The sequence below is a fragment of the Streptomyces thermocarboxydus genome (assembly GCF_024760485.1).
GTDB classification, from domain to species: domain Bacteria; phylum Actinomycetota; class Actinomycetes; order Streptomycetales; family Streptomycetaceae; genus Streptomyces; species Streptomyces cellulosae.
Map to the genome: position 1 here is coordinate 1,683,759 of NZ_CP058273.1, position 56,988 is coordinate 1,740,746.

Genomic DNA, 56,988 nt, shown 5'->3' on the forward strand with positions numbered 1-56,988 from the left:
GCGGTACGGCTACGGCATGGTCGTCGGGGTGATATCCGTGGCGTGTCTGGTGCTGTACCGGGCGTTCCGGCGCAGCGGCTGGCTGTGACGCCCGCCCGTCCCGCCGGTCGCGGGCGGCGGAGTCAGCCGGAGGCGGACCGGGCGTAGACGCTCTCGGCGAAGGCGGCGATCTGTTCGTCGGTCAGATGCTGGGCCAGGTCGGCCTCGCTGATCATGCCGACGAGTCGCTTGTCGTCGATGACGGGCAGCCGGCGGATCTGGTGGGTGCGCATCTCGGTGAGGACGTCGTCGACGTCGGCGTCGGACTCGATCCAGCGCGGTGTGCCCTGGGCCATGTCGCCCGCGGTGACCTTGGCGGGGTCGTGGCCCATGGCGACGCAGCCCACGACGATGTCCCGGTCGGTGAGGATGCCGCAGAGCCGTTCGTTCTCGTCGCTGATGGGCAGCGCGCCGACGTTCAGTTCGCGCATCAGCTGTGCCGCGCGGTCGAGGGTTTCGTGCGCGGGGATCCACTGGGCGCCGCGGTGCATGATGTCTCCGGCGGTGGTCATGTGGTACCTCCCGGTGCCGGACGGCCGGCGCGGCGCGGGGCGCGCCGCGAGTCCCGACGCCCTTCATTGTCGTCGTGCCGTCCGCGGACGGCACCCGCAGCGGGCGGTGCCGCGGCACGCCCCCGGCGCAGTCCCGGCCCTGCCCCGACCAGGCTCTTCGCCGTGTCCTCAGCCGCGCCAGGCCGGGTGGCGGGGGTCGTCGGCCCGTACGAGGACGTCGGCGGTGCCGGCCGGGTCGGTCTCCCGCTCGTAGCGCTCGAAGGCGGGCAGGGTCCAGTGCTCGGATTCGGGGGTGCGGCGGCGCAGCGCGCCGGGTGAGAGGAGGACGTGGACGGTCAGATCGAAGGGGAACCAGTGGTGCAGGAGGAGCGGGCCGTGCAGCAACAGCACGCCGCCGGGCGGCAGTTCGGCATACGGGCTGCGGGTGGCGCGGTCGGTGACCGGGTCCCAGAGGTCGGGCAGGACCCGACCGCTGCCGCCGGGGCCGAGCGGGTCGAACACCTCGCGCCACAGGGCGCCGGTGTCGTACCAGCCGCTGTAGTAGGACTCCAGGTCCCGGTGGCCGTACTCGAGCCGGACCGAGGCGGGGCGCAGGAAGCCCTCCGCGCCGACGACCAGGCTGGGGCGGCCGCGGACGCGCAGCGCCTCGGCGACCCGTTCGGCGAGGTCTCCCGGGCGGGCAGCCGGGGCGCCGTCGAGGGCGACGCGGGGCCAGGGGGCGCCGTCGGCCGTGCCGAGGTCCAGCAGACGTTCGGCGAGCAGATCGACGAGCCGGTCCCAGGTGATCGCTTCGAGTCGCACACGGCCATGATGCGGCACGTTCCGGGCGGCACCGGAAGCGCCGGGAAGGACAGGGCGCCGCGGGCGGGCGTCGGGCGGTGGACGCTCGCGTATGCGTGCGCGCCGTCCGGCCATGGCCCGGCGCGGCGGGGACGCGTCCACTGGTGGTGCGGGCGGCCAGGGAAGGGCCCGGCCGTAAGGACGAGGGTGAGAAGGACGACGGGGGTGAGGACATGGGCGACGGGGCGTACGCCGTGCTGACGGCGCTGGGTGTGCTGGGGACCGGGCTGGTGGCCGGGGTGTTCTGCGCGTTCTCGACGTTCGTGATGCGGGGGCTGGCGGCGCTGCCGCCGGCGCGGGGCACGGCCGCGATGCAGGCGGTCAACGTGGCGGCGCTGCGGCCGCCGTTCATGGCGGTGTTCCTCGGCACGACGGTGCTGAGCGCGGTGCTCACGACGGTGACGCTCGTGACGTGGCCGGACGAGGGGGCGGTCGCGTCGGTGGTGGGCGGCGCGCTGTTCCTGTGCGGGTCGTTCGGGCCGACCGTGGCGGCGAACATACCCCGCAACGAGCGGCCGGCCCGGCTCGACGCGGGCGGTGCGGAGGCGGCCGCTTACTGGCCGGAGTACGTGCGGGGGTGGACGCGGTGGAACCACGTCCGCGCCGTCGCCTCGGCCGGGTCCTCGCTGGCGTACCTCCTGGTCCTCACCGGCTGAGGCGCCGGACGCCGCGCCCGGGGGCCGGTCACCGCGCAGCGCCGCGAGCCCGCGCCGCCGGCGCCGTACGGCCGGCGTCCGGCCCGCTGCGGGCCTGGGTGAGCGGACGTATCGTGTGCGCAGGAGTGCCGCCCGACGACGCACGGCCTGTCCCCCGCGCACGCAAGGAAGACGGCCATGGCAGATCCCAAGGGTTTCCTCACCACGCCCCGCCAGGAGTGGCCGCGCAGGCCCGTGGAGGAGCGGGTCCGCGACTGGGACGAGGTGTACGTCCCCGGGGGACTGCTGCCGATCATCAGCAAGCAGGCCGACCGGTGCATGGACTGTGGTGTGCCGTTCTGCCACGAGGCCTGTCCGCTGGGCAACCTCATCCCGGAGTGGAACGACCTGGTCTCCCGGGAGGACTGGCGGGCGGCGGCGGAGCGGCTGCACGCCACGAACAACTTCCCCGAGTTCACGGGGAGGCTGTGCCCGGCGCCGTGCGAGGCGGGCTGCGTGCTGGCCATCAACCAGCCGGCGGTGACCATCAAGAACGTCGAGTGCGCCATCGCCGACAAGGCGTGGGAGGAGGGGTTCGCCCAGCCGGCCCCGCCGGACCGGCTGTCCGGGCGGACGGTCGCGGTCATCGGCTCGGGCCCCACCGGACTGGCCGCCGCGCAGCAGCTCACCCGGGCCGGGCACACGGTCGCGGTGTACGAGCGGGACGACCGGATCGGCGGGCTCATGCGGTACGGGATCCCCGCGTTCAAGATGGAGAAGCACCATCTGGAACGGCGCGTGGAGCAGATGCGGGCCGAGGGGACGAGGTTCCGCGCGTCGACCGCGGTCGGGCAGGACGTGGACGCGGCGGAGCTGCGGAGCCGTTACGACGTGGTGGTGATCGCCACGGGGGCGACGGCGTGGCGTGAGCTGCCGGTGCCGGGGCGTGGACTCGCCGGCATCCACCAGGCGATGGAGTACCTGCCGCTGGCCAACCGGGTGTGCGAGGGCGACCTGGAGAGGTCGCCGCTGTCGGCGGAGGGGCGGCACGTGGTCATCGTCGGGGGCGGTGACACGGGCGCCGACTGTCTGGGGACGGCGGTGCGGGAGCGGGCCGCGTCGGTCACCCAGCTGGACATCTACCGGCAGCCGGGCGCCGAGCGCGACGAGGAGAACGAGCCCTGGCCGACGTACCCGAAGCTGTACCGGCTGTCGGCGGCGCACGAGGAGGCGGGCGCGCTGCGGACGGCGCCGCAGGCGCACGCCGACGCGAGGCTGTTCGCCGCGTCGACGCTGCGTTTCGAGGGGGACGAGCACGGGCGGGTGCGGGGCCTGCACCTGGTCGAGGTGGACGCGGGGCGCAGGCCCGTGCCGGGGACGGAGCGGACGCTGCCCGCCGACATGGTGCTGCTGGCGCTCGGCTTCTCGGGGCCTGACCAGGGCGACGGGGTCATCGCGCAGCTCGGCCTCGGGCTGGAGCCGCGCGGCACGATCGCCCGCGGGCCGGACTTCACGACGAACGTGCCGGGCGTCTTCGCGGCCGGTGACGCAGCCCGGGGGCAGTCGCTGATCGTGTGGGCCATCGCGGAGGGGCGTGCGGTGGCGGCGGCCGTCGACCAGTACCTGACGGGCGGCACGAGCCATCTGCCGGCGCCGATCGGCCCGTACGACCGGCCCATGACCGCCTGAGACACCCCCGGCCCGCACGCCCGCCGGCCGCCTCATGGCCTGGACGTCCCCCAGCACGCCGACACCCCCGGACTCCCGGCCGAAGCCGGGCGCCCGAGGGCGTCGGTGAGGCACGGAACGGACCTACGGCTTGCGCCCCACCGCCCCGTAGCCGGGGATGACCCCGTCGTCCTGGCCGGGGACCGGGTCGCCCAGTTCGGGGTGCCAGAGGTGCGGCACCTGGACACCCGGTTCCACGAGGTCGAGGCCGTCGAAGAAGCGGGTGAACTCCTCGCGGCTGCGCAGCGCCAGGGTGACGCCCGCGCCCTTGAGCTTCGCCGTGGCCTCCTCCGACTCCTCGGGGGTGAAGTCGGCCGTGGCGTGGCTGATCACCAGGTGACTGCCCGAGGGCAGGGCGTCCACCAGCCGCGCCACCAGCTCGTGCGCGCCGTCCTCGTCGGGGACGAAGTGCAGCAGCGCGATGAGCGACAGGCCGATCGGCTCGTCGAAGTCGAGGACCTTGCGCGCGCCCTCCAGGATGGTGTCCGGGTCCCGGACGTCGGCCTGGAGGTAGTCGGTGACGCCCTCGTCCGTGCCACGCAGCAGGGCCGCCGCGTGGGCCAGCACGATGGGGTCGTTGTCGCAGTAGACGACACGGGCGTCCGGCGTGGTCCGCTGGGCGATCTGGTGCAGGTTCGGCTCGGTGGGGATGCCGGTGCCGACATCGAGGAACTGGCGCACGCCCTGGCCGGCGAGCCAGCGCGTGGCGCGCTGCATGAACGCGCGGTTGACGCGCGCCATGACCGGCACCCTCGGCTCCAGGGCGAGCATCTGCCGGCCCATGGCCTCGTCGACCGGGTAGTTGTCCTTGCCTCCGAGGTACCAGTCGTACATCCGCGCCGGATGCGGTCTGGTGGTGTCGATCTCCACGGGGTTCTGCCCGGTCATGACGGACTCCATAACTGTCTGCAAGCGTTAGTGGTCAATTCAGTGCCAAGTTCGGTGCAAGTCCCGGTGCCAGGTCCGGCGCCGAGTCGGTGCCAAGGGAAAAGCAAAGGCAGTGCGGCAATCGGAGGTCAGGACAGCAGGAAATCCGCCTCTCCGGCCTTGGCGCCCTCGATGAAGGCCGTCATCTCCGCGGAGGTGTAGATGAGCGCCGGACCGTCCGGGTCGGTGGACTGGCGCACGGCGATCCGGCCGTCGTCCAGCTTCATCGCCTCCAGGCAGTTGCCGCCGTTGCCGCCGCTCCAGGGCTTGTGCCAGCCCTCGCTGCCCAGGTCCCGCGCGGGCATGCCGTTGTAGATCCTCCTGGCGTGCGCCCGGGCACGCGGCTGGGTCTTCGGGGGCTTGATGAGTTCCATTCACAGCTCCTTGCGGAGACCCCGGAGGATCTCCTTCGTGCGATGTGCCGTGGCGGCCTGCGCCGCCATGCGGTCCATGACCTCGAGGTGGGTCGCCACCTCGGTGCGCGCGTCCAGGTAGACGGCGCCGGTCAGGTACTCGCTGTAGACCATGTCCGGCAGTTCGGGCATGGCAAATCGGAACAGCACGAACGGCCCGTACGTGCCGGGGTGGGGCCCGCTGTCGAACATGGCGATCTGCAGCGTCACGTTGGGCTGCGCCGCCGCCTCGAGCAGCTTGTCGATCTGCGCGCGCATCACCTCCGGACCGCCGACCCGGCGGCGCAGCACCGTCTCGTCCATGACGACCCACAGCCGGGGCGCGTCCTCGCGGGTGAGCAGCTTCTGCCGCCGCATGCGCAGGTCGACGTGGCGCTCGATGTCCTCGGGGCTGGTCTGCCCTATGGCGCCGGAGCGCAGCACGCCACGCGCGTAGTCCTCCGTCTGGAGCAGTCCGGGGACGAAGTGGGGTTCGTAGCTGCGGATGAGGGAGGCCGCGCCCTCCAGGCTGACGTACATGGAGAACCAGCCGGGCAGGATGTCGTGGAAGCGCTGCCACCAGCCGGGCCGGTTGGCGTCCTCCGCGAGCTGGACGAAGGCCTCGGCCTCCTCGTCGGAGACGCCGTAGGCCTTCAGCAGCAGCTGGAGGTAGGGGATCTTGAGCCCCACCTCGGCCATCTCCATGCGGCGCACGGTGGCGGGGGCGACACGCAGGATCCGGGCGGCCTCCTCCCGCTTGAGACCCGCGCGCTCGCGCAGGTCCAGCAGGCGGCGGCCGAGGACGACCTGCCCGACCGTCGGCGCGGACCGGGGTTCGCTCACGCTCCACCTCCCTCGAACAAATCCTGACAGCCCGGCGGCGCCGTCCGGAGGTCCGGCACAGGGATCGGGTGATCCGCCGGGACGGAAACCAGTGATCCGAAGTGAGGCGAACGCATATTCGAATCAATGTCCGGCGATCCCAACTGACGCCGCGCGAGGTGCTGTTGCGAGCAGTGTGCCACGCCCGTCCGGACAGTCACACAGCACTCTGCAATTTTCAGAGTGACACTTGCCAAGTGTTCACGGCGGGGCGATAGTGGCAAGCGTGATTCCGTCCGCGCCCTTAGGAACAGACGCCGCCACGGCTTCCGTCGGCCTCGGCGCCACCCCGGCCACCGCTCCTTCGACGGCCGCGGCCGAGCGCCGGTTCCGCTTCGAACTGGCCGCTCAGCCTGGTTCCCCCGCGCAGGCGAGACGGCTGACACGGGCCCGGCTGACCGGCTGGTCGGTGTGCGAGGACACCTGCGACACGGCGGCCCTGGTCGTCTCCGAACTGGTCACCAACGCCATCGTGCACACCGCGAGCAGTCACGTCGTCTGCGAGTTGCACGACGGCGACGACCTGCTGCGCATCGCCGTGCGGGACGAGGGCTGCGCGCCGGGCCGGCCGCGGGCGAACACCCGGCAGCAGCCGGAGGAGGAGCACGGCAGGGGACTGCTTCTCGTCGACGCCCTGTGCCACGCGTGGGGCGCCCTCGAACACGGCCCCGGCCTGCTGGTCTGGGCGGAGCTCCCCCGCAGCGCCGGCTTCCCGGGCGCCCCGGGCGAACCCCGGGACGACCTCGGCTGGGGCGCCCGCCCCAAGCCCGGTCCGGCCGGCGGCTCCGAGGACGGCGAGAACGACACCGGCGACGGAGACGCGGCCCACCCCGCCCGGCAGCGCCTGGGCATTCCCGCCGACCGGGACGGAGGACGGGCGTGACGGGCCCCGCCGGCACCCGCGTGCTGAGCCTGGACTCCCTGGTCCGGATCCAGCGCGGACGGCTCACGCCGGGCGCGCCGCGACGTCTCCCCGTGCCCGACGGCATGACTGCCCCGATGGGCTGCGACGCGGTGGCCGTGCCGGCCCGCTTCGGCCCGCAGGTCCTGCCCCGGCTGCCCCGCGTGGGATGCGTGTACGCCGATGACGCGCACTGGTGGTGGCTGGTCCCGTCCGACTCGGACTACGCCCTGGAGTGGCCCGCCCCCGCGCACTACGCCGCCGGCGCGGTCCTCCCCGACTCCCCCGCCGACACGGGCGCCGCGGACCTCCCGGGTCTGATCCACCGCCCCGACGGCACGCTCCCCTACACGCCGCCGATACCGCTCTACCTGGCCCTGTGCCGGCTCACCGGGACGACCCCCGTCTGGTCACGCCCCGTCACCGCCTGACGGCCGCGCACCGCGCCGCCCGGCCGGGGTCAGGCCACCGCCTCGCCGCCGGCGCCCTCGCCGCGGACGATCACCAGGAACATGTCGGTGGCGAGGTCCATGACGACCTCGGCGGGCAGGCCCTCCAGGCGCCGCGCGTGCGCGAACTCCTCCGCGGGCCAGGAGCCACGCGGTCCACCTGCGGGAAAGCGTTCGAGCACGGTTCGCCCGTTCACCCTGCCACCTCCATGTAGCGCTGTACTCGTAGAGTTAAACGCCAACCATGGGGCGAACGCCTCGTCCGGTGACGGTACTGAGACGTAGTTGACACCCGTTCACTGCCAAGTGTGAGCGCGCTCTCAGCTTTTCGGAGTAATCCGTCACCGTCCGTGTCAGTCGTCGTACTCGTCGTGGTACCGGAGATGCTCCTGGGCCACGGGCGCCCCTACGGCGTGCGCGCGTCCCCGGGGTTCCTCCCAGGGCTCCTGCCTGCCGAGCGCGGTGAGGTCCAGCAGGCTGGTGGTGGAGCCCAGCCCCTCCAGGCCCCGGCCGTACGCCGAGTAGGTGTGGAAGACGCGGTCGCCCTCGCGCAGGAAGCAGCTCACGCCGGGGCGCTGCACCGTCCGGCCGTCCTCCTCCGTGAGCGCCCCGAAGTCCGCGTCGAAGTCGCCGGGGCCGGAGGAGTACCAGGGCACCGTCCAGCCCATCCGGGCCTTGAACGGCAGGATGCGGGTGAACGGCGCGCGGGAGACGGCGGCGAACGTGGTGCGCCGCGCGTGCAGGTGCGCCAGGTGTCCGATCTGGTCGAGGAAGGCGGAGCAGCAGCGGCACCCGGTCTCCCGTCCCGGGTCGAACACGAAGTGGTGCACGACGAGCTGCTGCCGTCCCTGGAAGAGGTCGGGCAGGGTGGCCTTGCCGTCGCCGCCCTCGAAGACGTACTCGCGGTCGACCGGGACCATGGGCAGCCGGCGCCGTTCGGCGCGGAGGGCGTCGAGCGCGCGGGTGACGGCCTTCTCCTTCTCGAGCAGCTCCTCGCGCTCCGCGCGCCACTCGGCGCGCGTGACGATCTCCGGAAGCGACATGGTTCCTCCTGTGCGACGGTCCCGTTGCGAGGGGTGACCGGAGTGCCGCTCGGAACTCATCGGCCGGGTGCGAAGTTTCTTCCGCCGCCGCGGCACGGGCCGCTCAGGTGTCGTACTCCTGGATGCGCCGGCCGTGGGAGCGGTCGACGAGGGCGGGCAGGCGCTCGTTCAGCTCGCGTACGGCCTCGGGGACGTCGAGGGTGAGCAGGCGCCGGTCGCGCATGAGGATCCGGCCGTCCACGACGGTCGTGCGGACGTCGGCGGCGCGGGCGCTGTGCACCAGGGTCGCGGCGAGGTCGTGCACGGGCTGGGTGTGCGGTCCGGTGAGGTCGACCAGGACGAGGTCGGCGCGGTGGCCGGGCGCGACGCGGCCGACGCTGCCCTCCAGGCCGACCGTGCGGGCGCTCTGCAGCGTGGCGTGGTGCAGGGCCTGACGTGAGGTCAGCCAGCGCGGGTCGTCCTCCGTGGACTTCTGGATGAGCGAGGTGAGCGCCATCGACTCCCACACGTCGGGGGAGTTGTTGGACGCGGCGCCGTCCGTGGCGAGCCCGACCGGGACTCCGATGTCGCGCAGCGCCCGTACCGGTGTGGTGGTGGGCCAGGCGAACTTCAGGTAGCCGCGGGGCGCGGTCGCCACCGCCGTACGCCCCCGCGCGTGCTCCAGGAGGGGCAGGTCGCTCTCGACGATGCCGGTGCCGTGGGCGATGAGGACGTCGGTGTCCAGGATGCCGGTGCGGTGCAGCACCTCCACCGGGGTGACGCCGTGCCGGGCGAGGGACGCCTCGGTCTGGTCGTGGTTCTCGGCGGCGTGCAGATGGACGGGCAGGCCGTGCGTGTGGGCCAGCTCGGCGGTGGCGGCGAGGTCGGCGTCGTTCACGGTGTAGGGGGCGTGCGGGGCGAGCGCGGTGGTGATGCGCCCGTCGGCCGCGCCCCGGTGGCGCAGCGCGAACTCCAGGGACTTCTCGCGCCCCTGAGGGCCCTGGGAGGAGAAGTACGCCTCCCCCAGCAGGGCGCGCATCCCGGACGCGGCGACGACCTCGGCGACCGCGTCCATGGCGAAGTAGTGGTCGGCGAAGCAGGTGACGCCGGCCCGGATCATCTCCGCGCAGGCGAGCTGCGCGCCGAGGGTGACGTCCCGCTCGGTGAGGTTGGACTCCACCGGCCAGACGACGTCGTTGAACCACTCCTCGGTCGGCAGGTCCTCGGCGAGTCCGCGCAGGGCGGCCATCGGGGCGTGGGTGTGACAGTTGATCAGGCCGGGCATGGCGACCTGCCCACGGGCGTCGATCCACTCGTCGGCCGCGCGCCCTGCGACCGCCCCGGCGTCGGTCACCTCCTCGACGATCCCGCCGCGGACGACGACCGCCGCGTTCTCCCGGAAGACGGCCTCTTCTTGATCGTCGTGCGTGAGGACGGTGCATCCGGTGATGATGAGGCCGGCGGGACTCTCCACGGCAGAAGGCGTCATCACGTCAACGTACGACGGGACTCCGACCCCGGGGGAGCCGAACCGCGACATCCCGTCGCGGCTCTGTCGCACGGCGGGCCGGGCGCGCACCCTGGCCTCACCAACGAGCCCGCCCACGGCTGAAAGGGGCCCGCCTTGCTCCTCGGCACCTGGAACCTGGAGAACCTGTACCGGCCCGGCGGCCCCTACGGGCCCGACGACGAAGCCGCGTACGCGTCGAAGCTGGCCGCGCTCGCCGCGGTGATCACGGAACTGGATCCGGGGCTGCTCGGCGTGCAGGAGGTGGGCGACCCCGGCGCGCTGGAGGATCTGGCGGGGATGCTGGACGACGACTGGCACGTCGCGCTGTCCTCGCACGCCGACAGCCGGGGCATCCGGGTGGGCTTCCTGAGCCGTACGGAGCTGACGGTGGTCGCCGACACGGCGGCGTTCCCGCCGCGGATGCTGCCGGTGCAGGCGGACGACACCGGCCTGACCGTCTCTCAGGCCGGGCGCGGCTTCCTCGCGGTGGAGGTCGCGGGCGAGCGGGGGCCGCTGCGGGTGGCGGTGTGCCATCTGAAGTCGAAGCTGCTGTCCTACCCGGACGGCCGCTTCCAGCCGCGCGACGAGGGCGAACGGGCCCGGTACGGCGCCTACGCCCTGTACCGCCGGGCGGCCGAGGCGGCGGCGCTGCGCGCGCTGGCGGACCGGCTGCTGGAGGGCGACGGGCGGGAACGGGACGTGGCGGTGCTGGGTGATCTGAACGACGAGGTGCAGGCGGCGACCACGCAGATGCTGCTGGGGCCGCCCGGTTCGGAGATCGGCACGCCGGGGTACGAGCGGCCGGACCGGGGGGACGCGGTCCGGCTGTGGGACGTGGCGCCGCTGATTCCGGCGTCGGAACGGTATTCGCGGGTGAACTCGGGGCGGCGGGAGCTGATCGACCATGTGCTGCTGAGTCACCGGCTGGTGCGGAGGGTTTCGGCGGCGGGGACGGGGTTGCCGGACGACGGGCCGCCGCGGCTGCCGTCCGTGGGGGCCGATCCCGGGGAGCGGCGGGGGGTGGCGGGGTCGGATCATGCGCCGGTGTGGGTGCGGGTGGTTTGAACGCGGGGCGTTCTTCTTTCGGGGCGGGCCCGTGGGGGGTGGTGGGCGCCGGGGCGGCGGGTGCGTGTGCGGGTGCGTGGGGGTTGCGCGCACAGTTCCCCGCGCCCCTTGCGGGGCCGGTGGCTGACGCCGGGCAGCCGGTGCGGGTTCGTGAGGGCTGAGCGCGCAGTTCACCGCGCCCCCTTCGGGGCGCGCTCAGCTGACGGTGCTGGCTGTGGGGCGGCGGTGTTGCGGGACCGGGATGTGCAGCTTTGCGGCCAGGGTGGTGAGGCGGTGGAGGTGGGTGGGGGCGAGGGCGCCTGTGTCGTCGAGGTGGACGGCGCCGGCGGTGGTGGTGTCGACGAGGCGTTCCAGGGTCTTGGCGATCTCGTCGGCGCCGTCCGCGTGCCGGGCGAGGGGCGGGAGTTCGGCGGAGGCGAGGGCGATGGCGGCGCGGGCCTCGGCGAGGGTGCGGTAGGCCTCGCGGCGCAGTGCCCAGCGGGCCTCACGGTCCTCGGACTCCCCCAGCACATGGGCGAGGTACTCGCCGGCCGCGCCGCTCGCCTCTGCGAGCCGGGCGCGGATGGCGTCGCCGCGCCGGCCGAGGGTGGGCAGGTGTCCGACGACCAGCACGATGGTGCAGGCCAGCAGGGTCTCGCCGATGCGGGCGAGGGATGCCTGAGGTTCGCCGCCGGCCATCACCAGGGCCAGTACGAGCACGGTGACGACGGTGGTCTGCGCGGCGAAGTGCCGGGTGGCGAGCGGGATCAGCGCCCCGCAGAGCGCGACGAGGACGACGAGTCCCCCGGGGCGGGGCAGCACCGCGGCGAGTCCGGCGAACAGCAGTGCGCCGAGGACGGTTCCGGCGGCGCGGGACAGCACGCGGGAGGCCAGCGGCCCGAGGTCGGGCTTGACGAGGAAGACGGCGGTGGCGGGCAGCCAGTACCAGTGCTCGTGCCTGCCGTACCAGTGGGAGTGGTAGAGGGCCTGGGCGACGGCCGCGCTCGCGCCGAAGCAGAGGGCGACGCGCATCCCGTACTCACGGCCGCGGGGGCCGAGGACGGTCCGCAGGACGGCGGCCCGGGAGCGCCTGCGGCCGTGCAGCCGCCTGCTGTCGGCCCGGTCGAAGGCCTCGGCCGCGTACAGCAGGGCGTCGTCCAGGGCGCGCAGGCCGGGTGCGGAACGGGTGGGGGCGGGCAGCGGACCGGTGGGGGCGCCGTTGCGCACGGCGGCGGCGAGGCGGCGGGGCGCCTCGGACAGCGGGTCGCCCGCCCAGCCAGCGCGTGCGGCCTCGGCCAGCGGGAGGCCGCGGCGTACTGGGCGTGCAGCCGGCGTTCGGCGGCGGAGGAGGTGGGCGGCGCAGCCGGGTCCGGCGAGGGTCCTGCGCCTGGTCGAGGCCGCGGTGGAGCGCGGCCCGCCGTGCGGTGGCGCCGTCCGAGCCGGCGTCGAGCAGCGCGGCGATCGCGTCGTACACCCCGGCGACGGCGGCGCGCTCCCCGTCGAAGCGCAGCTCGAAGCGGCGGTCGCCGGCGAGGGTGTGGGAGGTGGGCAGCGCGAGCCGCAGCAGGAGCAGCCAGGCGGCGCCCGCGAGGAAGGCGACCGCCCGCAGCCAGCCCGGCTCGGGCAGCGGCATGCCCGCCCCGACGGCGGCGCCGACCAGCAGCTGCGTCCCGGCGGAGGACCCCACGGGCCCCAGCGCGCTGATCCCTCCGGCGGCCAGGCCCAGCACGGTCAGCAGCAGGGTGAGCAGCACGGCCGGGGCGTGGTCGCCGGCGAGAGTGCCGGTCAGCAGTCCGGCCACCCCCGCGAGGGCGGGCGTCCCGATCCGGGCCACGGAGGCGCGCCGGCTGCCGGGCCGGTCGTTGATCCCGGCGAACATGGCGCCGATCGCGGCGACGACCCCGAGCGTGGGCCGCCCGGCGAGCACCGCGACGAGCAGCAGCGGCCCGCCGCCCAGCGCACCGCGCACCATCGCGCTCCACGGGACCGGTCCCCGCTGGGACCGCAGGGCATGGGCGAGCCACGGGGGTACGGCGGGGGCGGTGCGGGTCACAGGGCTCCTGTCGTCCGGTCGGTTCGCCTGCTCCTTCGGGCAACGCTGACCGGGGCGGAACTCATACCCCCCACGGTAGGCGGACTTCGCTGACGGAAGGGAACGGGCGTGTTTCGCCGGCGTGACAGCCGGGCGGACGCGCCCGTCCGTCCTCCGCGGACGACACGGTCACCCCTCCCCTCAACCCCCGAAAACCCCGAAAACCCCGAGAACGGCGCAGTATTGACCGCCTTCTCCCCCACCGCTCATCGAATTGCGCCGTTGGTGGGAAAGACCGCTCTCCGCGCGCCCGGGGTGGGTGGTGGACCTACGCTGCCGACATGGGGAGGCACAGTCCGCGCCATTTCCGTTCGAGGAGAGCTGATGGCTGATCGCGTTACAGCTCCGCGCCGACGCGGCTATCGCGAAGGCATAGGCGGCGAAATGCTCGCCGAATTCCTGGGGACGTTCGTCCTCATTCTGCTGGGTGTCGGATCCGTCGCCGTCGCCGTCGTGGGTCTGCCCGGGTCCGGACGCCAGTTCGTGGACTTCGGTCCGGCGAACTGGCTCATCATCTCCTGGGGATGGGGCCTCGCCGTCGTCTTCGGCGTCTACGTCGCCGGCGGCATCAGCGGCGCCCATCTCAACCCGGCGGTGACCCTGGCGTTCACCGTGCGCAGGGACTTCCCCGTGAAGAAGGTGCCCGCGTACTGGCTGGCCCAGGTGCTCGGCGCGTTCGTCGCCGCCGCGCTCGTCTACGCCTGCTACCACTGGGCGATCGACGCCGCCGACGCGAAGGCGGGGCTGGCCCGTGACGAGTCACTGGCCACCTATTCCATCTTCGCGACGTTCCCCGCGGAATACTTCGGGGATTCCTGGTGGGGTCCGCTGCTCGACCAGATCGTGGGCACCGGAATTCTGCTTCTTCTGGTCTGCGCGCTCATCGACCTGAAGAATGTCGCGCCCCTTTCGAATCTCCACCCGTTCTTCATCGGCCTGGTGGTCGTCGCCATCGGTCTGACCTTCGGAACGAATGCCGGATACGCGATCAACCCCGCGCGAGATTTCGGTCCGCGGCTGTTCACGTACTTCGAGGGCTGGGGTGACATCGCCCTCCCGGGCACGTTCGGGTGGTTCAGCGGCTACTGGTGGATCCCCATCGTCGGCCCCCTGATCGGCGGCGTCGCAGGCGTGCTGGTCTACGACCTGATCATCAAGCCGGTGGTCACCGCCAGGACGGCGGCGATGGAGGCCCAGGAGGAAGGCCCGGCCACCGAGGAGGCGTAAGGCCGCCCCCGGGACCCGTCGTCACTCAGGAAAGGTTTCAGCGATGCCCGAATTCGTCGGCGCTGTGGACCAGGGGACCACCAGCACCCGATTCATGATCTTCGATCATGCCGGTAACGAGGTGGCGAAGCACCAGCTGGAGCACCAGCAGATTCTGCCCCGTTCCGGCTGGGTCGAGCACGATCCGGTGGAGATCTGGGAGCGCACCAACACGGTGATCCAGAACGCCCTCCGCGACGGCGGCCTGACGGCCTCCGACCTGCGGGCCATCGGCATCACCAACCAGCGCGAGACGACCGTCGTCTGGGATCCGCGCAACGGCCGCCCGTACTACAACGCCATCGTCTGGCAGGACACGCGCACCGACAGCATCGCCGCGGCCCTCGAACGCGAGGGCCACGGCGACACGATCCGCCACAAGGCGGGCCTGCCGCCGGCCACGTACTTCTCCGGCGGCAAGATCAAGTGGCTGCTGGACAACGTGGACGGGCTGCGCGAGGCGGCCGAGGCGGGCAACGCCCTGTTCGGCAACACGGACGCCTGGGTGCTGTGGAACCTCACCGGCGGCCCGAACGGCGGCATCCACGCCACGGACGTGACCAACGCCAGCCGCACCATGCTGATGAACCTGGAGACCCTCGACTGGGACGACGAGCTGCTCGGCATCTTCGGCATCCCGCGCTCGATGCTCCCGGCCATCCACCCCTCCTCGGACCCGGAGGCGTTCGGCCAGGCGCGCACGTCCCGGCCGCTGGGCGCCGCGGTGCCGATCACCGGCGTCCTCGGCGACCAGCACGCGGCCACCGTGGGCCAGGTCTGCTTCTCCCCCGGCGAGGCCAAGAACACGTACGGCACCGGCAACTTCCTGGTGCTGAACACCGGCACCGAGCTGGTGCGTTCGCAGAACGGCCTGCTGACGACGGTGGCGTACCAGTTCGCCGGGAGCCCGGCGGTGTACGCGCTGGAGGGTTCCATCGCCGTGACCGGCGCGGCCGTGCAGTGGCTGCGCGACCAGCTGAAGATCATCGGGAGCGCCCCGGACAGCGAGCAGCTGGCCCGGTCGGTGGAGGACAACGGCGGCATCTACTTCGTGCCGGCCTTCTCCGGTCTCTTCGCCCCGTACTGGCGTTCCGACGCCCGCGGCGCCATCGTCGGCCTGTCCCGGTACAACACCGGCGGCCACATCGCGCGGGCCACGCTGGAGGCGATCTGCTACCAGAGCCGTGACGTGGTCGAGGCGATGGAGCAGGACTCCGGGGTGCACCTGGACGTGCTGAAGGTGGACGGCGGCGTCACCGCGAACGACCTGTGCATGCAGATCCAGGCCGATGTGCTCGGGGTTCCGGTCAGCCGGCCCGTGGTCGCGGAGACCACTGCGCTGGGCGCCGCGTACGCCGCGGGTCTCGCCACGGGCTTCTGGAGCGACGAGGCCGAGCTCCGCACACACTGGCAGGAGTCCAAGCGCTGGGAGCCGTCCTGGGACGAGGACCGGCGCCGCCAGGGGTACACGGACTGGAAGCGGGCCGTCGAGCGCACCCTGGACTGGGTGAAGGTCGACTGAGCCCGGACGGGGTCGCCGTCAGCGGTCGGCCATGTCCTCACGCAGACCGTCGGAGAACTCCCACCAGGACAGCGGGAGCCAGTCGCCGTTGACGAACGCGTCGACGGTAGCGCCGCGGCCGCGGACGGTCACGGTCGTGCCCGGGGGGTATGTGGTGCCGGACAGCCCGGGCACGGCCACCAGCAGGGTCCCCAGCCTTTGAGCTGCCATTTTCCGCCCTTCCCCTCTCATCGGGTGTCGCGTCGGGTGGCGTCCTGACCGCCGGTTGCGGCACCCCCGGGAGCGGGGGCGGACGCCGCAGGATATTCGTCGGATATTACCGGCTTGCTCCGGCCGCAAGACCGGAGAAACATGAGATATCGGTCACGCGGGCCATCGGGAGGGGCGTCGCTGCGCACCACGCAGAACACCAACCGAACGGAGAACGCAACCATGAAGGCCGTCGTGTACAAGGGACCGTTCGAGGTCGCCGTCGAGGACGTCGAGAACCCGACGATCCAGCATCCGAACGACGTGATCGTACGGGTCACCTCGACCGCGATCTGCGGATCCGACCTGCACATGTACGAGGGCCGCACGGCCGCCGAGCCGGGCATCACCTTCGGCCACGAGAACATGGGCATCATCGCCGAGGTGGGGCCGGGCGTCACCTCGCTCAAGGAGGGCGACCGCGTGGTCATGCCCTTCAACGTCGCCTGCGGCTTCTGCACCAACTGCGTCGAGGGCTTCACCGGGTACTGTCTCACCGTCAACCCCGGCTTCCCGGGCGGCGCCTACGGCTACGTGGCCATGGGCCCCTGGAAGGGCGGACAGGCGGAGTACCTGCGCGTCCCCTACGCCGACTTCAACTGCCTGAAGCTGCCGGCGGGCACCGAGCACGAGAAGGACTTCGTGCTCCTCGCGGACATCTTCCCCACCGGGTACCACGGCTGCGAACTCGCCCAGGTGCGCCCGGGCGACAGCGTCACCGTGTACGGCGCCGGACCGGTCGGTCTGATGGCCGCCTACTCGGCGCTGCTGCGCGGCGCGCGGAAGGTGTTCGTGGTCGACCGCGTCGCCGAGCGGCTGCAGAAGGCCCAGGAGATCGGCGCCATGCCGATCAACTTCGCGGAGGGCGACCCGGTCGAGCAGATCCACGACCAGACCGAGGGCATGGGCACCGACAAGGGCATCGACGCCGTCGGCTACCAGGCCTCGGCGGGCGGCGGCACCGACCGCGAGGAGCCGGCGACCGTGCTGAACTCCCTGATCCGCACGGTCCGGGCCACCGGCATGCTCGGCATCCCCGGGCTGTACGTGCCGTCCGACCCGGGCGCCCCGGACGAGGCGGCCAAGCAGGGCATGCTGATGGTCGCGGTCGGCAAGCTCTTCGAGAAGGGCCTGAAGCTCGGCACCGGCCAGTGCAACGTCAAGCGCTACAACCGGCAGCTCCGCGACATGATCATCGAGGGGCGGGCCAAGCCCAGCTTCGTGGTCTCGCACGAACTGCCGCTGGACCAGGCGCCGTCGGCGTACGACAAGTTCGACAAGCGGATCGAGGGATACACCAAGGTGGTGCTGCACCCGTAGGACCGCCGTAGGAGCACTCAGGGGCGGCGGCGGGCGTACCGGTCCGTCGCCGCCACCAGGGCGTCGTCCCCGACGGCGCCCGCGTCGTGTCCGGCGTCGTCGACCACCACCAGCTCGCTGCCCGGCCAGGCGTGGTGCAGCTGCCAGACGATGCCGAGGAGGTTGCCGAGGTCGAGGCTGCCCTGGACCAGGGTGCCGGGGACGTCCTTGAGGAGGTGGGCGTCGCGCAGGACGACGCCCTCCTCGCCCCCGTCGCCGGGGAAGTCGCCGAAGAAGTGGTCGTTGCCCCAGTAGTGGGTGACGGTGCGGGCGAAGCGGTAGCGGAACTCCGGGTCGCGGAACCGTTCGACGGAACCGGGCGGGGCGGGGATGATCGCCGTCTCCCAGTCCGTCCACTCCCGCGCGGCCCGCGCCCTCACCTCGGGGTCGGGTGATTCCAGCAGGCGGTTGTACGCGGCGGCCAGGTTGCCGTCGCGCTCGTCCTCGGGGAGCCCGGCGAGGAACCGTTCGTGCGCCTCGGGGAAGATCCGGCCGAGGCCCCGCGTCAGCAGGCCGACCTCCGCGGGCGAGCCGGTGGCCACGCCGGTCAGCACCAGCTCCGACACCACGCCGGGGTGCGTCTGCGCGTACCGCAGGCCAAGGGCCGAGCCGAAGGACACCCCCCACACCAGCCAGCGCTCGATGCCCAGATGGGCGCGGAGCCGCTCCAGGTCCGCCATGAGGTGCGGCGCCGTGTTGACGCTCATGTCGGTGGCGGGGTCGGCGGCCGAGGGCCGTGACCGGCCGGCGCCGCGCTGGTGGAACAGGACGATGCGGTAGGCGGCGGGGTCGAAGTAGCGCCGCAGTCCGGCGCCGGCGCCGGAGCCGGGTCCGCCGTGCAGCACCACCGCGGGCTTGCCGCGCGGGTTTCCGCTGGTCTCCCAGTAGAGGTGGTTGCCGTCCCCGACGTCGAGCATGCCGTGGTCGTACGGTTCGATCTCCGGATACCTGCCCATCCGCGCACCGTAGCGCCGACGGGCGGGCCCGCTCACCTCTATTTCGTGGGGTGTTCCGTGGGGTGCAGTCCGGCCGCCGTCGCCGCCGTGCGCAGGACGTCCCGGAGCATCTCGGAGGTGAGCTTGCCGGTGAAGGTGTTGCGCTGGCTGACGTGGAAGCAGCCGTAGAGGCCGAGCGGCGGGCCGTCGGCGGCGTCCAGCTCGACCTGGGCGCCGTGCCCGAAGACGGGCCGCGGGCGGGGCACGGTCCAGCCGGCCTCGGCGAACGCGGGCAGCGCCGCCTGCCAGCCGAAGGCGCCGAGGACGACCGCCGCCCGGACCGTCGGCCGCAGCAGCCGCAGCTCCTGCACCAGCCAGGGCCGGCAGGCGTCCCGTTCGGCCGGGGTGGGCTTGTTGGCGGGCGGGGCGCAGTGCACGGGCGCGGTGACGCGCACCCCGTACAGCTCGAGCCCGTCGTCGGCGTGCGTGGCGGTCGGCTGGGAGGCCAGCCCCACGTCGTACAGCGCCCGGTACAGGACGTCGCCGGAGCGGTCACCGGTGAACATCCGGCCGGTGCGGTTCCCGCCGTGCGCGGCGGGCGCGAGACCGATGATCAGCAGGCGGGCGTCGGGCGGCCCGAACCCGGGCACCGGCCTCCCCCAGTACGTCCAGTCCGCGAACGCGGCCCGCTTGGTGCGGGCGACCTCCTCGCGCCAGGCGACCAGGCGCGGGCAGGCACGGCAGCCGGCGATGCGCCGGTCGAGCCGGGCGAGGCCTTGGGGATCCATGGCACCCACGGTAGGCGTCCCGTCCGACACCCGGGCGCGGATCGCGCCCGCCGGTATCCGCGTCCGGTCGGCGGGCCGGGCGGGCTAAGGTCGGGAGCATGGTTGCGGAGGGTGCGCAGAACGACAGGACGGCCGGGGCGGACGAGGGCGCCAAGGGCGCTGAGAGCGTGGCGGCCGCTCCCGCGGAGGCCACGCCCGAGACGGTGGACCCGAAGGTCGCCGCGGCGGTGGCCGCCGCCGAGGCGGCGGGCCCGCAGAACGGCGAGACCGTGCGGATCGACAGCTGGATCTGGTCGGTACGGCTGGTCAAGACGCGGTCCATGGGGGCCGCCGCCTGCCGGGGCGGGCACGTCCGCGTCAACGGCGAGCGGGTGAAGCCGTCGCACTCCGTGCGGGTCGGCGACGAGGTACGCATGCGCGTGGAGACGCGGGAGCGGGTCGTCGTCGTGAAGCGGCTGATCCGCAAGCGGGTGGGGGCGCCCGTCGCCGTCCAGTGCTACGTCGACAACTCGCCGCCGCCCCCGCCGCGTGAGGCCGTGGCCCCGGCCGGCATCCGCGACCGCGGCGCCGGCCGCCCGACCAAGCGGGACCGCCGCGAGCTGGAGCGCCTGCGCGGACTGGGCGGTCTCGGCGGCCCCGGCCCGCTCGGCGGTTACGCGGGCCCGCCTCCCCTCGTCGACCCGGGCGCGACACCGGGCGGACGCAAGGGCGCGGGCGGTGCGGGCGGACGTGGAACCGGCGGTGGCGGGCGCCGGAGCCGGAACAAGGGGGCGGGGGGCGCGCCCCGGCCGTGAGTATCTGGGGCGGGAGGCACCTCCCGGCCGTGAACACCCGCGGCAGGGGGCACCCCTCGGCCGCGAGACCTGCGGGCGGCAGGCACGCCCCGGCCGTGAACACCCGCGGCAGGGGCACCTCCCGGCCGTGAACACCCGCGGCAGGGGCACCTCCCGGCCGTGAACACCCGCGGCAGGGGGCACCCCTCGGCCGCGAGACCTGCGGGCGGCAGGCACGCCCCGGCCGCGAGCACCCGCGGCAGGGGCACCTCCCGGCCGTGAACACCCGCGGCAAGGGGCACCCCTCGGCCGCGAGACCTGCGCGCGGCAGGCACGCCCCGGCCGCGAGCACCCGTGGTAGGGGCACCTCCCGGCCGGAGAGCCGGAGGCGTGAACATCGGCGTCCCGGGGACCGCGACCAGAGTCACGGCATGCGTACCGTCCTCACCCAGATCCCGTCCTCCGTCAGGTACCGGTCCACCCTCAGTCCCTCCTCCGCGAGTGCCGCCTCGAACTGCTCCGGGGTCAGCGGGCGTGACCGGAAGGTCTGGGTCCAGGTCGCGTCCGGGAAGACGTACTCCGCGTGCACCGAGTCGACGCCGTCTCCCACCGGCTCCACGGAGACGATCCGCACCGTGAAGCCCGACGGGTCGACCCGCTCGCGCGGCACGTTCGTGTGGTAGTCCGCGCCCTCCCGCTGGATCAGCACGCACCCGCCCTCCGCGAGGTGCCGCACACAGGTGCGCAGCATGCCCCGGCGCACCTCGGCGTCCCCCGCGTGCACCAGGAACGAGGCCAGCAGCACCACGTCGAACGTCTCGCCGAGATCCAGCCGCTCGATCGGACCGCATAGGGTCCGCGCCCCGCGCACCCGCTCCAGCATCTCGGCGGACTCGTCGACCGCCGTCACCTCGAAGCCGCGCTCCAGCAGCGCGTGGGTCATCCGCCCCACCCCACAGCCCAGCTCCAGGATCCGCGCCCCCGCCGGCACCGCCGCCGCGATCACGTCCGGCTCGTCCCCCACCGGAAGCCGCGCGTACAGCTCCACCGCGCAGCCGTCCGGGGTGATCGCCCCGGGTCCCGTCCCCTCGTACCCTGCCCGCATCGTCTGCTCCATGCCCGTCGAACGGGTCGCGGCCGCACGTCCGTTCCCCTCCCCGCCGATGCCACCCGAACGAGTGACAGGGGGCCGGGGCGGGCACCCGGAACGCGAGAAGACCCGGCCCCAGGGTGAGGATCGCGATGCGTACGGGCAGTGAACCGGTGACCGCGCGGAGTCCCCTGCGCATGCGGTTCTGGCTGAGCGTGTGGGGTGTGGTCTGGACGGTGGCCGGAACGGTGGCGTTCGCGCTCGCCGGGCATCCGGGCTGGGCGCTGGCCTGCGGGATGCTGTTCCTGGTCGTCGTGGCGGACCTGGTGTTCGTGGTGCGGCACATCCGCCAGGGCCCGCACTACCAGCCGGGCCGCGACATCCCGCCGTACGAGCCTCCGCGCGAACCGCCGGGCAGGCATTGAGGACGTCCGCGCCCGCGGGCTCAGCCGTCGAAGCGCGCGGCCTTCAGGTACTCCGGGTTCGGGTCCAGCGCGGCCGCGAGGCGGAAGTGGCGCTTGGCGGGGTGGGTGCGGCCCTGCCGCTCGTAGGTGCGGGCGAGGGCGTAGTGTGCGAAGGCGTTGTCCGGCTCCCGCTCCAGGACGAGCGAGAACTCCAGCTCGGCGGGGCGCAGCTGGGCCGCCGCGAAGAAGGCGCGCGCCCGGAGCAGCCGAGCGGCCGTGTTCTCGGGATGGACGTCGATCACGCCGTCGAGCAGCTTCACCGCGCCCCGCGGGTCACGGGAGGCGAGCAGGTGCTCGGCGGCGCGGAAGTCGATGACGTGTGTCTCCGGCGTACGTCCGGACGGACCACTGGTCTGGGGCACGGCGGAATCCTTCCCTCACTCCGAGGCGTCAACGCCTCGCCCGGCGCCCCCTATTCCGGCCGGCGCTCCCGCGCGCGGCGGACCAGATCGGCCCACACCTCCTTGACGCGGCGTTCCAGCTCGTCGAGGGGCACGTCGTTGTCGATGACGATGTCGGCGATCGCGCGGCGCTGCTCGCGGGTGGCCTGGGCGGCCATGCGGGCGCGTGCGTCCTCCTCGCTCATGCCGCGCAGCCGTACCAGCCGGTCGAGCTGGGTCTCGGGGCTGGCGTCGACGACGATCACGACGTCGTAGAGGGGGGCGAGGCCGTTCTCGGTGAGGAGCGGGACGTCGTGGACGACGACGGCGTCCTCGGGCGCGGCCTCCTCCAGCTCGCGCGACCGGGCGCCCACCAGGGGGTGCACGATCGAGTTGAGCGTGGCGAGCTTCTCCGGGTCGTTGAAGACGAGGGCGCCGAGCCGGGGCCGGTCCAGGCTGCCGTCCTCGGCGAGGATGTCCTCGCCGAAGGCCTCCACGACGGCGGCGAGCCCGGGCGTGCCCGGTTCCACGACCTCGCGTGCGATGCGGTCGGCGTCGATCAGCACGGCTCCGCACTCCACGAGCAGCCGCGACACCTCGCTCTTGCCGGCTCCGATACCGCCGGTCAGGCCCACTGTCAGCATGGGCAGCAGCCTAAGCGTCCTGGGTGACCGGCGGCCCGGCGGGCGTCAGTTGTCGCCCTCCCGCTCGGCGAGGAACTTCTCGAACTCGCGGCCGATCTCGTCCGCCGACGGGATGTCCACCGGCTCGGCCAGCATGTTGCCCCGGGTCGCGGCGCCCGCCGCGGCGTCGTATTGGTGCTCGAGACCCTGGACGAGGGCGGTGAGCTCGTCGTCGCCCTCGCGGATCTGGCGGTCGATCTCGGTCTGGGTGCGCTGCGCGTCGGTGCGCAGGGAGTGCGCCACGCTCGGCAGGACGAGCCCGGTGGCGGCCGTGACGGCCTCCAGCGCGGTCAGCGCCGCGTCCGGGTACGGCGAGCGGGCGATGTAGTGCGGCACGTGCGCCGCGACGCCCAGGACGTCGTGGCCGGCCTGCATCAGCCGGTACTCGACCAGGGCCTCGGCGCTGCCCGGGACCTGTGCCTCGTCGAAGACGCTGGTGCTGACCGGGACGAGGTCGGTGCGGTTGCCGTGCGGGGTGAGGCCGACCGGGCGGGTGTGCGGGACGCCCATGGGGATGCCGTGGAAGTTCACCGCCAGGCGCACCTGGAGGCGCTCCACGATCTGCTTCACGGCGGCGGCGAAGCGCTCCCACTCCACGTCCGGCTCGGGGCCCGAGAGCAGCAGGAAGGGCGCTCCGGTGGCGTCCTGCACGAGCCGCACGGTGATGTCCGGCACCTCGTAGTCGGTCCACCGGTCGCGGGTGAAGGTGAGCAGGGGCCGGCGGGCGCGGTAGTCGACGAGCCGGTCGTGGTCGAACCGGGCGACGACCTGGTGGGGCAGCGAGTCGAGCAGCCGGTCGACGATCTGGTCGCCGGTCTCGCCCGCGTCGATGTATCCGTCGAAGTGGTAGAGCATGACAAGTCCGGCCGACTCCTGGGCCAGCGCCGTGTCGACGACGTTCAGACCCTTCGGCTCCCAGGCGTACAAATCCTGCGGATCAAGCACAGTGACCGCTCCTCCTCGTGTTTCACCCACCACAACGTGGTACGGAGCACAGGCATTCCCACCGATGACGACACCCCCGGGGCAACCGCCCCGAGGGGCGCGGGAACTGCGCGACAAGCCCCCGGCGCCCGCGGGCCGACTACGCACCCGCCCAGGCGCCCAGGGGCACGCCTGAGGGGCCGCACCTCGCAAGGTGCGACCCCTCAGATCAACTACTGACCCTCAGTGGAGAGCGTTCAGCTCTGGCCACCCGCCAGCTTCTCGCGAAGCGCGGCCAGCGCCTCGTCCGAAGCCAGGGCGCCGGACTGGTCGCCACCCTCGGAGGAGTACGAACCGCCGCCGGACGCGGCCGGAGCGGCGGCCTCGCCACCCTCGGCAGCGGCCTGGGCGTCCGCCTCGCGGGACTTGATGACCTGCGCCTGGTGCTGCTCGAAGCGAGCCTGCGCCTCGGCGTACTGGCGCTCCCACTCCTCGCGCTGCTTCTCGTAGCCCTCGAGCCAGTCGTTGGTCTCGGGGTCGAAGCCCTCGGGGTAGATGTAGTTGCCCTGGTCGTCGTAGGACGCGGCCATGCCGTACAGGGTCGGGTCGAACTCGACCGCCGACGGGTCGGCGCCGAAGGCCTCGTTGGCCTGCTTCAGCGAGAGGCTGATGCGACGGCGCTCGAGGTCGATGTCGATGACCTTGACGAAGATCTCGTCGTTGACCTGGACGACCTGCTCCGGGATCTCCACGTGGCGCTCGGCCAGCTCGGAGATGTGGACCAGACCCTCGATGCCCTCGTCCACGCGGACGAACGCACCGAACGGAACCAGCTTCGTGACCTTGCCGGGCACGACCTGGCCGATCTGGTGGGTGCGGGCGAACTGCTGCCACGGGTCTTCCTGGGTCGCCTTCAGCGACAGGGAGACGCGCTCGCGGTCCATGTCGACGTCGAGGACCTCGACCGTGACCTCCTGGCCGACCTCGACGACCTCGGAGGGGTGGTCGATGTGCTTCCAGGAGAGCTCGGAGACGTGGACGAGACCGTCCACGCCGCCCAGGTCCACGAAGGCGCCGAAGTTGACGATCGAGGAGACGACGCCGGAACGGACCTGACCCTTCTGGAGGGTCGTGAGGAACGTCTGGCGCACCTCGGACTGGGTCTGCTCCAGCCAGGCACGGCGGGACAGGACCACGTTGTTGCGGTTCTTGTCCAGCTCGATGATCTTCGCCTCGAGCTCCTTGCCCACGTAGGGCTGGAGGTCGCGGACGCGGCGCATCTCGACCAGGGAGGCCGGAAGGAAGCCGCGGAGGCCGATGTCGAGGATGAGACCACCCTTGACGACCTCGATGACGGTACCGGTGACGATGCCGTCCTCTTCCTTGATCTTCTCGATGGTGCCCCAGGCACGCTCGTACTGGGCGCGCTTCTTCGAGAGGATCAGGCGGCCTTCCTTGTCCTCCTTCTGGAGGACCAGGGCCTCGATCTCGTCGCCGACGGCGACGACCTCGTTCGGGTCGACGTCGTGCTTGATCGAGAGCTCTCGGCTCGGGATGACACCTTCGGTCTTGTAACCGATGTCGAGCAGGACCTCGTCCCGGTCGACCTTCACGATGACGCCGTCGACGATGTCGCCGTCGTTGAAGTACTTGATCGTCTCGTCGATCGCGGCGAGGAAAGCTTCCTCGTTACCGATGTCGTTGACCGCTACCTGCGGGGTGGTGGCGGTGGTCTCGGTGCTGCTCGTCATGTGGGAAAGGGCTCCGGTACGGACATTGAAGTCGTAGGTACTGCTACGCCGGAGCCCGTTTCGCTCTGCAGAAGCCGGACAGCCAAGGAAGCGCCACAAAAATCCGGTGGCGCCTCGACAACCGAGGGGACATACAACAGATGCGAGCGCAGCCTGCTACGTCTGAGGTGCGCAGGCCCGCAGCGCAACTTGTAGCATACGGGGGCTGCCGGGCAGGGTCAATGCGCGAAGCCGCCCACCCGGGGCGGATCGCCGCATAACCGGCACAACTGCCGTCTCCCGAGGCCATGCAGGGGTGAAGAAGACCCCCTCGGCGACACACCGGGGACCCGGCTGGACGGAAGAGTACGACGAGGGAGCCGATCATCCAAGAGTCCGAAGTCCCCGAAGCCCCCGAACCCGAGGCCACCCGGCGGGAGGCCGGCGTCACGGAGAGCTCCCGGGCCAACCGGGGCTGGTGGGACCGCAACGCCGACGAGTACCAGAACGAGCACGGGACGTTCCTCGGCGACGACCGGTTCGTGTGGGGCCCGGAAGGCCTGGACGAGGTGGAGGCGGAGCTGCTCGGCCCGCCGGAGGAGCTGAAGGGCCGCGACGTCCTGGAGCTGGGCGCCGGCGCGGCACAGTGCTCGCGCTGGCTGGCCTCGCAGGGCGCGCGTCCCGTGGCGCTGGACATCTCGCACCGCCAGCTCCAGCACGCGCTGCGCATCGGCGGGTCGTTCCCCCTCGTGTGCGCGGACGCGGGCGCGCTTCCTTTCGCCGACGCCTCCTTCGATCTGGCCTGCTCGGCATACGGGGCGCTGCCCTTCGTCGCCGATCCGCGGCTGGTGCTGCGCGAGGTGCGCCGGGTGCTGCGTCCGGGCGGGCGGCTGGTGTTCTCCGTGACGCACCCGATCCGCTGGGCGTTCCCGGACGAGCCGGGCCCGGAGGGGCTGAGCGTGTCCGGGTCGTACTTCGACCGCACGCCGTACGTGGAACAGGACGAGACCGGTCACGCGGTGTACGTCGAGCACCACAGGACGCTCGGGGACCGGGTCCGTGACGTGGTCGCCTCCGGGTTCCGGCTGGTGGACCTGGTGGAGCCGGAGTGGCCTTCGTGGAACACGGCCGAGTGGGGCGGCTGGTCGCCGCTGCGCGGCAGCCTGATCCCGGGCACGGCGATCTTCGTGTGCGAACGGGACTGAGCGCGTGATCCGTCACGAGGCGCTGGAGTCCCTCCCGGTGCGCGCGGCGCTGCCCTCGCTCGCGGGGGCGCTGGAGGAGCACGGCACGTCGGTGCTGGTGGCGCCGCCCGGCACCGGCAAGACGACGCTGGTGCCCCTGGCGCTGGCCGGGCTGTGGGGCGCGGGCCCCGCGCGGCGGGTGCTGGTCGCCGAGCCCCGGCGGATCGCGGCCCGGGCGGCGGCGCGCCGGATGGCGTGGCTGCTGGGCGAGCGGGTGGGCGCCTCGGTCGGCTTCACCGTGCGCGGGGAGCGGGTCGTGGGGCGGGACACGCGCGTGGAGGTCGTCACGACCGGTGTGCTGCTGCAGCGGCTCCAGCGCGACCAGGAGCTGGCCGGGGTGGACGCGGTGGTGCTCGACGAGTGCCACGAGCGGCATCTGGACGCGGACACGGCGGCGGCGTTCCTGTGGGACGTGCGCGAGACGCTGCGGCCCGACCTGCGGCTGGTGGCCGCGTCGGCGACGACGGACGCGGAGGGCTGGGCGCGGCTGCTGGGCGGTGCGCCCGTGGCCGAGGCGCGGGGCGCCGCGCACGGCATGCGGGTGACCCGGCGCTGCTCACGCACGTCGCGGCGGTGGTACGGCGGCCCTGGCCGAGCGGGACGGCGACGTGCTGGTGTTCCTGCCGGGGTCGGGGAGATCTCCCGGGTGGCCGGGATGCTGGGCGGCCTGCCGGCGTGGACGTCCTCCAGGTGCACGGGCGTGCGCCGGCCGCCGTGCAGGACGCGGTGCTGTCGCCCGGGGAGCGCGGCGGGTGGTGCTGGCGACCTCGGTCGCGGAGTCCTCGCTGACGGTGCCGGGCGTCCGGGTCGTGGTGGACTCGGGCCTCGCCCGCGAGCCGCGCGTCGACCACGCACGGGGCTTGAGCGCGCTCGCGACGGTACGGGCCTCACGCGCCGCGGGACGGCAGCGGCGCCGTGCGGGACGTGAGGCGCCGGCGCGGTGTACCGCTGCGGGCGGAGGCGGAGACGCGCGGCTGCCGTCGTACCCTCCCCCCGAGATCAAGGTGGCCGACCTGACGGCGTTCGCGCTCCAGGCGGCCTGCTGGGGCGACCGGACGCCTCCGCCTGGCACTGCTCGATCCCCCGGCCGGCGGCGCGATGGCGGCGGCCCGGGAGTCTCACGGCGATCGACGCGGTACGCCGGACGGCCGCCCCACGCGGCGGGCCCCGCCTGACCCGCCTCGGCCTCCACCCGCGCCTGGGCGCGCCCTCCTGGACGCGTCCCCGCGCGTGGCGCCGCCCTCGCCGCGGAGGTGGTCGCCTCCTTCCGAGGAACCACCCCGCGACTACGGCGACGACCTGCCCACCGCACTGCGCAGGCCCGCCGGGGCGGCGACGGGTACGCGGCGCGCTGGCGCACGGAGGTACGGAGACTGCGGGCGCGTTGTCCCAGGCGGAGGGGCCGAGGGGCGGGCGGGGTCGCGAGGGGCCCTCGGGTGCGGGCGGCCCGGGTGCCTCGGTGCCGTCGGACGGTGGAGTGCTGCCGACGGCCGGCGGGCGGCCGCTCGGGCGGGCGTGAAGCCGCACGCGGGCCGGAGCGGAGGAGCGCACCAGCGGTGGACGCCAGGCGCCCGGCTCGGGCGAACCCTCGATGCCGTCGGCGGCGGCACGGTACGACGCGGCAGCGGGAGCCGGGCGGGCGGCCTGAGCACACCCGGCGCACGCGGGCCGAAGCGGAGGAGCGCACCAGCGGTGGACGCGAGACGCCCGGCTCGAGCGGACCCTCGATGCCGTCCGGCGGCGGCACGGTACGACGGCCGGCAGCGGAGCGGGCGGCGGCCTGAGGCCACACCGGCGCACGCGGGGCGAAGCGGAGGAGCGCACCAGCGGTGGACGCCAGCGCCCGGCTCGGGCGGACCCTCGATGCCGTCGGACGGCGGCACGCTGCCGGGCGCCCGCGGGGGAGCGTCGGGCGGGCGCGAGGCCGCACCCGGCGCGCGCGGGGCCGGGGCCGAGGAGCGGGCCGTCGGGCTTGTCGTGGCGCTGGCGTTTCCCGAGCGGGTGGCCCGGGTGGACGGGGGCTCGTATCTGATGGTGGGCGGGACGCGGGCCGAGGTGGGGGCCGGGTCCGCCTTGCGTGGGGCCGAGTGGGTCGCCGTCGCTGTCGCCGACCGGCCCGTGGGGCGTGGGCACGCGCGCGTGCTGCTCGGGGCCGCCGTGGACGAGGACGTGGCGCGCCACGCCGCGGGGACGCTGCTCGAGCGGCGTGAGGAGGTGCACTGGGCGGACGGTGACGTCGTGGCGCGCCGGGTCGAGCGGCTCGGGGCGGTCGAGCTGGCCGCGCGGCCGCTCACGGACGCCGACCCCGTACTGGTGCGCGCCGCGCTGCTGGACGGGCTGCGCCGGGAGGGGTTCGGGCTGCTGCAGTGGCCGGCCGGGGCGGAGGTTCTGCGGCAGCGGCTGGCGTTCCTGCACGAGCGGCTGGGTGAGCCGTGGCCGGATGTGTCCGACGAGGCGCTCCACGCGCGCGTGGACGAATGGCTGGAGCCCGAGCTCAGCCGGGCGCGGCGCCGGGCCGACCTGGCGCGGATCGACGCCGGGCAGGCGCTCGCGCGGCTGCTGCCGTGGGCGTCCGGCGAGGCGGCGCGGCTCGACGAGCTGGCGCCCGAGCGGATCACCGTGCCCAGCGGGTCGGCCGTCCGCGTCGACTGGTCCGACCCGGAGCAACCGGTGCTCGCCGTGAAGCTGCAGGAGATGTTCGGGCTGCAGGAGTCGCCCACGGTGGCCGGGGTGCCGCTGCTGGTGCATCTGCTGTCCCCGGCCGGACGCCCCGCCGCCGTCACCGCCGACCTCGCCTCCTTCTGGCGCGAGGGCTACCAGCAGGTGCGGGCGGAGCTGCGCGGCCGGTACCCGAAGCACCCGTGGCCGGAGGACCCGGCCGCCGCGCGGCCCACCCGCCACACCAACGCGCGCTTGCGCGGTTAGGGAGTCCCCCTAGGCCGCCGGGGTCTCCGACGGCTCCGTGGACGGCTCGGTGGACGGGTCCGTCGAAGGCTCCGGGTCCGGGTCGGGGCTCGGCGCGGCGGCCGGCTCCACGGTCAGCTTCACGTCGAGGGTGGCGCCCCCGGCCGTGGTGAGGCGGAGCAGGAACGTGCCGGCGGTGTCGTCCGCGTACAGCTTCGGCAGGGTCAGCTGTCCGTCCGCGTCGGTCTTCAGACCGGTCAGGGTGCGGACGGCCTTGCCGTCGGCGTCCTTGAAGAAGGGGCCCTTGTCGTTCTCGGCGGGGTCGTCGGCGGACGTCACGAGCTTCGCGGTGACGGCGACCTTCCCGGCGGCCTCACCGCCGTACGTGGCCTTGACCTCGACCGGCTCGGCGAACTCGCCGCCCGCGACGCAGGTCAGCTCCTTGTCGCCGACGCGGGCGAGCGCGTCGGCCACGCGCTGGGTGACCGTCACCTTGTAGGGGACGCCCTTGACCGAGCGGCCGACGACGGCCGCCTGGACGGCGAACCCACCGGTCCTCTCCCCCGCCTGCAGCGCGGGCGCGACCGCGACGCCGGACGCGTCGGTGGTCACGGTCGCCACGCTCTCGCCGCCGGCGAAGGCGGTGTCCGTGTCGCCGACGATCGTGAAGCGGATCCGCACCTTGGCGACCGCCTTGCCCGCCTCCGTCTCCGCGCGTGTGGAGATGCGCTCGGCGAAGGTGTGGCCCGCCATGGCGGTGAGGGTGCCGGTGCCGGCGTCCTCCAGGTGGTGCACGGTGTCGGTGGGCGTCGGCGGGGTGGACGGCGAGGGCGTGCTGGGCGGCGTGCTCGGGCTGCCGCTGCCGGGCGTGGTCGGGCTGGGCGACGGCCGGGAGCCGGAGGGCCTGCCGGGCCGGGAGCCGGGCCGTGCCGACGGGGTGGTGCCGGGCGCGGACGGGGTGACACCGGGACGCACCGTCTCGTCGCTGCGGTCCTCGGGCAGGGCGCCGGTGCCGTCGGGGACCTCGTGGGTGCCCTTGCGGTAGAACTCCAGCCACGACAGGACGGTGTTCAGGTAGTCCGTCGAGTTGTTGTAGCTGAGGATCGCCTTGCGCAGATCGCCCTGCTCGGAGAGGTCCCAGTCGAAGCGGCACAGGTAGTGGCCGGCGGCGAGGGCGGCGTCGTAGACGTTGTTGGGGTCCCTGCGGCCGTCGCCGTTGCCGTCGCGGCCCGCCCACTCCCACGTGGAGGGGATGAACTGCATCGGCCCGACGGCCTGGTCGTACATCCGGTTGCCGTCGTAGGCGCCGTTGTCGGTGTCCCGGATGAGGGCGAAGCCGTTGCCGTCGAGCTGGGGGCCGAGGATGGGCGTGACGGTGGTGCCGTCGGCGGTGACCCGGCCGCCGCGCGCCTGACCCGACTCCACCTTGCCGATGGCGGCGAGGAGTTGCCAGGGCAGGTTGCAGCCGGGCTTCTTGGTGCGCAGCGTGGCCTCGGCCTGCTTGTAGGCGTCGAGAACGGTCGCGGGTATGCCGGCCTCGGCGGCGCTCTGGTCGCCGGTGGCGCCGGAACCCGCGGAGGGCGAGGGGTTGGGGCTGTTGAGGGGCGGCAGGTCCGTGTAGTACGGCGAGTTGCCGGTCGCGCTGTCGTCGGCGGCCGTGTCGGGCGCGGAGGTGGCGTCGCCTGTGCTCTGTCCGCCCTGGCCGTCGACCGTGACGCCGGGGGCCTGGGACGCGGACAGGGCCGCCACGGCCACCGCGGCCACGGCGGTGGTTGCCGCTCCCTTGCGCAGCCTCCTGCCGATGTGCGCCGCCATAGAGTGAACCCCTCCCCGTGGGCGCTGTGGGCGCCCTTCACCGTGTACTGCGTTCGCCCTGTTGTGACGATCTGCCCGCCCCGCCGGTTGCCCTGGGATGCGGGACCGGTCGACGACCCTCGCGACCCTACGACAACTTCCCTTGCGCGGACACCCGTTGCTGCCCGGTATTCACCGGTTGGCCATCTTCTCGACGAGCCGTTCCACGCGGTGACCGGGTGTGGAGCCCTCGGCTGCCGAATACTGGGTCCGGTTCGATCCCTGCCGCGAGGAGTCCCGTTGCCCTTCACACTCAGCCACGCGGCGGCGGTGCTGCCGGCCGTCCGCACCGACGGCACGGGGCGTGGCCCGCTGGTCCCGGCGGTGCTGGTCGCGGGCAGCTTCGCGCCGGACATGACCTATTACGCGGCCAGTGTCGTGTCCGGAGCGATGGAGTTCGGCGACGTGACGCACGCGGGGTGGGGCGTGTTCACCGTGGACGTGCTCATCGCCTGGGCGCTGGTGGGGCTGTGGCTGCTGGTGCGGGAGCCGTTGGTGGCGCTGCTGCCGCGGAAGCGTCAGGGGCGGGTGGCGGCGCTGACGCGCTGCGGTGCGCCCCGGGCGCGGGTGGAGGCGTCGCTGGTGGCGCGCTGGTACCTGTCCGCCGTCCTTGGCGGCCTGACGCACGTGGTGTGGGACGCGTTCACCCATCACGACCGGTGGGGGACGCGTCTGGTCCCGGTGCTGGGCGAGGAGATCGGCGGTTCGCCGGTGTTCTGGTACGCGCAGTACGGGAGTTCGCTGCTGGCCGCGGTGGTGCTCGTGATGTTCGCGGCGCGGGCGCTGCGTCGTACGGTCCCCGGGGGCCCGGTGCCCCCGGGGGTTCCGGTGCTGTCGGCGCCCGACCGCTGGGGGGCCGCGGCACTGCTCGGCGGGTGCGCCGCGGTGGCGGCGGCGGCGCGGGCCGTCCGGTGGTGGGACCACTGGGGTCACATCGCGAAGCCCTGGGAGCTGATCCCGACCGTCTGTTTCGGCGCGGGCGCGGGACTGGTGGCCGCGCTGCCGGTGTACGCCGTCGCCGTCAGGGCGTGGCGTCGGGTCCCGGCCACGGAGGGCCCTGCGGACGCCGGTACGCGGGAGCCGGACCGTACGGCCGCACGCTGAGGGTCTCGCTCGCCGCGACGAACACGGTGACCGTGCGGACCGGGCGGGGCCGGGGCAGCAGGGTGAGGACGAGGGTGAGGTAGGCGCGGGCCAGTTCGGCCCACAGCTGCCACGGGGGCGTGCCGGCCCCGGCGGCGGGGGCGCGGCCGGTTCTCCACGGGCTGTCGGTGACGCGCCGGCCGAGCCGGACGGCGGTGTCGCGGACCGCGGCCGTGAGGCCGCCGGGGATGCGGGCGGTACTTGCGGCGGCCGCGTAGACCGGGACCGGCGGAAACGCCTGGGTGGTGGGTCCGTCGGCGTCGGCCTGCGGGGGTGCCGCTCTGCGGTGAAGCATGCGTATACCCATGCCTGGCATGCTCGCCGCCCGCCCCGCCGCGGGCCCCCCTGCGGGGGCCACGCGAGTGAAGCGAAGCAGGCCCGGCGAACGCCGGGACGCCGTCCCGGACGGGCTCTGACCTGGGGTTACGCGCTCAGGGGGACACCCCGAGGGGCGCGGCGGCCGGGGGCGCCGACGGCCGCCTCGGCGGGGGAGCCGCACGCCCGTCGGCAACCGCCGGAAGGGTGCCGGTCGCACGGAGGCGACCCTGGGAGGCCGGTGGACGGGACGGCGACGAGGCGGACGGTTGCCCGGACGCGGCGGCTGAGGCGTCTCCCCTCAGCGGTCCCTGCTGAGGGGGCAACTGGACGGAGGCGGCAGAGGCCGGGCGGTCCCGGGCGGCGACCCCGGGACCACGCGGGCGGGGGACCGTCAGACGCGCGGGCGCCCACCCGTGGCTGCGGACGCCGGGCGCGGCTGTGCGATCGCGCCCGGCGTCCGCGTACCGCGTCAGTGCGCCGCCGACTCCCAGTCCGGGCCCACGCCCACCGAGACGCCGAGGGGGACCCGCAACTCGACGGCGGAGGCCATTTCGCGCCGGACCAACTCCTCCACCTGCTCCCGCTCCCCAGGAGCCAGCTCCAGGACGATTTCGTCGTGGACCTGGAGCAGCATCCGGGAGCGCAGGTCCGCCTCGCGCAGGGCGCGGTCGACGTTCAGCATGGCGATCTTGACGATGTCCGCCGCCGTGCCCTGGATCGGCGCGTTCAGCGCCATCCGCTCCGCCGCCTCGCGCCGCTGGCGGTTGTCGCTGTTGAGGTCGGGCAGGTAGCGGCGGCGGCCGAAGAGAGTCGCCGTGTACCCCGTCGCCCGCGCCTCGTCCACGACACGGCGCAGATAGTCCCGTACGCCGCCGAAGCGCTCGAAGTACGCGTCCATCAGCTGGCGCGCCTCCGCCGCCTCGATGTTCAGCTGCTGGGAGAGGCCGAAGGCGGACAGTCCGTAAGCCAGGCCGTAGGACATGGCCTTGATCTTGCGGCGCATCTCCGCGTCCACCGCGGACTGCTCGACGGAGAACACCTGGGCCGCCGCCGTGGTGTGCAGGTCCTCGCCGGAGGTGAACGCCTCGATGAGGCCGGCGTCCTCGGAGAGATGCGCCATCACGCGCAGCTCGATCTGGCTGTAGTCGGCGGTGAGCAGCGACTCGAAGCCCTCGCCGACCACGAAACCGCGGCGGATGGCGCGGCCCTCGTCCGTGCGGACCGGGATGTTCTGCAGGTTGGGGTCCGTGGAGGACAGCCGGCCCGTCGCGGCGACGGTCTGGTTGAACGTGGTGTGGATACGGCCGTCCGCGGCGATCGTCTTGATCAGGCCCTCGACGGTGACGCGCAGCTTCGCCTGCTCGCGGTGGCGCAGCATGATGACCGGCAGCTCGTTGTCCGTCTGTCCGGCCAGCCAGGCCAGGGCGTCGGCGTCCGTGGTGTAACCGGTCTTGGTCTTCTTCGTCCTGGGCAGGGCCAGCTCGCCGAAGAGGACTTCCTGGAGCTGCTTGGGCGAGCCCAGGTTGAACTCGTGCCCGGCCGCCGCGTGGGCCTCCTTCACCGCCTGCTGCACCGCGCCGGCGAACATCTGCTCCATGGCCTCCAGATGCGCCCGGTCGGCCGCGATGCCGTGCCGCTCCATGCGGGCGAGCAGGGCGGAGGTGGGCAGCTCCATGTCGCGCAGCAGGTCGGAGGCGCCGACGTCCGCGAGGCGGCCCTCGAAGGCCTCGCCCAGGTCGAGGACGGCACGCGCCTGCACCATGAGCGCGTGCGCCTGGGCGCTGTCGTCCGCGCCGAAGGCGAGCTGCCCGTCGGGGGCGGCGGCGGGCGCCAGCTCCCGGTGCAGGTACTCCAGGGACAGGGCGTCCAGGTCGAAGGAGCGGCGGCCCGGCTTGACCAGGTACGCGGCGAGAGCCGTGTCCATGGTGACGCCCTCGACCGTCCAGCCGTGCTCGGGGAAGACGCGCATCGCGCGCTTGGCGTTGTGGAAGACCTTGGGGCGGGCCGGGTCGGCGAGCCAGGCGCGGAACGCCTGCTCGTCGGCCTCGTCGAGCTCGGCCGGGTCGAACCAGGCGGCCGGTCCCTCCGCCGTGGCGAGCGCGATCTCGGCGACGGAGCCGGTGCCGAGCGCCCAGGTGTCGACGGCGGCGACGCCGACCGGGCCCGTGGCGTGCTCGGCGAGCCAGCCGGCCAGCTCGCCGGTGCCGAGCACCGTGCCGTCGATCTCCACGCCGTCGGCGACGACCGGAGTGGTCTCCGCCTCCTCGGCGCCCGGGTCGACGGCGAACAGCCGCTCCCGCAGCGACGGGTTCCTGATCTCCAGGGTGTCGAGGATCATCGCCACGGCCTTGCGGTCGTAGGCGGTGCGCTCCAGGTCGAGCACGCCCTTCGACAGCTCGACCCGGCGCTCCAGCTCGGTGAGCCGGCGGTTGAGCTTGACGGACTCCAGGTGGTCCCGGAGGTTCTGCCCGGCCTTGCCCTTGACCTCGTCGACCCGCTCGACCAGCTCGGCGAAGGAGCCGAACTGGTTGATCCACTTCGCGGCGGTCTTCTCGCCGACGCCGGGGATACCGGGCAGGTTGTCCGACGGGTCGCCGCGCAGGGCGGCGAAGTCCGGGTACTGCGCGGGCGTGAGGCCGTACTTCTCGAAGACCTTCTCCGGGGTGAAGCGGGTCAGCTCGGAGACGCCCTTGGTCGGGTAGAGCACCGTGGTGCGGTCGGAGACCAGCTGGAAGGAGTCGCGGTCGCCGGTGACGATCAGGACGTCGAAGCCCTCGGCCTCGGCCTGGGTGGCGAGCGTGGCGATGACGTCGTCCGCCTCGTACCCCTCCACCGCGAAGCGGGGCACGCTCATCGCGTCGAGCAGCTCGCCGATCAGCTCGACCTGGCCCTTGAACTCGTCGGGGGTCTTGGAGCGGTTCGCCTTGTACTCGGTGAACTCCTCCGAGCGCCATGTCTTGCGGGACACGTCGAAGGCGACCGCGAAGTGCGTGGGCGCCTCGTCACGGAGGGTGTTGGCGAGCATCGACGCGAAGCCGTAGATCGCGTTCGTCGGCTGGCCCGTCGCGGTGGTGAAGTTCTCCGCGGGCAGCGCGAAGAACGCGCGGTACGCCAGTGAGTGCCCGTCCATGAGCATGAGGCGCGGGCGGCTGGTGCCGGGGGTCTGGTCGGTCTTCTTCGATGCTGTGTCTGCCACGTGTCCGATCCTGCCACGCCTCACTGACACCGGTGTCCGCCCCCGGTGCCGCCCGCGTTTCCGCCCACGGGGCGGGAGGCACCGGTGCCGGTGCGGGCCGGAGGGTATTGGCGCACCTGGCGCCGGCAGGGGGCCGCCGCGCCCACCCTCCCCCACTCTCGGCTTCGCTCGAGCGGGAGGCACGAATGCCCGCAGTGGGCGGCAGCTTGCGGCCGTCGGCTGGCCGCGCGCCCGCGGTTGGCGGTGGGTTGCGGCCGCCCGCGCAACCGGGTGTCCGTCCAGCCGCCCGCGGCGGGGAGGGGACGGGGTGGGGGTGGGCGCCCGCAGCGGCTGGCGCGTCCGCGCCGTTCACGTACAAGCACGCACTCTCGCGCCAGACCGAGGACGACCGCCCCAACCGGCCCCCGCACCACCACCCACCCCTGGGCGCTACACCCGCCCCACCGGACAGGTGGATGCGCCGCAGGCGTCACACCGCAACCCCCACCGAACCGCAACCAACCCCGCGCCGCAGCCACGCGACCGCCCCCCAACCACCGGGCGTCACAGGCCCCCGGCCTCAACCCCACCGGACGCCACAGGCCCGGCCCCGACCCCCGACCCCCGACCCCCGACCGAACGCCACAGGCCCGCCCCCGACCCCCCCACCGGACAGCCCCGCACCGCAAGCATCCGACCGCACCGTAGGCCGCGCCCCACCCTCGTGCGAGGATCGAGAGATCCACCTCACATGTGTGCGTGAACAGGAGTGCGCGATGGCAACGAAGCCGCCCCAGGGTGATCCAGTACAGGACGCGCCGAAGGTGGCCGAGCGTAAACGGGCCGCCGCCGGACTGCCCGCGATCGGTCACACCCTGCGTATGGCCCACCAGCAGATGGGTGTGAAGCGCACGGCGCTCACGCTGCTCAGCGTCAACCAGAAGGACGGCTTCGACTGCCCGGGCTGTGCCTGGCCGGACCCGGAGCACCGGCACACCGCGGAGTTCTGCGAGAACGGGGCGAAGGCGGTGGCCGAGGAGGCCACACTCCGCCGCGTCACCCCGGAGTTCTTCGCCGCGCACCCCGTCTCCGACCTGGCCCGCCGCAGCGGCTACTGGCTCGGGCAGCAGGGCCGGCTGACCCACCCCATGTACCTCCCGGAGGGCGCCGACCACTACGAGCCGGTGAGCTGGGAGCGCGCCTTCGACATCGTCGCCGAGGAACTGACCGCGCTGTCGTCCCCCGACGAGGCCGTCTTCTACACCTCGGGCCGCACCAGCAACGAGGCCGCGTTCCTCTACCAGCTCTTCGCCCGCAAGCTCGGCACGAACAACCTGCCCGACTGCTCCAACATGTGCCACGAGTCGTCCGGCTCGGCCCTGTCGGAGACGATCGGCGTCGGCAAGGGCAGCGTGCTGCTGGAGGACCTCCACAAGGCGGACCTCATCGTGGTCGCCGGTCAGAACCCCGGCACGAACCACCCCCGCATGCTGTCGGCCCTGGAGAAGGCCAAGGGCAACGGCGCGCGCGTGGTGAGCGTCAACCCGCTCCCGGAGGCGGGCCTGGAGCGCTTCAAGAACCCGCAGACGCCCAAGGGTCTCACCACCGGCACCGCCCTGACCGACCTGTTCCTGCAGATCCGTATCGGCGGCGACCAGGCCCTGTTCCGGCTCCTCAACAAGCTGATCCTGGACACCCCGGGCGCGGTCGACGAGGAGTTCGTCCGCGAACACACCCACGGCTACGAGGAGTTCGCCGAGGCCGCCCGTGCCGCCGGCTGGGAGGAGACCCTCGCCGCGACCGGCCTGGCGCGCGAGGACGTCGAACGCTTCCTCCGCATGGTGCTGGACTCCGACCGGATCGTCGTCTGCTGGGCCATGGGCCTCACCCAGCACAAGCACTCGGTGCCGATGATCCGCGAGATCGTGAACTTCCTTCTCCTGCGCGGCAACATCGGCCGTCCGGGCGCGGGCGTGTGCCCGGTGCGCGGTCACTCCAACGTGCAGGGCGACCGCACGATGGGCATCTTCGAACGGCCCGAGCCGGCGTTCCTCGACGCGCTGCAGAAGGAGTTCGGCTTCGCCCCTCCCCGCGAGCACGGCTACGACGTCGTCCGGGCGATCCGCGCGCTGCGCGACGGTGAGGCGAAGGTGTTCTTCGCGATGGGCGGCAACTTCGTCTCCGCGTCCCCCGACACCGAGGTCACCGAGGCGGCGATGCGCCGGGCACGGCTCACCGTGCACGTGTCGACGAAGCTGAACCGCTCGCACGCGGTCACGGGGGCGCGCGCCCTGATCCTGCCGACGCTGGGCCGCACGGAGCGCGATCTCCAGGCGAGCGGAGAGCAGTTCGTGACGGTGGAGGACTCCATGGGCATGGTGCACGCCTCACGCGGGCGCCTGGAGCCCGCGAGCCCGCATCTGCTCTCCGAGCCGGCCATCGTGTGCCGGCTGGCCCGCCGCGTCCTCGGCGCGGAGGACGACGTGCCGTGGGAGGAGTTCGAGAAGGACTACGCGACGGTCCGCGACCGCATCGCGCGCGTGGTGCCCGGCTTCGAGGACTTCAACGCGCGCGTGGCGCACCCCGGCGGCTTCGCCCTCCCCCACGCCCCACGCGACGAGCGCCGCTTCCCCACGGCCACCGGCAAGGCCAACTTCACGGCGGCGCCGGTCGAGTACCCGGAGCTGCCCGAGGGCCGGCTGCTGCTGCAGACGCTGCGCTCGCACGACCAGTACAACACCACGATCTACGGCCTGGACGACCGCTACCGGGGCATCAGGAACGGGCGCCGCGTGGTGCTCGTCAACCCGGACGACGCCCAGGAGCTGAAGCTCGCGGACGGCTCGTACGTCGACCTGGTGAGCGAGTGGAAGGACGGGGTGGAGCGCAGGGCGCCCGGCTTCCGCGTCGTGCACTACCCGACGGCACGGGGCTGCGCCGCCGCGTACTACCCGGAGACCAACGTGCTGGTGCCCCTGGACGCCACCGCGGACGTCTCCAACACCCCGGCCAGCAAGTCGGTCGTGGTGCGTCTGGAACAATCGGCGACCGACTGAGCGTTCGCTCAGGGCACAGACGTACCGACGTACCGACGCACGATTGGAGCCGGGCCCATGGGAGAGCCGCAGCAGGTGAAGTTCCCGCAGGAGGTCATCGACGAGTACGCAGCGCTCGGTGTGGACCTGCAGGCGCTGTTCTCGGCGGGCCATCTCGGCACGCGGATGGGCGTGCAGATCACCGAGGCCTCGGCGGAGCGCGTCGTCGGGACGATGCCGGTGGAGGGCAACACCCAGCCCTACGGCCTGCTGCACGGCGGCGCGTCCGCGGTGCTGGCGGAGACGCTGGGCTCGGTCGGCTCGATGCTGCACGGCGGGGTGAACAAGATCGCGGTCGGTGTGGACCTCAACTGCACGCACCACCGCGGGGTCCGTTCCGGACTGGTCACCGGCGTGGCCGCCCCGGTGCACCGGGGCCGGTCCACGGCGACGTACGAGATCGTGATCACGGACGAGGCGGACAAGCGGGTGTGCACCGCCCGGCTGACCTGCCTGCTGCGGGACGTCCGCCCCGGCGACGCGGAGAAGGCGGCCGGCTGACGCCGGCGACGGGTGAGGGCCCCCAGGAGCCCCTCACCCCGAGCCTCCTCCGCACCGCGCCCGTCGCCGCCATTGCCCGCGGCCGACGGGCGCTCTAGCGTTCGGTGCCATGGGACGGGGCGGCACCTCTCGCAGCGCCGGGGCGTTCTGCGCGGCCGTCCTGGCCGTGCTCACGGCGGCCCTGACCATGACCGGGTGCGCGGCGGACGACCCCCACGCTTCACGCACCCCGCCCCCCCTTCGCGTCCAACATCCCCTCCCCCGAGCCCACTTCCGACGTCGGCCTGTGCGTCAGCATCGTCCGCCACTGGTCGCACGAGGTGCTCGAAGGCCGCGGGTACGGCGACTACCAGTCGATGGGGATGTCCGGCGGCCAGTACGACATCCTGCGCGAGGTCGTGGACGCGGCGCGCGCCGCCCGCGCCCAAGGGGCGACGGAGGTCGACACATTGATGGAACGTCAGGCACGCGAGGGCTGCACCGCCTGGTACCGCTCCGGCGGCCCCGGAGAAGGGCCGTGGCGATGAGCGGGATCGGCCCGGTCGAACCGGACGGCGACACGCGCCCGTTGGACCCGCCTCCCGTCCCCCCGCGCCCCCGCGGCGGACCCCGGGCCCGCATGTCGAGACGCCGACGGAGAACGACGGCCGCCGCCTTCCTCGCCGTCGCCGTACTCGCGACCGGGACGCTGCTGCACCTCACCCGCCCTAGTCCCAGCCCCACCCCCAGCCCCAGCCCCGAACCTTCACCCGAGGCACGGTTCCCGAGCCAGACGACGTCCTTCCGCTACCTGTACATGCAGGTCAGCGAGACGAAGACAACGTCACCGGAATTTGAGTTCACCATACAAGCGCTTACGGAATCCGATGCTCCGGTGACCGTTCTGAGCATTTCCCAGCCCTACGCCGGCCTACGCCTGACCTCCAGACCCGAAACTCCTTTACGGGTGAAAGGTGACGGTTCCCGCAAGATCGCCGTGACCGTCCACGTGACGGAATGCGGAAAAGTGCCACGGAACGCCGGACTCCCTTTCCTGGACGTAACACTGCGTAACACGCACGCAAAGGAAGCGCACAGTTACATCCTCGGCGCCCGCTACGCAAGGGACCTGTCCACGGCCCTGGAGGTGGCCTGTGGCAACGATTTCCAGTAATCAGCAAAACGCCTGATGCACCTGAACCACCCCTCCCAAGTCCTGCGGTTTCTCACCATGCGGACAGGGCAAAACGGCGGGAATTCTGCTCTTCCCCCCACTCAGTACCGCTCTGCAATACGTCGTGTCATAACAAGAGCGTCACAGCCTTGGCCAGAGTCTCCTCCGCATATCCCACACACGCTTAGAGTCACGGCCAGTCACCGCGGAGCCTGAAACTCACTCGGCCCAGCGCTCGACTCGGCCGTTTCCACGGGGAAGCGGCTGTCAGGGGAAAGGACTGGATCGTGCGTCAACGTTCGCTCATCGCCATCACCGCCGCCCTGGCGGCGGGTGCACTCACCCTCACCGCCTGCGGCTCCCGCGACGACAACGGCGGCGGCTCGGACTCGGGCAACGGTGACACCACCGTCGTCATCGGCGTCGACGCGCCGCTCACCGGCGACCTCTCCGCGCTCGGCCTGGGCATCAAGAACTCCGTGGACCTCGCCACGAAGATCGCCAACAAGGAGAAGTACGTCGAGGGCGTCACCTTCAAGATCGAGGCGCTCGACGACCAGGGCCAGGCCTCCGTGGGCCAGCAGAACGCCACGAAGCTCGTCGCCAACAAGGACGTGCTGGGCGTCGTCGGCCCGCTGAACTCCTCCGTCGGCGAGTCGATGCAGAAGGTCTTCGACACGGCCAAGCTGGTCGAGGTCTCCCCGGCGAACACCAACCCCGCCCTGACCCAGGGCGTGAACTGGGCCAAGGAGAAGGCCCGCCCGTACAAGTCGTACTTCCGCACCGCGACCACGGACGCCATCCAGGGCCCGTTCGCCGCGCAGTACGTCTTCAACGACGCCAAGAAGAAGAAGGTCTTCGTCATCGACGACAAGAAGACCTACGGCGCCGGTCTGGCCGCCACCTTCACCGCGGAGTTCAAGAAGCTCGGCGGCCAGGTCGTCGGCACCGAGCACATCAACCCGGAGAGCAAGGACTTCAGCGCCGTCGCCACCAAGGTGAAGAACTCCGGCGCCGACGTCGTCTACTACGGCGGTGAGTACCCGCAGGCCGGTCCGCTGAGCAAGCAGATCAAGGAAGCGGGCGCGAAGATCCCGCTGGTCGGCGGTGACGGCATCTACAGCGCCGACTTCATCAAGCTGTCCGGCGCGGCCGGCACCGGCGACCTCGCCACCTCCGTCGGCGCGCCCGTAGAGTCGCTGCCGTCCGCCAAGGAGTTCGTCGCGAACTACAAGGCCGAGGGCTACAAGGAGGCCTACGAGGCCTACGGCGGCTACTCCTACGACTCCGCCTGGGCGATCATCGAGGCCGTCAAGAAGGTCGTCGAGGGCAACGACGGCAAGCTGCCGGACGACGCCCGCGCCAAGGTCGTCGACGCCATGCAGGACGTCTCCTTCGACGGTGTGACCGGCAAGGTCTCCTTCGACGAGTTCGGTGACGCCACCAACAAGCAGCTCACCGTCTACACCGTCAAGGGCGGCGACTGGGCCACCGTGAAGTCGGGCACCTTCACCGGCTGATCTCCGCCGCACCACTCACACGAGCCGCGCGGGGCGCTGTTCCACTGGCGCCCCGCGCGGACTCGGTTCCGGCCCATCCGTCGAACATTCCGAAAGTCTCGGAGGACATGCGGTGAACGAACTGCCGCAGCAGCTGGTCAACGGCCTGCTACTGGGATCCATGTACGGCCTGGTCGCCATCGGCTACACAATGGTCTACGGCATTGTCCAGCTCATCAACTTCGCCCACGGCGAGATCTTCATGGTCGGCGCCTTCGGCGCCATCACCGTGCATCTGTACGTCTTGCCGGACGGCACCTCCATGTGGATCGCGCTGCCGCTCATGCTGATCGGCGCCATGATCACCTCGGTGCTGGTCGCCATCGGAGCGGAACGGTTCGCCTACCGCCCGCTGCGCGGCGCGCCCCGGCTGGCCCCCCTGATCACCGCCATCGGACTCTCCCTCGCGCTCCAGCAGGCCGTCTGGGCCTTCTACCCCGAGGCCAAGTCCAAGCTGGCCTTCCCGCAGATCGAGGGCGGCCCCTTCTCCATCGGCGGCGCCACCGTCCAGACCGGCGACATCTTCCTGATCGTCGCCGCCCCCATCAGCATGGCGTTCCTCGCCTACTTCGTGATGCGGACCCGCACCGGCCGCGGCATGCAGGCCACCGCGCAGGACCCGGACACCGCGAAGCTGATGGGCGTCAACACCGACCGCATCATCGTGATCGCGTTCGCCCTCGGCGCCGTCTTCGCCGCCGTCGGCGGTGTCGCCAGCGGTCTGAAGTACGGCCAGATCGACTTCAAGATGGGCTTCATCCTCGGCCTCAAGGCCTTCACCGCGGCAGTGCTCGGTGGCATCGGCAACATCTACGGGGCCATGATCGGCGGTGTGGTCCTCGGCGTCGTCGAGACCCTGGCCACCGCCTACATCGCGGACATCCCCGGCCTGGACCAGTTCGGCAGCCAGTCCTGGGCCGAGGTCTGGGCCTTCATCCTCCTCATCCTCGTGCTCCTGTTCCGGCCGCAGGGCCTGCTCGGCGAGCGCGTCGCGGACAGGGCGTGACACCGATGACCACACAGACCGCAGCAGACAAGACCGTTGCCGCACCCGCCCCGGGCACCCCCTCCGGGCTCATCGGCATCCCCGCGAACCTCGCGCGGGCCCTCGCCACCGGCGGCAGCGTCCTCGCCGTCGTGTCCACCTTCCTCGCCTGGACCTGGACGGCCGACTTCCCCGGCGACCTCACGTTCTACGGCTACCCCGGCGGCCTCCAGGTGCTCGTCCTGGTCGGCGGCGCCCTCGCCACCCTGTTCTGCCTCGCCTCCTACGGCGTCAGGGGACTGGGCTGGCTCACTCCGGCCGGCGCCGACGCGGCCGTGAAGTACGCGGTGCTCGGCACCTTCGCCACCGCCTGGTACACCGTCGTCTCGATCAGCGTCGAGCTCGGCGGGGTCGTCAACCTGGAGCCCGGCGGCTTCCTCGTCGCCGCCGCCACGCTGATCGCCCTCATAGGCACCCTGGCCCTCCCCTTCGAGCGGCCCGAGCCCGACCCGATCGACCCCGAGGCGAGCGGCTGGGAACAGTTCCGGCACGACGCCGCGCACGCCGTGGCGGTGCTGCGGGCGGCCTTCACCTCCGGGTCCCCGCGCCCCGTGCGCACCCTGCCGTCCTACGTCGAGATCCTGGTCATCGTGGCCGTCCTGGCGGTCGCCCTGATCGTCTTCACCTACGGCATCGGCACCGAGTACGACGAGCTGTTCGTCGGCTTCCTGATCACCGCCGGCTTCGGCTTCGGCGCGCTGAACCGCTCCGGCCTCGTCGCCCACGCCTCCCAGATCAGCGCCCGCCACCAGAACATCACCGTGTGCGGCGCGTTCGTCGCGGCGGCGCTGTTCCCCTTCACCCAGACCGACGACCAGTACGCGACCCTCGGCGTCTACATCCTGATCTTCGCCACCGTCGCCCTGGGCCTGAACATCGTCGTCGGCCTCGCCGGCCTGCTCGACCTCGGCTACGTCGCCTTCCTCGGCGTCGGCGCCTACGCGGCCGCGCTGGTCTCCGGCTCGCCCAGCTCGCCGTTCGGCGTGCACTTCCCCTTCTGGGCCGCCGTCCTGGTCGGCGCGCTCGCCTCGCTGGTCTTCGGTGTGCTGATCGGCGCGCCGACCCTGCGGCTGCGCGGCGACTACCTGGCCATCGTGACCCTCGGCTTCGGTGAGATCTTCCGTATCGCCGTGAACAACACCGACGGCACCTCCGGCCCGGACATCACCAACGGCTCCAACGGCATCGCGTCCATCCCGGACCTGAACATCCTGGGCTTCGACCTGGGCGTCGCGCACGACATCGGCGGGTTCACCATCGGCCGGTTCGCGAACTACTTCTTCCTGATGCTGCTGATCACGGCCGTCGTCGTCCTCGTCTTCCGGCGCAGCGGCGACTCCCGCATCGGCCGGGCCTGGGTCGCCATCCGCGAGGACGAGACCGCCGCGCTCGCAATGGGCATCAACGGCTTCCGGGTGAAGCTCATCGCGTTCGCCGTGGGCGCCACCCTCGCCGGTCTGGCCGGTACGGTGCAGGCGCACGTCACCTACACGGTGACCCCCGAGCAGTACCTGTTCGCCGGCACCACCCCGCCCAACTCCGCCTTCCTGCTGGCCGCGGTCGTGCTCGGCGGCATGGGCACCATCGCCGGACCCCTCATCGGTGCGGCGCTGCTCTTCCTGATCCCCAACAAGCTCCAGTTCCTGGGCGACTACCAGCTCCTCGCGTTCGGTCTCGCGCTCGTGCTGCTGATGCGCTTCCGTCCCGAGGGCCTCATTCCCAACCGGCGCCGCCAGCTGGAGTTCCACGAAGAGGCCGACGCGCCCACAGTCCTGAGCAAGACGGGGGCCTGACCACCATGACCACCGACACCACCACCAAGGACACCGCGGCGGGCGCGCCCGCCCCCGGCTCCGTCGTCCTCGACGCGCGCGGCGTCACCATGCGGTTCGGCGGCCTCACCGCCGTCCGGGACGTCGACCTCACCGTGCGCAGCGGCGAGATCGTCGGTCTCATCGGCCCCAACGGCGCCGGCAAGACCACGTTCTTCAACTGCCTCACCGGGCTGTACATCCCGACCGAGGGCGAGGTCCGCTACAAGGACAAGGTCCTGCCGCCCAAGTCCTTCAAGGTGACCGCGGCCGGCATCGCCCGTACGTTCCAGAACATCCGTCTGTTCGCCAACATGACGGTCCTGGAGAACGTCCTGGTGGGCCGTCACACCCGCACCAAGGAGGGCTTCTGGTCGGCCGTCCTGCGCGGGCCCGGCTTCCACAAGGCCGAGGCCGCCTCGCGCGCCCGCGCCATGGAACTGCTGGAGTTCGTCGGCCTCGCCGAGAAGGCCGACCAGCTCGCGCGCAACCTCCCCTACGGCGAGCAGCGCAAGCTGGAGATCGCCCGCGCGCTCGCCAGCGAGCCGGGGCTGCTGCTCCTCGACGAGCCCACCGCGGGCATGAACCCCCAGGAGACCCGGGCGGCGGAGGAACTCATCTTCGCCATCCGCGACAAGGGCACCGCGGTCCTCGTCATCGAGCACGACATGCGGTTCATCTTCAACCTCTGCGACCGGGTCGCCGTGCTCGTCCAGGGCCAGAAGCTGATCGAGGGCGACCCGGCCACCGTCCAGGGCGACGAGCGGGTCATCGCCGCGTACATCGGCGAGCCGCTGGCGGACGACCCCGGGGCCGCGGAGGTCGCCGAGGTCGAGGCCGCCGAGGCCGCTGCCGAGGCGGCGGGCCGGCCGCAGTCGCCCGCCAAGAGGCCGGCGCCCCGGCGCCCGCCGCCGAGGAGAGCGCCGAGGAGCCGGCCGACGCGGCCCCGCAGCCGGAGACCGACGCGGAGGCCGGGACGGAGGCGGAGGCCGACGCCCCCGCGGACGCCGAGGCCACGGACGCCGAGACAGAAGCACAGGCGGAGGCGGGGGCCGAGGCCACCACGGACGCCGCGCCCGGCAAGGAGAACGACCGATGACCGCACTCCTCGAGGTCGAAGACCTGAAAGTCGCCTACGGCAAGATCCAGGCCGTGAAGGGCATCTCGTTCAGCGTCGACGCCGGCGAAGTGGTCACCCTGATCGGCACCAACGGCGCCGGCAAGACCACCACCCTGCGCACGCTGTCCGGGCTGCTGAAGCCGGTCGGCGGGCAGATCAAGTTCAACGGCAGATCGCTGAAAAAGCTCCCCGCCCACAAGATCGTCTCGCTGGGGCTCGCCCACTCCCCCGAGGGGCGGCACATCTTCCCGCGCATGACGATCGAGGACAACCTGCGCCTCGGCGCCTTCCTGCGCAGCGACAAGCAGGGCATCGAGCAGGACATCCGGCGCGCCTACGACCTCTTCCCCATCCTCGGGGAACGCCGCAAGCAGGCCGCAGGAACGCTGTCCGGCGGTGAGCAGCAGATGCTCGCCATGGGCAGGGCCCTGATGTCCCGTCCACAGCTGCTCATGCTCGACGAGCCCTCCATGGGTCTGTCGCCGATCATGATGCAGAAGATCATGGCGACCATCTCCGAGCTGAAGTCCCAGGGCACCACGATCCTGCTCGTCGAGCAGAACGCCCAGGCGGCCCTGTCGCTGGCCGACCACGGCCATGTGATGGAGGTCGGCAACATCGTCCTCTCCGGCACCGGCCGCGACCTGCTCCACGACGAGTCGGTCCGCAAGGCCTACCTCGGCGAGGACTGAGGCGGACAGGCGGCCGGAAGCGAAAGGCCCGCACCCCGGGCAAAGGGGTGCGGGCCTTCGTCGTCCTTACGGCCGCGGCGCCGGGCCGTCAGCCGCCCTTCGCGGCCTTCTTCTCCTCGGCGTCGTCGATGACCGCCTGCGCGACCTGCTGCATCGACATGCGCCGGTCCATGGAGGTCTTCTGGATCCAGCGGAACGCGGCCGGCTCGCTCAGTCCGTACTGCGTCTGCAGCACCGACTTGGCGCGGTCCACCAGCTTGCGCGTCTCCAGGCGCTGGCTGAGGTCGGCGACCTCGCGCTCCAGCTCCTTCAGCTCGGTGAACCGGGAGACCGCCATCTCGATCGCGGGCACCACGTCGCTCTTGCTGAACGGCTTGACCAGGTACGCCATCGCGCCCGCGTCCCGCGCCCGCTCGACCAGGTCGCGCTGCGAGAAGGCGGTCAGCATCAGCACGGGGGCGATGGACTCCTCGGCGATCTTCTCGGCCGCGGAGATGCCGTCCAGCTTGGGCATCTTCACATCGAGGATCACCAGGTCGGGACGGTGCTCGCGGGCCAGCTCGACGGCCTGCTCACCGTCGCCGGCCTCGCCGACGACCGTGTACCCCTCCTCCTCGAGCATCTCTTTGAGATCGAGCCGGATCAGTGCCTCGTCCTCGGCGATGACCACGCGGGTCGTCATCGGCGGCACGTGCGACTTGTCGTCGTCGGGCACGTCTGCGGGCTGGGGCGACTCGGGGGCGCTCAACGTGGGCTCCTTGGTGCGGGGCAGGCCGGTACTGCTGCTTGTGCAGCCTACCTAGAGGCGGTGACCGAGGGGGACCCGGTATGATTCCGTGAGCCGGTCCTGCCGGGTTGGTGGAATGGCATACACGGATGTCTCAAACACATCTGCCCGAGAGGGCTTGCGGGTTCGAGTCCCGCACCCGGCACTCCCAGAGCGGAGGATCACGTTCGCGTGGTCCTCCGCCTTTTGCTGCGTGTCGTCACGGTTGCTCACGCACTGTGGCCGCATGGAACAGCACAGCCCTTCGATCCGCGCACACGCTGTCGCACTCATGCGACAGGGCGTCCCCAACCATGTGGTGGCGGAGCAGCTGAACATCCCGCGAGGCACCGTCGGCTGGTGGCGTTGCGAGGACCGCAAACTACGCGGCGAGGTGTACCGGCAGCCAACGGATTGCCCGAAGTGCACAGGCCGCGGTTTCGACGAAGTGGCGTACTCGTATCTGCTGGGTCTCTACCTCGGCGATGGCCACATCGTCTCGAAGCCGAAACAGCGCCACCTGTCGATTTTCTGCGACGCCAGGCAGACGGGCTTGATCGCGGCCGCCGAAGACGCGATGCGCAAGGTGATGCCCTCCCCCAGCGTCGGACGGCACCGAAAGCCCGGCTGCGTCGAAGTGAAGTCGTACACCAAGCACTGGACGTGCATGTTTCCCCAGCACGGCCCCGGCAAGAAGCACGACCGCCTCATCGTCCTCGAACCGTGGCAGCAGGCCATCGTCGACGAGCATCCCTGGGAGTTCATCCGCGGGCTCATCCATTCGGACGGCTGCCGGATCACCAACTGGACGACCCGCACGGTCGCCGGCGAGCCAAAGCGCTACGAGTACCCCCGGTACTTCTTCAGCAACAAGTCGGACGACATCAGGAAGCTCTTCACGGACACCCTGGACAAAGTCGGCGTCGGGTGGACCACGCTGGCTCGTGGCAGCGATCCCTTCAACATCTCCGTCGCCCGCAAGGCGTCCGTCGCCCTGATGGATCTCCACGTGGGCCCCAAGTACTGACCGGGGCCCGGTTCCGTCACCTCGGGCTGTCGTCCTCGCCGATGTGGTGGACGCGGACCATGTTGGTGGAGCCGGAGACCCCGGGCGGGGAGCCGGCGGTGATCACGACCGTGTCGCCCTTCGCGCAGCGCGCGTACCGCAGCAGCAGCTCGTCGACCTGGTCGACCATCGCGTCGGTGGACCCGACGTGCGGCCCGAGGAAGGTCTCCACGCCCCAGGACAGGCTGAGCTGGGAGCGGGTGGCCGGGTCCGGGGTGAAGGCGAGCAGCGGGATCGGCGAGCGGTAGCGGGACAGGCGGCGGGCGGTGTCGCCCGACTGGGTGAAGGCGACCAGGAAGCGGGCGCCGAGGAAGTCGCCCATCTCCGCGGCCGCGCGGGCCACGGCGCCGCCCTGGGTGCGCGGCTTGTTGTGCTCGGCCAGCGACGGCAGACCGCGGGCGAGGATGTCCTCCTCGGCGGCCTCGACGATGCGGGCCATGGTGCGCACGGTCTCCACGGCGTGCTTGCCGACGCTGGTCTCGCCGGAGAGCATCACCGCGTCGGTGCCGTCGATGACGGCGTTGGCGACGTCGGACGCCTCGGCGCGGGTGGGCCGGGCGTTGTCGATCATCGAGTCGAGCATCTGGGTGGCGACGATGACCGGCTTGGCGTTGCGCCGGGCCAGTTTCACGGCGCGCTTCTGGACGACGGGCACCTGCTCCAGCGGCATCTCGACGCCCAGGTCGCCGCGGGCCACCATGATGCCGTCGAAGGCGGCGACGATCTCGTCGAGGGCCTCGACGGCCTGCGGCTTCTCGATCTTGGCGATGACGGGGAGCCGGCGGCCCTCCTCGTCCATGATCCGGTGGACGTCCCTGATGTCGCGTCCGCTGCGCACGAAGGAGAGGGCGACGACGTCGAAGCCGGTGCGCAGCGCCCAGCGCAGGTCGTCCTCGTCCTTCTTGGAGAGGGCGGGCACGGAGACGGCGACTCCGGGGAGGTTGAGGCCCTTGTGGTCGGAGATCACCCCGCCCTCGACGACGGTGGTGTGCACGCGGGGGCCGTCGACGGCGGTGACCTCGAGGGTGACCCGGCCGTCGTCGACGAGGATCCGCTCGCCCGGGGTGACGTCCTCGGCGAGGCCGGCGTGGGTGGTGCCGCATGTGTGGCGGTCGCCCTCGACGCCGTCCTCGACGCTGATGGTGAAGGAGTCCCCGCGTTCGAGGAGTACAGGTCCTTCGGCGAAGCGGCCCAGGCGGATCTTCGGACCCTGAAGGTCGGCGAGGAGTCCCACGCTGCGGCCGGTCTCGTCGGCGGCCTTGCGCACCCTTCGGTACCGCTCCTCGTGCTCGGCGTGCCCGCCGTGGCTGAGGTTGAAGCGGGCCACGTCCATTCCGGCGTCGACCAGGGCCTTGATCCGGTCGTACGCGTCCGTCGCGGGACCCAGGGTGCAGACGATTTTCGCTCGGCGCATGGTCCGACCCTAGGGCTTACCGGCGGGTAGTGATTTGGCGGCGCGTGACGACTCAACGGCGCGTGGGTGAAGGGGTATTGACAAGCGTTGAATTCTGCGCGGCGCCGCTCCCCCGGGCGCGCCGCGGCGGTCACCGGATCGAAACCTGGAAGGGCTGTTCCGGATCGACGTGTTCAGGTCAGAATCGTCGGGCGAATCTACGCGCGTTGTGCGCCGTCGTCGTACAAGGAGATCCTGATATGCCGTTGGACCGCCGGAAGTTCTTGAAGAAGTCAGCCGTCACCGGGGCGGGGGTGGCGCTGGCGGGTACGGTGGCCACCCCGGCGGCCGAGGCCGCTCCTGAGGCGGGACGGGGGAAGAAGCCGGTGAAGCGGTACGCACTGACCGTGATGGGCACCACGGACCTGCACGGTCACGTCTTCAACTGGGACTACTACAAGGACGCCGAGTACCAGGACCCGGCCGGCAACGCGCAGGGGCTGGCCCGCGTGTCCACGCTGGTGAACCGGATCCGCAAGGAGCGCGGCCGGGAGAACACCCTGTTGCTGGACGCGGGCGACACCATCCAGGGCACCCCGCTGACGTACTACTACGCCAAGGTGGACCCGATCACCGCCGAGGGCGGCCCGGTGCACCCGATGGCGCAGGCGATGAACGCCATCGGGTACGACGCGGTGGCGCTCGGCAACCACGAGTTCAACTACGGCATCGAGACCCTGCGGAAGTTCGAGGAGCAGTGCGACTTCCCGCTGCTCGGCGCCAACGCGGTCGACGCGAAGACCCTCAAGCCCGCCTTCCCGCCCTACTTCGTCAAGACGTTCCACGTGAAGGGCGCGCCGCCGGTGAAGGTGGCGGTGCTGGGCCTGACCAACCCGGGCATCGCGATCTGGGACAAGGCCTACGTGCAGGGCAAGCTCACCTTCCCGGGCCTGGAGGAGCAGGCGGCGAAGTGGGTGCCGAAGCTGCGTTCGATGGGCGCGGACGTCGTGATCGTCTCGGCCCACTCGGGCACCTCCGGCACCTCCTCCTACGGCGACCAGCTGCCGCACGTGGAGAACGCGGCGGCGAACGTGGCGCGGCAGGTGCCGGGCATCGACGCCATCCTGGTCGGCCACGCGCACGCGGAGATCGCGGAGCTGCGGGTGACCAACGAGAAGACCGGCAAGGAGGTCGTGCTGTCGGAGCCGCTGTGCTACGCCGAGCGGCTGACCCTCTTCGACGTCGAGCTGACCTTCGAGCGGGGCCGCTGGCAGGTGGAGTCCGTGAGGGCGTCGCTGCGGGACGCGGCGACGGTGGAGGACGACCCGCGGATCACCCGGCTGCTGGGCGACGAGCACGCGCAGGTCGTGGCGTACGTCAACCAGGTGGTGGGGACGGCGACCGAGACGCTGACGACGGTGGAGGCGCGCTACAAGGACGCGCCGATCATCGACCTGATCAGCAAGGTGCAGGAGGACGTGGTCCGGGACGCGCTGGCGGGCACGGAGTACGCCTCGCTGCCGGTGCTGTCGCAGGCCTCGCCGTTCTCCCGGACCAGCGAGATCCCGGCGGGCGACGTGACCATCCGGGACCTGTCGAGCCTCTACGTGTACGACAACACGCTGGTGGCGAAGCTGCTGACGGGTGCTCAGGTGCGGGCGTACCTGGAGTACTCGGCGGAGTACTTCGTGCAGACCGCGGCCGGCGCGCCGGTGGACGTCGACAAGCTGACGAACGCGAACGGCCGCCCGGACTACAACTACGACTACGTGTCGGGCGTGCGGTACGACATCGACATCGCCCAGCCGGCCGGGTCGCGCATCAAGAACCTGACGTTCGACGGCGCCCCGGTGGACGACGCACAGCAGTTCGTGTTCGCGGTGAACAACTACCGCGCCAACGGCGGCGGGGCGTTCCCGCACGTGGCGTCGGCGCCTGAGCTGTGGGCGGAGTCGACGGAGATCCGCACCCGGATCGCCGAGTGGGCGACCGCCAAGGGCGTGCTGGACCCGAAGGACTTCGCGTCGGAGGACTGGCGCCTCACCCGGGACGGCACGCCGGTGTTCTGACCGTCCCTCGCAACGGTGCCCGCGGGGGCGCCGCCGGTCCGTCCGGCGGCGCCCCCGCGCCGTTGTGTCCCGTTGTCCCGCTGCCCCGCCCGGTCTCAGGCCTCCTGGACGCGCAGGGCGCGGGCCAGGTCGTCGAGCCGGTCGGTGAACTGGCGGCGCAGCGCCGGCACGGGGTCGGCCTTGCGCAGCGTCTTCTCGCCGAGCTTCAGGGTCTCGGGCTCCACGGCGTGGGCGGGGAACGCCCAGCGTCCCGCGGCGGTGGCGATGGCGGGGCCGCGGCGCGCGGCGACGGCCACGGCGTCCTTGAAGTAGCGCGCCACGTACGGGCGGACCAGCTCGGCCTGCTCGGGCTGCCAGAAGCCGCGGGCGGTGGCGGTGAACAGGTAGTTGGACAGGTCGTCGGAGCCGAACATGGCGTCCCAGGCGCGGGCCTTGGCGTCCGGGTCGGGCAGGGCGGCCCGGCAGCGGGCGGCGCCCTCCTGGCCGGTGGCGCTGGGGTCGCGGCGCAGCTCCTCGGCGATGTCGGTCTCGTCGACGGCGCCGAGGACGGCGAGCCGGCCGAGGATCCGCCAGCGCAGCTCCGGGTCCAGTTCGGGGCCGCCGGGGACGGTGCCCTCGGTGAGCCAGGCGGCGATGGTCTCGGGGCGGGAGGCCGCGTCGATGCAGTGGCGCACCGCGACCAGGCGCAGGCCCGGGTGGTCGCCGTCCTCGGTGCGGCGGATGAGGTCGCGGCACAGGTCGGTGAGGGTGGCGAGCGCGGCGGGCCGCCGGTCCGGGGCGAGGTAGTGGTCGGCGACCTCCCCGGAGGCGAAGGCGAGGACGCCCTGGACGAGGGCGACGTCGGTCTCCTCGGGCAGATGGGTGGCGGCGGTGGCCAGGTAGGCGGAGGGGGCCAGGTCGCCGTCGCGGACCATGTCGCGCAGGGTGTTCCAGACGACGGCCCGGGTGAGCGCGTCGGGGATGCCCGGCAGTCCGCGCAGGGCGGTCTCCAGGGAGGTCTCGTCGAGGCGGATCTTGGCGTAGGTCAGGTCCAGGTCGTTGGGGACGACCAGGGCGGGGCGGGTGCCGGGGCGCGGCTCGGGGGCGGCGGTCTGCGGCACGTCGGTCTCGTAGCGCTCGCGCAGGGTGAGGGTGCGTCCGTCGCTGAGGTCGCGGTCGTAGACCCCGACGGTCACCCGGTGCGGGCGGCCGCCCTCGCGGTCCAGGGTGAGGGTCCACCGGCCGGGCACCGCGTCGACGGAGGCGGTGAGCGTGTCGACTCCGCTGGTGCGCAGCCAGGCGTCGGCCCAGGCGTGCACGTCCCGCTCGGTGGCGGAGGCGAGGGAGTCGATGAACTCGGCGAGGCCCGCGTTGCCGAAGCGGTACCGCTCGAAGTGGGTGTTGATGCCGGCGAGGAAGTCCTTCTCGCCGAGCCAGGCGACGAGCTGGCGCAGGGCGGAGGCGCCCTTGGCGTAGGAGATGCCGTCGAAGTTGAGCAGCGCGGAGGCGGTGTCCTCGACGTGTTCCGGGGCGACGGGGTGGGTGGAGGGCCGCTGGTCGGCGTCGTAGCCCCAGGTCTTGCGGGAGACGCCGAAGTCGGTCCAGGTGCCCTCGCCGCGCCAGCGGGGCGGCTGCCCGCCGGGGCTGGCGGGGGTGACCTCGTTGAGGGTCTGGTAGCCCATGTACTCGGCGAAGGACTCGTTCAGCCAGATGTCGTCCCACCAGCGCAGGGTGACGAGGTCGCCGAACCACATGTGGGCCATCTCGTGGGCGATCACCATGGCGCGCCGCTGCCGCTCGGTGTCGGTGACGGCGGAGCGGTAGACGAACTCGTCGCGGAAGGTGACAAGGCCGGGGTTCTCCATGGCGCCCGCGTTGAACTCGGGCACGAAGGCCTGGTCGTAGGAGTCGAAGGGGTACGGCTCCTCGAACTTCTCGTGGTAGCGGTCGAAGCAGGCGCGGGTGATCTCGAGCAGCTCCTCGGCGTCCGCCTCCAGGTGGGGCGCGAGGGAGCGGCGGCAGTGCAGGCCGAACGGCAGGCCGCGGTGCTCGGTGCGCACGGAGTGCCAGGGTCCGGCGGCGACGGCGACCAGGTAGGTGGAGACGGGCGGGGTGGGCGCGGCCTTCCACACGCCGCCGCCGGTGTGCTCGGTGACGCCGTTGGCGAGGACCGTCCAGTGCTCGGGGGCGGTGACGGTGAGTTCGAAGACGGCCTTGAGGTCGGGCTGGTCGAAGGCGGCGAAGACGCGCCGCACGTCGTCCAGGAAGAGCTGGGTGTAGACGTAGGTCTCGCCGTCGCCGGGGTCGGTGAAGCGGTGCATGCCCTCGCCGGTGCGGGAGTAGCGCATGCGCGCGTCGACCAGCAGCTCGTGCTCGCCGGCGGTGAGGTTCCTCAGCGGGAACCGGCCGCCGTCGAGGAGGGCGGGGTCGAGGGTCCGGCCGTCGAGCGTGACGGAGCGCAGCTCGGCGGGGTCGATCTCGACGAAGGTGTCCGCGTCCGCGCGGGCGCCGAACCTGATGAGGGTGCGGGAGTCGAACGTCTCGTCCCCGGTGGTCAGATCGAGGGCGATCGTGCAGCGGTGGACGTCGATGAGCTGTGCTCGGTTCTGCGCTTCGTCGCGCGTCAGTACGGACATGGACGCCATGCTGCCTGATGGCGTCGGCGCGGCACAGAGGAGGATGGGGTACGCGGCCTATGTCCGGTCCCCGCCGAGCTCCGCGGTGTGCGCCCCCGGGGGCTGCGTGGGGAGCACGTGCGCGTGCGGCGGGGGCGGCGCGGGGCGTGCGGCGGGGGCGCCGGCGGCGTCGAGCCGGGCGCGCAGGGAGCGCAGCTCGGCCTCCAGGGCGAGCCGGCGCTGGTGGGTGTCGTAGAGGTGGCGCACCTTGGTGCGCAGCGCCCAGGGGTCGACGGGGGTGGTGACGAGGTCGGCCACGCCGAGGCGGTAGGCGGCGGCGCCGAGCCGGTGGTCGCGGGCGAAGCCGGTGAGCAGGACGACGGGTATGTGCCGGGTCTGCTCCAGGCGGCGCATCCAGCGCACGACGTCGAGGCCGCCGGTGCCGGGCATGTGGGCGTCGAGCAGGAGCACGCCGACGTTGCCGCGCAGCAGCTGCTTGAGCGCCTCGTCGCCGCTGGTGGCCCGGCCCAGCGGCTGTCCGAGCGGGGCCAGGGCGCTCTCCAGGGCGTACAGCGTGTCCTCGTGGTCGTCGACGAGGAGGATGCGGGCGGTGGGCGGCATGGGGCACGTCCTTCCCTGCCAGGGCCGGACGCGGGTCCGGTTGCTGACGGACGGTGTGCGTGAGCCGACAAGGCGTGCACAGCGAGCATGCACCGCGTGGGCCGCCCTGTCACTCCCCGCCGCGCACCGGACCCTTCACCGGCCCGTTCAGGACGTGCCGTTGGCCGCGTCGTCCGCGATGCTCTCGTGGTGGCGGATCACCTCGGCGATGATGAACGTCAGGAACTTCTCCGCGAAGGCCGGGTCGAGCTTGGCGTCCTCGGCGAGGGCGCGCAGCCGGGCGATCTGGCGGGCCTCGCGCCCCGGGTCGGCGGGCGGCAGCCGGTGCTCCGCCTTGAGCCGGCCGACCTGCTGGGTGCACTTGAAGCGCTCGGCGAGCATGTGGACGACGGCCGCGTCGATGTTGTCGATGCTGTCGCGCAGTCGGGTCAGTTCCTCGAGGACCGCGGGGTCGGCGTCGGGGGTGGCGGCGTTGCTGGTGGTCATGGCGGCCCAGCCTACGGCGGGGCGGACCCGCGGCGGCGGCTCGGCTCGTACAGTGGACGGTGTCCAGGCGCGGCGGGGGTGCGACGTGGCGAACGGCGGACCGGTGGAGCACGGTTACCCGCATCTGCGGACGGTGCGGGAGTCGGTCACGGCGCTGTACCGGCGCCTTTCCTACGACACGGTGCGCACGTTCTCGGCGAGCGTGGCGCCGGCCGACGTGGCGTTCGCTGACGCGGACGACCTGCATCTGGGGGCGCAGCGGGTGGCGCGCGAGATGGTGGCGCACTACCGGCTGCCGGACGCGCGGCTGATCGTCGGGTTCCGTGAGATGACGCATGCGGCGAACGTCGAACTGACCGCGGGGCCCGAGTACTTCGTCGAGCTGAACGACCGGTTCCGGGACCACCGCCGGGACATCGGGGCGGCGCTGGCGCACGAGGTGGCGCACGTGTACCTGCACCGGCTGGGGCTGTCGTTCCCGTCGACGCGGGAGAACGAGATCCTCACGGACACCGCGGCGACCTATCTCGGGGCGGGGTGGCTGCTGCTGGACGCGTTCCGGGAGGACAGGGCGTCGACGCAGAAGCTCGGGTACCTCACGCCGGAGGAGTTCGGGTACGTGCTGGCGAAGCGGGCGCTGCTGTTCGGCGAGGACCCGTCGGTGTGGTTCACCAGTCCGCAGGCGTACACGGCGTACCGGGAGGGGCTGGCGCTGGCGCGGCGGGACGCGGAGCAGCCGCCGCTGCGCGCGGCGGGCTGGACCGGGCGGCTCCGGTACGCGCGGGACCGCAGGCACGCACAGGGGCACGCTGGGGCGCCGGAGGCGGGGCGGGAGACGGCGTACCGGTTCTCGGCGGACGGGCACGGCCCGCTGCGGGTGTCGTTCCCCTGTCCCACCTGCCATCAGCGGATCCGGGTGCCGGTGGCGGGGAGGGTACGGGCGCGGTGCGGTCTGTGCCGGTCCGTGCTGGAATGCGACACGTAGGACCTCCGGCGGTTCGACCCGGTGCCGGCCCTCGGGCGCCCGGCACCCGTGCCCCACACTCAACGACCGCCACAAGAGCGGCATTTCACCCCGCCATTCGCTCACTTCTCAGGTGTTCGCTATTTTGTTCGCCGCTGTCGTAGTGTGCGCCGCCGTCCCCCGCCGGCCGTTTTCGTCCCGACTCGCCGAGGAGCCGGCCTGTGGAACCCGAGTCCGCCGTCACCACCTGCTACCGCCATCCGCGGGTGGAGTGCCATG

Annotated in this window: 49 protein-coding genes, 1 tRNA gene and 3 pseudogenes (2 of these 53 running past the window's edge); 28 read left to right on the plus strand and 25 right to left on the minus strand. The window is 72.4% G+C overall.

The window, feature by feature from the left end; all coding sequences use genetic code 11:
- On the plus strand, window positions 1–88 hold the final stretch of the coding sequence (locus AY578_RS07895) for a magnesium and cobalt transport protein CorA (protein WP_136237727.1). It extends 1,031 nt beyond the left edge of the window; the window shows 88 of its 1,119 coding nt (coding positions 1,032–1,119); its start codon lies off the left edge, out of view; its stop codon occupies window positions 86–88.
- A gap of 34 nt (window positions 89–122) precedes the next feature.
- On the opposite strand, the gene AY578_RS07900 is transcribed toward AY578_RS07895, so the two are convergent.
- Both AY578_RS07900 and AY578_RS07905 read right to left on the minus strand, forming a co-directional pair.
- Window positions 123–551 carry a CBS domain-containing protein gene (locus AY578_RS07900; protein WP_019525297.1) on the minus strand — a complete coding sequence of 143 codons (429 nt, stop codon included), beginning with the start codon at window positions 549–551 and terminating at the stop codon, window positions 123–125.
- A 168-nt stretch (window positions 552–719) separates the two neighbouring features.
- Window positions 720–1,352: a nucleoside/nucleotide kinase family protein gene (locus tag AY578_RS07905; RefSeq protein WP_019525298.1), complete on the minus strand. Its 633-nt coding sequence runs from the start codon at window positions 1,350–1,352 to the stop codon at window positions 720–722.
- Window positions 1,353–1,564: 212 nt separating this feature from the next.
- Between AY578_RS07905 and AY578_RS07910 the strand changes: the two genes are divergently transcribed.
- Window positions 1,565–2,047 (plus strand): anthrone oxygenase family protein, encoded by a 483-nt coding sequence (locus AY578_RS07910; protein WP_258907275.1) that lies wholly within the window; start codon window positions 1,565–1,567, stop codon window positions 2,045–2,047.
- Window positions 2,048–2,224: 177 nt separating this feature from the next.
- On the plus strand, window positions 2,225–3,715 hold the full coding sequence (locus tag AY578_RS07915) for a glutamate synthase subunit beta (protein WP_215049014.1): 1,491 nt from the start codon (window positions 2,225–2,227) through the stop codon (window positions 3,713–3,715).
- A 123-nt stretch (window positions 3,716–3,838) separates the two neighbouring features.
- Here AY578_RS07915 and AY578_RS07920 read toward each other — a convergent pair whose 3' ends face one another.
- The 3 genes from AY578_RS07920 to AY578_RS07930 form a co-directional block, all read right to left on the minus strand.
- Window positions 3,839–4,642, minus strand: a complete 804-nt coding sequence (locus tag AY578_RS07920; protein WP_234008093.1) for an SAM-dependent methyltransferase — start codon at window positions 4,640–4,642, stop codon at window positions 3,839–3,841.
- A 128-nt stretch (window positions 4,643–4,770) separates the two neighbouring features.
- Entirely contained in the window at window positions 4,771–5,055 is a 285-nt protein-coding gene (locus AY578_RS07925; RefSeq protein ID WP_028960495.1) for a DUF397 domain-containing protein, read from the minus strand.
- The gene (locus AY578_RS07930; protein ID WP_019525303.1) at window positions 5,056–5,916 is read right to left on the minus strand and encodes a Sco1979 family transcriptional regulator; all 861 of its coding nucleotides are present in this window, start codon (window positions 5,914–5,916) and stop codon (window positions 5,056–5,058) included.
- A 256-nt stretch (window positions 5,917–6,172) separates the two neighbouring features.
- Between AY578_RS07930 and AY578_RS07935 the strand changes: the two genes are divergently transcribed.
- Window positions 6,173–6,838, plus strand: a complete 666-nt coding sequence (locus tag AY578_RS07935; RefSeq protein WP_258902206.1) for an ATP-binding protein — start codon at window positions 6,173–6,175, stop codon at window positions 6,836–6,838.
- Window positions 6,835–7,287, plus strand: a complete 453-nt coding sequence (locus AY578_RS07940; RefSeq protein ID WP_019525305.1) for a hypothetical protein — start codon at window positions 6,835–6,837, stop codon at window positions 7,285–7,287. The genes AY578_RS07935 and AY578_RS07940 overlap by 4 nt, the downstream gene beginning before the upstream one ends.
- Before the next feature lie 29 nt (window positions 7,288–7,316).
- Here AY578_RS07940 and AY578_RS07945 read toward each other — a convergent pair whose 3' ends face one another.
- From AY578_RS07945 to AY578_RS07955, 3 genes are all read right to left on the minus strand, one after another.
- A complete protein-coding gene (locus tag AY578_RS07945; protein ID WP_019525306.1) occupies window positions 7,317–7,502 on the minus strand; it encodes a DUF8839 family protein in 186 nt (61 codons plus the stop codon).
- A 156-nt stretch (window positions 7,503–7,658) separates the two neighbouring features.
- A complete protein-coding gene (locus tag AY578_RS07950) occupies window positions 7,659–8,348 on the minus strand; it encodes a DUF899 domain-containing protein (protein WP_258902207.1) in 690 nt (229 codons plus the stop codon).
- A 103-nt stretch (window positions 8,349–8,451) separates the two neighbouring features.
- Entirely contained in the window at window positions 8,452–9,816 is a 1,365-nt protein-coding gene (locus AY578_RS07955) for an amidohydrolase (protein WP_258902208.1), read from the minus strand.
- Window positions 9,817–9,951: 135 nt separating this feature from the next.
- Between AY578_RS07955 and AY578_RS07960 the strand changes: the two genes are divergently transcribed.
- Entirely contained in the window at window positions 9,952–10,902 is a 951-nt protein-coding gene (locus AY578_RS07960; protein WP_161107339.1) for an endonuclease/exonuclease/phosphatase family protein, read from the plus strand.
- 195 nt (window positions 10,903–11,097) lie between these two features.
- Here the strand turns inward: AY578_RS07960 and AY578_RS07965 are convergent.
- Window positions 11,098–12,853, minus strand: a pseudogene (locus AY578_RS07965) (FUSC family protein).
- A gap of 444 nt (window positions 12,854–13,297) precedes the next feature.
- On the opposite strand from AY578_RS07965, the gene AY578_RS07970 reads away from it, so the two are divergent.
- Window positions 13,298–14,200, plus strand: a complete 903-nt coding sequence (locus tag AY578_RS07970; protein ID WP_026243891.1) for an MIP/aquaporin family protein — start codon at window positions 13,298–13,300, stop codon at window positions 14,198–14,200.
- 43 nt (window positions 14,201–14,243) lie between these two features.
- A complete protein-coding gene (glpK, locus tag AY578_RS07975) occupies window positions 14,244–15,761 on the plus strand; it encodes a glycerol kinase GlpK (protein WP_019525312.1) in 1,518 nt (505 codons plus the stop codon).
- 18 nt (window positions 15,762–15,779) lie between these two features.
- Here the strand turns inward: glpK and AY578_RS07980 are convergent, their stop codons facing one another.
- A complete protein-coding gene (locus AY578_RS07980) occupies window positions 15,780–15,971 on the minus strand; it encodes a hypothetical protein (protein ID WP_026243892.1) in 192 nt (63 codons plus the stop codon).
- Between the two features lie 222 nt (window positions 15,972–16,193).
- Here AY578_RS07980 and AY578_RS07985 point away from each other — a divergent pair, with 222 nt between their 5' ends.
- Entirely contained in the window at window positions 16,194–17,330 is a 1,137-nt protein-coding gene (locus AY578_RS07985) for a glutathione-independent formaldehyde dehydrogenase (RefSeq protein ID WP_019525314.1), read from the plus strand.
- A gap of 17 nt (window positions 17,331–17,347) precedes the next feature.
- Here AY578_RS07985 and pip read toward each other — a convergent pair whose 3' ends face one another.
- Together pip and AY578_RS07995 are read right to left on the minus strand one after the other, a co-directional pair.
- Window positions 17,348–18,325 carry a prolyl aminopeptidase gene (gene pip, locus AY578_RS07990; protein ID WP_019525315.1) on the minus strand — a complete coding sequence of 326 codons (978 nt, stop codon included), beginning with the start codon at window positions 18,323–18,325 and terminating at the stop codon, window positions 17,348–17,350.
- Between the two features lie 38 nt (window positions 18,326–18,363).
- The gene (locus tag AY578_RS07995) at window positions 18,364–19,092 is read right to left on the minus strand and encodes a uracil-DNA glycosylase (RefSeq protein ID WP_258902209.1); all 729 of its coding nucleotides are present in this window, start codon (window positions 19,090–19,092) and stop codon (window positions 18,364–18,366) included.
- Window positions 19,093–19,190: 98 nt separating this feature from the next.
- Between AY578_RS07995 and AY578_RS08000 the strand changes: the two genes are divergently transcribed.
- Window positions 19,191–19,886: an Hsp15 family ribosome-associated heat shock protein gene (locus AY578_RS08000; protein WP_215048907.1), complete on the plus strand. Its 696-nt coding sequence runs from the start codon at window positions 19,191–19,193 to the stop codon at window positions 19,884–19,886.
- A gap of 403 nt (window positions 19,887–20,289) precedes the next feature.
- On the opposite strand, the gene AY578_RS08005 is transcribed toward AY578_RS08000, so the two are convergent.
- Complete coding sequence (locus AY578_RS08005; protein ID WP_215048906.1) at window positions 20,290–20,970, minus strand: class I SAM-dependent methyltransferase; 681 nt, start codon at window positions 20,968–20,970, stop codon at window positions 20,290–20,292.
- Window positions 20,971–21,107: 137 nt separating this feature from the next.
- Here AY578_RS08005 and AY578_RS08010 point away from each other — a divergent pair, with 137 nt between their 5' ends.
- Window positions 21,108–21,380 carry a DUF6343 family protein gene (locus AY578_RS08010; protein ID WP_026243893.1) on the plus strand — a complete coding sequence of 91 codons (273 nt, stop codon included), beginning with the start codon at window positions 21,108–21,110 and terminating at the stop codon, window positions 21,378–21,380.
- 20 nt (window positions 21,381–21,400) lie between these two features.
- Here AY578_RS08010 and AY578_RS08015 read toward each other — a convergent pair whose 3' ends face one another.
- The 4 genes from AY578_RS08015 to rpsA form a co-directional block, all read right to left on the minus strand.
- Window positions 21,401–21,781 (minus strand): tetratricopeptide repeat protein, encoded by a 381-nt coding sequence (locus AY578_RS08015; protein ID WP_019525320.1) that lies wholly within the window; start codon window positions 21,779–21,781, stop codon window positions 21,401–21,403.
- 50 nt (window positions 21,782–21,831) lie between these two features.
- Window positions 21,832–22,443: a dephospho-CoA kinase gene (gene coaE / locus AY578_RS08020; protein ID WP_161231296.1), complete on the minus strand. Its 612-nt coding sequence runs from the start codon at window positions 22,441–22,443 to the stop codon at window positions 21,832–21,834.
- 45 nt (window positions 22,444–22,488) lie between these two features.
- On the minus strand, window positions 22,489–23,427 hold the full coding sequence (locus AY578_RS08025; protein ID WP_026243894.1) for a PAC2 family protein: 939 nt from the start codon (window positions 23,425–23,427) through the stop codon (window positions 22,489–22,491).
- 236 nt (window positions 23,428–23,663) lie between these two features.
- Window positions 23,664–25,157, minus strand: a complete 1,494-nt coding sequence (gene rpsA, locus AY578_RS08030) for a 30S ribosomal protein S1 (RefSeq protein ID WP_019525323.1) — start codon at window positions 25,155–25,157, stop codon at window positions 23,664–23,666.
- A gap of 365 nt (window positions 25,158–25,522) precedes the next feature.
- Between rpsA and AY578_RS08035 the strand changes: the two genes are divergently transcribed.
- Window positions 25,523–26,341, plus strand: coding sequence for a class I SAM-dependent methyltransferase (locus tag AY578_RS08035; protein ID WP_136237734.1), 819 nt, complete (start codon window positions 25,523–25,525; stop codon window positions 26,339–26,341).
- Window positions 26,342–26,345: 4 nt separating this feature from the next.
- Window positions 26,346–29,305 (plus strand): annotated as a pseudogene (locus tag AY578_RS08040) (ATP-dependent RNA helicase).
- Window positions 29,306–29,314: 9 nt separating this feature from the next.
- Here AY578_RS08040 and AY578_RS08045 read toward each other — a convergent pair.
- Entirely contained in the window at window positions 29,315–31,099 is a 1,785-nt protein-coding gene (locus AY578_RS08045; RefSeq protein WP_258902210.1) for a lytic transglycosylase domain-containing protein, read from the minus strand.
- Window positions 31,100–31,378: 279 nt separating this feature from the next.
- On the opposite strand from AY578_RS08045, the gene AY578_RS08050 reads away from it, so the two are divergent.
- Window positions 31,379–32,242, plus strand: coding sequence for a DUF4184 family protein (locus AY578_RS08050; RefSeq protein WP_161232020.1), 864 nt, complete (start codon window positions 31,379–31,381; stop codon window positions 32,240–32,242).
- Here AY578_RS08050 and AY578_RS08055 read toward each other — a convergent pair.
- Together AY578_RS08055 and polA are read right to left on the minus strand one after the other, a co-directional pair.
- Entirely contained in the window at window positions 32,160–32,588 is a 429-nt protein-coding gene (locus tag AY578_RS08055; protein WP_237556938.1) for a hypothetical protein, read from the minus strand. The genes AY578_RS08050 and AY578_RS08055 overlap by 83 nt on opposite strands.
- 480 nt (window positions 32,589–33,068) lie before the next feature.
- The gene (gene polA / locus AY578_RS08060) at window positions 33,069–35,795 is read right to left on the minus strand and encodes a DNA polymerase I (RefSeq protein ID WP_028960506.1); all 2,727 of its coding nucleotides are present in this window, start codon (window positions 35,793–35,795) and stop codon (window positions 33,069–33,071) included.
- 755 nt (window positions 35,796–36,550) lie between these two features.
- Between polA and AY578_RS08065 the strand changes: the two genes are divergently transcribed.
- The 9 genes and pseudogenes from AY578_RS08065 (at window position 36,551) to AY578_RS08105 (ending at window position 46,750) form a co-directional block, all read left to right on the plus strand.
- Entirely contained in the window at window positions 36,551–38,830 is a 2,280-nt protein-coding gene (locus AY578_RS08065) for an FdhF/YdeP family oxidoreductase (RefSeq protein WP_136237737.1), read from the plus strand.
- A 57-nt stretch (window positions 38,831–38,887) separates the two neighbouring features.
- Window positions 38,888–39,370: a PaaI family thioesterase gene (locus AY578_RS08070; RefSeq protein ID WP_258902211.1), complete on the plus strand. Its 483-nt coding sequence runs from the start codon at window positions 38,888–38,890 to the stop codon at window positions 39,368–39,370.
- 320 nt (window positions 39,371–39,690) lie between these two features.
- Entirely contained in the window at window positions 39,691–39,897 is a 207-nt protein-coding gene (locus AY578_RS08075; RefSeq protein ID WP_258902212.1) for a hypothetical protein, read from the plus strand.
- Window positions 39,898–40,166: 269 nt separating this feature from the next.
- Window positions 40,167–40,523, plus strand: a complete 357-nt coding sequence (locus AY578_RS33810) for a hypothetical protein (protein ID WP_337590564.1) — start codon at window positions 40,167–40,169, stop codon at window positions 40,521–40,523.
- Window positions 40,524–40,810: 287 nt separating this feature from the next.
- On the plus strand, window positions 40,811–42,043 hold the full coding sequence (locus tag AY578_RS08085) for a branched-chain amino acid ABC transporter substrate-binding protein (protein WP_028960751.1): 1,233 nt from the start codon (window positions 40,811–40,813) through the stop codon (window positions 42,041–42,043).
- A 112-nt stretch (window positions 42,044–42,155) separates the two neighbouring features.
- Complete coding sequence (locus AY578_RS08090; protein ID WP_019525493.1) at window positions 42,156–43,088, plus strand: branched-chain amino acid ABC transporter permease; 933 nt, start codon at window positions 42,156–42,158, stop codon at window positions 43,086–43,088.
- Between the two features lie 5 nt (window positions 43,089–43,093).
- Complete coding sequence (locus AY578_RS08095) at window positions 43,094–44,920, plus strand: branched-chain amino acid ABC transporter permease (protein WP_028960752.1); 1,827 nt, start codon at window positions 43,094–43,096, stop codon at window positions 44,918–44,920.
- A 5-nt stretch (window positions 44,921–44,925) separates the two neighbouring features.
- Window positions 44,926–45,801 (plus strand): annotated as a pseudogene (locus tag AY578_RS08100) (ABC transporter ATP-binding protein); the annotation flags it as partial.
- A 232-nt stretch (window positions 45,802–46,033) separates the two neighbouring features.
- Complete coding sequence (locus AY578_RS08105) at window positions 46,034–46,750, plus strand: ABC transporter ATP-binding protein (protein WP_019525490.1); 717 nt, start codon at window positions 46,034–46,036, stop codon at window positions 46,748–46,750.
- An 88-nt stretch (window positions 46,751–46,838) separates the two neighbouring features.
- Here AY578_RS08105 and AY578_RS08110 read toward each other — a convergent pair whose 3' ends face one another.
- The gene (locus AY578_RS08110) at window positions 46,839–47,498 is read right to left on the minus strand and encodes an ANTAR domain-containing response regulator (RefSeq protein WP_033273066.1); all 660 of its coding nucleotides are present in this window, start codon (window positions 47,496–47,498) and stop codon (window positions 46,839–46,841) included.
- Between the two features lie 101 nt (window positions 47,499–47,599).
- On the opposite strand from AY578_RS08110, the gene AY578_RS08115 reads away from it, so the two are divergent.
- Window positions 47,600–47,682 (plus strand) — tRNA-Leu (locus AY578_RS08115).
- An 81-nt stretch (window positions 47,683–47,763) separates the two neighbouring features.
- Entirely contained in the window at window positions 47,764–48,543 is a 780-nt protein-coding gene (locus AY578_RS08120) for a helix-turn-helix domain-containing protein (RefSeq protein WP_136237742.1), read from the plus strand.
- Between the two features lie 16 nt (window positions 48,544–48,559).
- On the opposite strand, the gene pyk is transcribed toward AY578_RS08120, so the two are convergent.
- Window positions 48,560–49,996 (minus strand): pyruvate kinase, encoded by a 1,437-nt coding sequence (gene pyk / locus AY578_RS08125; protein WP_258902213.1) that lies wholly within the window; start codon window positions 49,994–49,996, stop codon window positions 48,560–48,562.
- A gap of 239 nt (window positions 49,997–50,235) precedes the next feature.
- Between pyk and AY578_RS08130 the strand changes: the two genes are divergently transcribed.
- Window positions 50,236–52,044 carry a 5'-nucleotidase C-terminal domain-containing protein gene (locus AY578_RS08130; RefSeq protein ID WP_161107320.1) on the plus strand — a complete coding sequence of 603 codons (1,809 nt, stop codon included), beginning with the start codon at window positions 50,236–50,238 and terminating at the stop codon, window positions 52,042–52,044.
- 95 nt (window positions 52,045–52,139) lie between these two features.
- Here AY578_RS08130 and pepN read toward each other — a convergent pair whose 3' ends face one another.
- The 3 genes from pepN to AY578_RS08145 form a co-directional block, all read right to left on the minus strand.
- Window positions 52,140–54,668 (minus strand): aminopeptidase N, encoded by a 2,529-nt coding sequence (gene pepN, locus AY578_RS08135; RefSeq protein ID WP_258902214.1) that lies wholly within the window; start codon window positions 54,666–54,668, stop codon window positions 52,140–52,142.
- Between the two features lie 48 nt (window positions 54,669–54,716).
- The gene (locus tag AY578_RS08140; protein WP_161107322.1) at window positions 54,717–55,259 is read right to left on the minus strand and encodes a response regulator; all 543 of its coding nucleotides are present in this window, start codon (window positions 55,257–55,259) and stop codon (window positions 54,717–54,719) included.
- A 147-nt stretch (window positions 55,260–55,406) separates the two neighbouring features.
- Window positions 55,407–55,745, minus strand: coding sequence for a chorismate mutase (locus tag AY578_RS08145; RefSeq protein ID WP_019525483.1), 339 nt, complete (start codon window positions 55,743–55,745; stop codon window positions 55,407–55,409).
- An 85-nt stretch (window positions 55,746–55,830) separates the two neighbouring features.
- Between AY578_RS08145 and AY578_RS08150 the strand changes: the two genes are divergently transcribed.
- Both AY578_RS08150 and AY578_RS08155 read left to right on the plus strand, forming a co-directional pair.
- Window positions 55,831–56,730, plus strand: a complete 900-nt coding sequence (locus tag AY578_RS08150; RefSeq protein WP_161107323.1) for a hypothetical protein — start codon at window positions 55,831–55,833, stop codon at window positions 56,728–56,730.
- 200 nt (window positions 56,731–56,930) lie between these two features.
- Window positions 56,931–56,988 carry the 5' end (the start) of a rhomboid family intramembrane serine protease gene (locus tag AY578_RS08155; RefSeq protein ID WP_019525481.1) on the plus strand. 869 nt of this gene lie beyond the right edge of the window, so the window shows 58 of its 927 coding nt (coding positions 1–58); the start codon lies at window positions 56,931–56,933; its stop codon lies off the right edge, out of view.

Coding starts and splice junctions, on each gene's coding strand:
- AY578_RS07900 (WP_019525297.1), bottom strand. CDS start 551: ATGACCACCGCCGGAGACATCATGCACCGCGGCGCCCAGTGGATCCCC.
- AY578_RS07910 (WP_258907275.1), top strand. CDS start 1,565: ATGGGCGACGGGGCGTACGCCGTGCTGACGGCGCTGGGTGTGCTGGGG.
- AY578_RS07915 (WP_215049014.1), top strand. CDS start 2,225: ATGGCAGATCCCAAGGGTTTCCTCACCACGCCCCGCCAGGAGTGGCCG.
- AY578_RS07920 (WP_234008093.1), bottom strand. CDS start 4,642: ATGACCGGGCAGAACCCCGTGGAGATCGACACCACCAGACCGCATCCG.
- AY578_RS07925 (WP_028960495.1), bottom strand. CDS start 5,055: ATGGAACTCATCAAGCCCCCGAAGACCCAGCCGCGTGCCCGGGCGCAC.
- AY578_RS07950 (WP_258902207.1), bottom strand. CDS start 8,348: ATGTCGCTTCCGGAGATCGTCACGCGCGCCGAGTGGCGCGCGGAGCGC.
- AY578_RS07955 (WP_258902208.1), bottom strand. CDS start 9,816: ATGACGCCTTCTGCCGTGGAGAGTCCCGCCGGCCTCATCATCACCGGA.
- AY578_RS07970 (WP_026243891.1), top strand. CDS start 13,298: ATGGCTGATCGCGTTACAGCTCCGCGCCGACGCGGCTATCGCGAAGGC.
- glpK (WP_019525312.1), top strand. CDS start 14,244: ATGCCCGAATTCGTCGGCGCTGTGGACCAGGGGACCACCAGCACCCGA.
- AY578_RS07980 (WP_026243892.1), bottom strand. CDS start 15,971: ATGGCAGCTCAAAGGCTGGGGACCCTGCTGGTGGCCGTGCCCGGGCTG.
- AY578_RS07985 (WP_019525314.1), top strand. CDS start 16,194: ATGAAGGCCGTCGTGTACAAGGGACCGTTCGAGGTCGCCGTCGAGGAC.
- pip (WP_019525315.1), bottom strand. CDS start 18,325: ATGGGCAGGTATCCGGAGATCGAACCGTACGACCACGGCATGCTCGAC.
- AY578_RS07995 (WP_258902209.1), bottom strand. CDS start 19,092: ATGGATCCCCAAGGCCTCGCCCGGCTCGACCGGCGCATCGCCGGCTGC.
- AY578_RS08000 (WP_215048907.1), top strand. CDS start 19,191: ATGGTTGCGGAGGGTGCGCAGAACGACAGGACGGCCGGGGCGGACGAG.
- AY578_RS08005 (WP_215048906.1), bottom strand. CDS start 20,970: ATGCGGGCAGGGTACGAGGGGACGGGACCCGGGGCGATCACCCCGGAC.
- AY578_RS08010 (WP_026243893.1), top strand. CDS start 21,108: ATGCGTACGGGCAGTGAACCGGTGACCGCGCGGAGTCCCCTGCGCATG.
- coaE (WP_161231296.1), bottom strand. CDS start 22,443: ATGCTGACAGTGGGCCTGACCGGCGGTATCGGAGCCGGCAAGAGCGAG.
- rpsA (WP_019525323.1), bottom strand. CDS start 25,157: ATGACGAGCAGCACCGAGACCACCGCCACCACCCCGCAGGTAGCGGTC.
- AY578_RS08045 (WP_258902210.1), bottom strand. CDS start 31,099: ATGGCGGCGCACATCGGCAGGAGGCTGCGCAAGGGAGCGGCAACCACC.
- AY578_RS08055 (WP_237556938.1), bottom strand. CDS start 32,588: ATGGGTATACGCATGCTTCACCGCAGAGCGGCACCCCCGCAGGCCGAC.
- AY578_RS08065 (WP_136237737.1), top strand. CDS start 36,551: ATGGCAACGAAGCCGCCCCAGGGTGATCCAGTACAGGACGCGCCGAAG.
- AY578_RS08070 (WP_258902211.1), top strand. CDS start 38,888: ATGGGAGAGCCGCAGCAGGTGAAGTTCCCGCAGGAGGTCATCGACGAG.
- AY578_RS33810 (WP_337590564.1), top strand. CDS start 40,167: ATGCAGGTCAGCGAGACGAAGACAACGTCACCGGAATTTGAGTTCACC.
- AY578_RS08095 (WP_028960752.1), top strand. CDS start 43,094: ATGACCACACAGACCGCAGCAGACAAGACCGTTGCCGCACCCGCCCCG.
- AY578_RS08105 (WP_019525490.1), top strand. CDS start 46,034: ATGACCGCACTCCTCGAGGTCGAAGACCTGAAAGTCGCCTACGGCAAG.
- AY578_RS08120 (WP_136237742.1), top strand. CDS start 47,764: ATGGAACAGCACAGCCCTTCGATCCGCGCACACGCTGTCGCACTCATG.
- pyk (WP_258902213.1), bottom strand. CDS start 49,996: ATGCGCCGAGCGAAAATCGTCTGCACCCTGGGTCCCGCGACGGACGCG.
- AY578_RS08130 (WP_161107320.1), top strand. CDS start 50,236: ATGCCGTTGGACCGCCGGAAGTTCTTGAAGAAGTCAGCCGTCACCGGG.
- pepN (WP_258902214.1), bottom strand. CDS start 54,668: ATGGCGTCCATGTCCGTACTGACGCGCGACGAAGCGCAGAACCGAGCA.
- AY578_RS08140 (WP_161107322.1), bottom strand. CDS start 55,259: ATGCCGCCCACCGCCCGCATCCTCCTCGTCGACGACCACGAGGACACG.
- AY578_RS08145 (WP_019525483.1), bottom strand. CDS start 55,745: ATGACCACCAGCAACGCCGCCACCCCCGACGCCGACCCCGCGGTCCTC.